Source organism: Peptostreptococcaceae bacterium, assembly GCA_016649995.1.
GTDB lineage: Bacteria > Bacillota > Clostridia > Peptostreptococcales > BM714 > BM714.
Map to the genome: position 1 here is coordinate 1 of JAENWJ010000005.1, position 57,671 is coordinate 57,671.

Annotated in this window: 61 protein-coding genes (1 of these 61 running past the window's edge); 9 read left to right on the forward strand and 52 right to left on the reverse strand. The window is 40.7% G+C overall.

Annotated features, from left to right (window positions below):
- Positions 1-332: 332 nt before the first annotated feature.
- On the reverse strand, positions 333-812 hold the full coding sequence (gene rlmH, locus JJE29_01905) for a 23S rRNA (pseudouridine(1915)-N(3))-methyltransferase RlmH (protein MBK5251383.1): 480 nt from the start codon (positions 810-812) through the stop codon (positions 333-335).
- Positions 813-877: 65 nt separating this feature from the next.
- Entirely contained in the window at positions 878-2,302 is a 1,425-nt protein-coding gene (locus JJE29_01910; protein ID MBK5251384.1) for a PLP-dependent aminotransferase family protein, read from the reverse strand.
- A 78-nt stretch (positions 2,303-2,380) separates the two neighbouring features.
- On the opposite strand from JJE29_01910, the gene JJE29_01915 reads away from it, so the two are divergent.
- Positions 2,381-2,860, forward strand: coding sequence for an ECF transporter S component (locus tag JJE29_01915; GenBank protein ID MBK5251385.1), 480 nt, complete (start codon positions 2,381-2,383; stop codon positions 2,858-2,860).
- Between the two features lie 116 nt (positions 2,861-2,976).
- Here the strand turns inward: JJE29_01915 and JJE29_01920 are convergent, their stop codons facing one another.
- The 9 genes from JJE29_01920 to JJE29_01960 all read right to left on the reverse strand — a co-directional run bounded on the left by JJE29_01920 (position 2,977) and on the right by JJE29_01960 (position 13,245).
- Positions 2,977-4,083 carry a trypsin-like peptidase domain-containing protein gene (locus JJE29_01920; protein MBK5251386.1) on the reverse strand — a complete coding sequence of 369 codons (1,107 nt, stop codon included), beginning with the start codon at positions 4,081-4,083 and terminating at the stop codon, positions 2,977-2,979.
- Positions 4,084-4,254: 171 nt separating this feature from the next.
- On the reverse strand, positions 4,255-5,052 hold the full coding sequence (locus JJE29_01925) for an MBL fold metallo-hydrolase (GenBank protein ID MBK5251387.1): 798 nt from the start codon (positions 5,050-5,052) through the stop codon (positions 4,255-4,257).
- A 22-nt stretch (positions 5,053-5,074) separates the two neighbouring features.
- A complete protein-coding gene (locus JJE29_01930) occupies positions 5,075-5,932 on the reverse strand; it encodes a two-component system regulatory protein YycI (protein MBK5251388.1) in 858 nt (285 codons plus the stop codon).
- Positions 5,933-5,943: 11 nt separating this feature from the next.
- A complete protein-coding gene (locus JJE29_01935) occupies positions 5,944-7,371 on the reverse strand; it encodes a hypothetical protein (protein ID MBK5251389.1) in 1,428 nt (475 codons plus the stop codon).
- Between the two features lie 16 nt (positions 7,372-7,387).
- A complete protein-coding gene (locus tag JJE29_01940; protein MBK5251390.1) occupies positions 7,388-8,155 on the reverse strand; it encodes a hypothetical protein in 768 nt (255 codons plus the stop codon).
- Positions 8,156-8,243: 88 nt separating this feature from the next.
- On the reverse strand, positions 8,244-10,034 hold the full coding sequence (locus JJE29_01945) for a HAMP domain-containing protein (GenBank protein ID MBK5251391.1): 1,791 nt from the start codon (positions 10,032-10,034) through the stop codon (positions 8,244-8,246).
- On the reverse strand, positions 10,035-10,721 hold the full coding sequence (locus JJE29_01950) for a response regulator transcription factor (GenBank protein MBK5251392.1): 687 nt from the start codon (positions 10,719-10,721) through the stop codon (positions 10,035-10,037).
- Between the two features lie 69 nt (positions 10,722-10,790).
- Positions 10,791-11,960 carry a CapA family protein gene (locus JJE29_01955; protein ID MBK5251393.1) on the reverse strand — a complete coding sequence of 390 codons (1,170 nt, stop codon included), beginning with the start codon at positions 11,958-11,960 and terminating at the stop codon, positions 10,791-10,793.
- A 49-nt stretch (positions 11,961-12,009) separates the two neighbouring features.
- Positions 12,010-13,245, reverse strand: coding sequence for a M23 family metallopeptidase (locus JJE29_01960; protein ID MBK5251394.1), 1,236 nt, complete (start codon positions 13,243-13,245; stop codon positions 12,010-12,012).
- Between the two features lie 219 nt (positions 13,246-13,464).
- Here JJE29_01960 and JJE29_01965 point away from each other — a divergent pair, with 219 nt between their 5' ends.
- Together JJE29_01965 and JJE29_01970 are read left to right on the forward strand one after the other, a co-directional pair.
- A complete protein-coding gene (locus JJE29_01965) occupies positions 13,465-14,508 on the forward strand; it encodes a DnaD domain protein (GenBank protein MBK5251395.1) in 1,044 nt (347 codons plus the stop codon).
- Between the two features lie 10 nt (positions 14,509-14,518).
- Positions 14,519-15,520 carry an ATP-binding protein gene (locus JJE29_01970; GenBank protein ID MBK5251396.1) on the forward strand — a complete coding sequence of 334 codons (1,002 nt, stop codon included), beginning with the start codon at positions 14,519-14,521 and terminating at the stop codon, positions 15,518-15,520.
- Between the two features lie 211 nt (positions 15,521-15,731).
- On the opposite strand, the gene JJE29_01975 is transcribed toward JJE29_01970, so the two are convergent.
- From JJE29_01975 to rpmH, 41 genes are all read right to left on the reverse strand, one after another.
- Positions 15,732-17,018, reverse strand: coding sequence for an adenylosuccinate synthase (locus JJE29_01975; GenBank protein ID MBK5251397.1), 1,287 nt, complete (start codon positions 17,016-17,018; stop codon positions 15,732-15,734).
- 185 nt (positions 17,019-17,203) lie between these two features.
- Complete coding sequence (locus JJE29_01980; protein ID MBK5251398.1) at positions 17,204-17,386, reverse strand: DUF1858 domain-containing protein; 183 nt, start codon at positions 17,384-17,386, stop codon at positions 17,204-17,206.
- Between the two features lie 142 nt (positions 17,387-17,528).
- A complete protein-coding gene (locus JJE29_01985; GenBank protein MBK5251399.1) occupies positions 17,529-18,119 on the reverse strand; it encodes a GNAT family N-acetyltransferase in 591 nt (196 codons plus the stop codon).
- Between the two features lie 19 nt (positions 18,120-18,138).
- Positions 18,139-19,464: a replicative DNA helicase gene (dnaB, locus tag JJE29_01990; protein ID MBK5251400.1), complete on the reverse strand. Its 1,326-nt coding sequence runs from the start codon at positions 19,462-19,464 to the stop codon at positions 18,139-18,141.
- 57 nt (positions 19,465-19,521) lie between these two features.
- Positions 19,522-20,421: a fumarylacetoacetate hydrolase family protein gene (locus JJE29_01995; protein ID MBK5251401.1), complete on the reverse strand. Its 900-nt coding sequence runs from the start codon at positions 20,419-20,421 to the stop codon at positions 19,522-19,524.
- A 57-nt stretch (positions 20,422-20,478) separates the two neighbouring features.
- The gene (locus JJE29_02000) at positions 20,479-20,925 is read right to left on the reverse strand and encodes a 50S ribosomal protein L9 (protein MBK5251402.1); all 447 of its coding nucleotides are present in this window, start codon (positions 20,923-20,925) and stop codon (positions 20,479-20,481) included.
- Between the two features lie 2 nt (positions 20,926-20,927).
- Entirely contained in the window at positions 20,928-22,919 is a 1,992-nt protein-coding gene (locus JJE29_02005; protein MBK5251403.1) for a DHH family phosphoesterase, read from the reverse strand.
- Positions 22,920-22,934: 15 nt separating this feature from the next.
- Entirely contained in the window at positions 22,935-23,879 is a 945-nt protein-coding gene (locus JJE29_02010) for a DUF2232 domain-containing protein (protein MBK5251404.1), read from the reverse strand.
- 143 nt (positions 23,880-24,022) lie between these two features.
- Entirely contained in the window at positions 24,023-24,259 is a 237-nt protein-coding gene (locus tag JJE29_02015; protein ID MBK5251405.1) for a 30S ribosomal protein S18, read from the reverse strand.
- 18 nt (positions 24,260-24,277) lie between these two features.
- The gene (gene ssb, locus JJE29_02020; protein MBK5251406.1) at positions 24,278-24,742 is read right to left on the reverse strand and encodes a single-stranded DNA-binding protein; all 465 of its coding nucleotides are present in this window, start codon (positions 24,740-24,742) and stop codon (positions 24,278-24,280) included.
- A gap of 15 nt (positions 24,743-24,757) precedes the next feature.
- Entirely contained in the window at positions 24,758-25,042 is a 285-nt protein-coding gene (locus tag JJE29_02025; protein MBK5251407.1) for a 30S ribosomal protein S6, read from the reverse strand.
- Positions 25,043-25,202: 160 nt separating this feature from the next.
- Entirely contained in the window at positions 25,203-26,375 is a 1,173-nt protein-coding gene (locus JJE29_02030; GenBank protein MBK5251408.1) for a PLP-dependent aminotransferase family protein, read from the reverse strand.
- Positions 26,376-26,507: 132 nt separating this feature from the next.
- Positions 26,508-26,693 carry a DUF951 domain-containing protein gene (locus tag JJE29_02035; GenBank protein ID MBK5251409.1) on the reverse strand — a complete coding sequence of 62 codons (186 nt, stop codon included), beginning with the start codon at positions 26,691-26,693 and terminating at the stop codon, positions 26,508-26,510.
- A gap of 27 nt (positions 26,694-26,720) precedes the next feature.
- The gene (locus JJE29_02040; GenBank protein MBK5251410.1) at positions 26,721-27,428 is read right to left on the reverse strand and encodes a CvpA family protein; all 708 of its coding nucleotides are present in this window, start codon (positions 27,426-27,428) and stop codon (positions 26,721-26,723) included.
- A gap of 14 nt (positions 27,429-27,442) precedes the next feature.
- A complete protein-coding gene (locus tag JJE29_02045) occupies positions 27,443-28,561 on the reverse strand; it encodes a hypothetical protein (protein ID MBK5251411.1) in 1,119 nt (372 codons plus the stop codon).
- Positions 28,562-28,592: 31 nt separating this feature from the next.
- Positions 28,593-28,868, reverse strand: a complete 276-nt coding sequence (locus JJE29_02050; protein ID MBK5251412.1) for a DUF3343 domain-containing protein — start codon at positions 28,866-28,868, stop codon at positions 28,593-28,595.
- Positions 28,865-29,452 (reverse strand): sulfurtransferase-like selenium metabolism protein YedF, encoded by a 588-nt coding sequence (gene yedF / locus JJE29_02055; GenBank protein MBK5251413.1) that lies wholly within the window; start codon positions 29,450-29,452, stop codon positions 28,865-28,867. Before yedF ends, JJE29_02050 begins: the two co-directional genes overlap by 4 nt.
- A 20-nt stretch (positions 29,453-29,472) precedes the next feature.
- Positions 29,473-30,348 (reverse strand): diacylglycerol kinase family lipid kinase, encoded by an 876-nt coding sequence (locus JJE29_02060; protein ID MBK5251414.1) that lies wholly within the window; start codon positions 30,346-30,348, stop codon positions 29,473-29,475.
- A 132-nt stretch (positions 30,349-30,480) separates the two neighbouring features.
- Positions 30,481-32,616, reverse strand: a complete 2,136-nt coding sequence (locus JJE29_02065) for a hypothetical protein (protein ID MBK5251415.1) — start codon at positions 32,614-32,616, stop codon at positions 30,481-30,483.
- 19 nt (positions 32,617-32,635) lie between these two features.
- Complete coding sequence (locus JJE29_02070; GenBank protein MBK5251416.1) at positions 32,636-34,078, reverse strand: monovalent cation/H+ antiporter subunit D family protein; 1,443 nt, start codon at positions 34,076-34,078, stop codon at positions 32,636-32,638.
- A 21-nt stretch (positions 34,079-34,099) separates the two neighbouring features.
- Positions 34,100-35,581 carry a monovalent cation/H+ antiporter subunit D family protein gene (locus tag JJE29_02075; protein ID MBK5251417.1) on the reverse strand — a complete coding sequence of 494 codons (1,482 nt, stop codon included), beginning with the start codon at positions 35,579-35,581 and terminating at the stop codon, positions 34,100-34,102.
- A gap of 1 nt (position 35,582) precedes the next feature.
- On the reverse strand, positions 35,583-35,942 hold the full coding sequence (locus tag JJE29_02080) for a cation:proton antiporter subunit C (GenBank protein ID MBK5251418.1): 360 nt from the start codon (positions 35,940-35,942) through the stop codon (positions 35,583-35,585).
- Between the two features lies 1 nt (position 35,943).
- Positions 35,944-36,387 (reverse strand): MnhB domain-containing protein, encoded by a 444-nt coding sequence (locus JJE29_02085; GenBank protein ID MBK5251419.1) that lies wholly within the window; start codon positions 36,385-36,387, stop codon positions 35,944-35,946.
- Positions 36,380-36,658, reverse strand: a complete 279-nt coding sequence (locus JJE29_02090; GenBank protein ID MBK5251420.1) for a hypothetical protein — start codon at positions 36,656-36,658, stop codon at positions 36,380-36,382. The genes JJE29_02085 and JJE29_02090 overlap by 8 nt, the downstream gene beginning before the upstream one ends.
- Positions 36,655-36,894, reverse strand: coding sequence for a DUF4040 domain-containing protein (locus tag JJE29_02095; protein ID MBK5251421.1), 240 nt, complete (start codon positions 36,892-36,894; stop codon positions 36,655-36,657). The genes JJE29_02090 and JJE29_02095 overlap by 4 nt, the downstream gene beginning before the upstream one ends.
- The gene (locus tag JJE29_02100; protein ID MBK5251422.1) at positions 36,891-37,187 is read right to left on the reverse strand and encodes a monovalent cation/H(+) antiporter subunit G; all 297 of its coding nucleotides are present in this window, start codon (positions 37,185-37,187) and stop codon (positions 36,891-36,893) included. The genes JJE29_02095 and JJE29_02100 overlap by 4 nt, the downstream gene beginning before the upstream one ends.
- On the reverse strand, positions 37,180-37,452 hold the full coding sequence (locus JJE29_02105) for a cation:proton antiporter (GenBank protein MBK5251423.1): 273 nt from the start codon (positions 37,450-37,452) through the stop codon (positions 37,180-37,182). The genes JJE29_02100 and JJE29_02105 overlap by 8 nt, the downstream gene beginning before the upstream one ends.
- Positions 37,442-37,942 carry a Na+/H+ antiporter subunit E gene (locus tag JJE29_02110; GenBank protein ID MBK5251424.1) on the reverse strand — a complete coding sequence of 167 codons (501 nt, stop codon included), beginning with the start codon at positions 37,940-37,942 and terminating at the stop codon, positions 37,442-37,444. The genes JJE29_02105 and JJE29_02110 overlap by 11 nt, the downstream gene beginning before the upstream one ends.
- 207 nt (positions 37,943-38,149) lie before the next feature.
- The gene (locus JJE29_02115) at positions 38,150-40,165 is read right to left on the reverse strand and encodes a sigma 54-interacting transcriptional regulator (GenBank protein MBK5251425.1); all 2,016 of its coding nucleotides are present in this window, start codon (positions 40,163-40,165) and stop codon (positions 38,150-38,152) included.
- 44 nt (positions 40,166-40,209) lie between these two features.
- Positions 40,210-40,368, reverse strand: a complete 159-nt coding sequence (locus JJE29_02120; protein ID MBK5251426.1) for a hypothetical protein — start codon at positions 40,366-40,368, stop codon at positions 40,210-40,212.
- A gap of 31 nt (positions 40,369-40,399) precedes the next feature.
- A complete protein-coding gene (locus JJE29_02125) occupies positions 40,400-41,275 on the reverse strand; it encodes a ParB/RepB/Spo0J family partition protein (protein MBK5251427.1) in 876 nt (291 codons plus the stop codon).
- Positions 41,276-42,052: a ParA family protein gene (locus tag JJE29_02130; protein ID MBK5251428.1), complete on the reverse strand. Its 777-nt coding sequence runs from the start codon at positions 42,050-42,052 to the stop codon at positions 41,276-41,278.
- 258 nt (positions 42,053-42,310) lie between these two features.
- Positions 42,311-43,087 carry a ParB/RepB/Spo0J family partition protein gene (locus JJE29_02135; protein MBK5251429.1) on the reverse strand — a complete coding sequence of 259 codons (777 nt, stop codon included), beginning with the start codon at positions 43,085-43,087 and terminating at the stop codon, positions 42,311-42,313.
- Positions 43,080-43,814, reverse strand: a complete 735-nt coding sequence (gene rsmG, locus JJE29_02140; GenBank protein ID MBK5251430.1) for a 16S rRNA (guanine(527)-N(7))-methyltransferase RsmG — start codon at positions 43,812-43,814, stop codon at positions 43,080-43,082. Before rsmG ends, JJE29_02135 begins: the two co-directional genes overlap by 8 nt.
- Entirely contained in the window at positions 43,807-45,696 is a 1,890-nt protein-coding gene (gene mnmG / locus JJE29_02145) for a tRNA uridine-5-carboxymethylaminomethyl(34) synthesis enzyme MnmG (GenBank protein ID MBK5251431.1), read from the reverse strand. The genes rsmG and mnmG overlap by 8 nt, the downstream gene beginning before the upstream one ends.
- A gap of 18 nt (positions 45,697-45,714) precedes the next feature.
- Positions 45,715-47,091, reverse strand: coding sequence for a tRNA uridine-5-carboxymethylaminomethyl(34) synthesis GTPase MnmE (mnmE, locus tag JJE29_02150; protein ID MBK5251432.1), 1,377 nt, complete (start codon positions 47,089-47,091; stop codon positions 45,715-45,717).
- A 67-nt stretch (positions 47,092-47,158) separates the two neighbouring features.
- Positions 47,159-47,788 carry a protein jag gene (locus JJE29_02155; protein MBK5251433.1) on the reverse strand — a complete coding sequence of 210 codons (630 nt, stop codon included), beginning with the start codon at positions 47,786-47,788 and terminating at the stop codon, positions 47,159-47,161.
- A 6-nt stretch (positions 47,789-47,794) separates the two neighbouring features.
- The gene (locus JJE29_02160) at positions 47,795-48,508 is read right to left on the reverse strand and encodes a membrane protein insertase YidC (GenBank protein ID MBK5251434.1); all 714 of its coding nucleotides are present in this window, start codon (positions 48,506-48,508) and stop codon (positions 47,795-47,797) included.
- A 31-nt stretch (positions 48,509-48,539) separates the two neighbouring features.
- Positions 48,540-48,749 carry a membrane protein insertion efficiency factor YidD gene (gene yidD / locus JJE29_02165; protein ID MBK5251435.1) on the reverse strand — a complete coding sequence of 70 codons (210 nt, stop codon included), beginning with the start codon at positions 48,747-48,749 and terminating at the stop codon, positions 48,540-48,542.
- Position 48,750: 1 nt separating this feature from the next.
- Positions 48,751-49,086, reverse strand: a complete 336-nt coding sequence (rnpA, locus tag JJE29_02170; protein ID MBK5251436.1) for a ribonuclease P protein component — start codon at positions 49,084-49,086, stop codon at positions 48,751-48,753.
- A 50-nt stretch (positions 49,087-49,136) separates the two neighbouring features.
- Positions 49,137-49,280 (reverse strand): 50S ribosomal protein L34, encoded by a 144-nt coding sequence (rpmH, locus tag JJE29_02175; GenBank protein ID MBK5251437.1) that lies wholly within the window; start codon positions 49,278-49,280, stop codon positions 49,137-49,139.
- A 561-nt stretch (positions 49,281-49,841) separates the two neighbouring features.
- Between rpmH and dnaA the strand changes: the two genes are divergently transcribed.
- From dnaA to gyrA, 6 genes are all read left to right on the forward strand, one after another.
- Positions 49,842-51,179 carry a chromosomal replication initiator protein DnaA gene (gene dnaA / locus JJE29_02180; GenBank protein ID MBK5251438.1) on the forward strand — a complete coding sequence of 446 codons (1,338 nt, stop codon included), beginning with the start codon at positions 49,842-49,844 and terminating at the stop codon, positions 51,177-51,179.
- 187 nt (positions 51,180-51,366) lie between these two features.
- The gene (locus tag JJE29_02185) at positions 51,367-52,473 is read left to right on the forward strand and encodes a DNA polymerase III subunit beta (GenBank protein ID MBK5251439.1); all 1,107 of its coding nucleotides are present in this window, start codon (positions 51,367-51,369) and stop codon (positions 52,471-52,473) included.
- A 33-nt stretch (positions 52,474-52,506) separates the two neighbouring features.
- Positions 52,507-52,731: an RNA-binding S4 domain-containing protein gene (locus JJE29_02190; protein ID MBK5251440.1), complete on the forward strand. Its 225-nt coding sequence runs from the start codon at positions 52,507-52,509 to the stop codon at positions 52,729-52,731.
- Between the two features lie 26 nt (positions 52,732-52,757).
- Positions 52,758-53,903 carry a DNA replication/repair protein RecF gene (gene recF / locus JJE29_02195; GenBank protein MBK5251441.1) on the forward strand — a complete coding sequence of 382 codons (1,146 nt, stop codon included), beginning with the start codon at positions 52,758-52,760 and terminating at the stop codon, positions 53,901-53,903.
- Positions 53,904-54,004: 101 nt separating this feature from the next.
- Entirely contained in the window at positions 54,005-55,918 is a 1,914-nt protein-coding gene (gene gyrB, locus JJE29_02200) for a DNA topoisomerase (ATP-hydrolyzing) subunit B (GenBank protein ID MBK5251442.1), read from the forward strand.
- Positions 55,919-56,012: 94 nt separating this feature from the next.
- Positions 56,013-57,671, forward strand: partial view of a DNA gyrase subunit A gene (gene gyrA / locus JJE29_02205; GenBank protein MBK5251443.1) — the 5' portion only. It continues 780 nt past the right edge of the window; the window shows 1,659 of its 2,439 coding nt (coding positions 1-1,659); it begins with the start codon at positions 56,013-56,015; its stop codon lies off the right edge, out of view.

The following is a 57,671-nucleotide window of genomic DNA, read 5'->3' on the forward strand; positions in this document are numbered from 1 at the left end:
CCACACAATATGAGAAAGAACCGTAAATATTATAGGTAAGTGCAAGGAAAATGCTTCTAATTGCGAAATACCCTTGCATTCATTATATCAAATATTCACCTAAAAGTCAGTTAAATCAATGCTTTGAAGGTTAATCAGCAGACACTAATTAGAATAATAATCAAAAAGTTCCGTCCCCAATGATTGGATTTTCTATCGTTTGTTGATGGATTTGGCAAGTTTCTGTTGATGGATTTGGCGTGTTTTCATTGGTGAAATTGGCAATGCTAATATCTAAAGTCTCACACATAGGGACACAGCCAAATCATTAAACATCTCGGACTATAGAGTTGTTATTTGTGGTAGGGCTCATTTTTGCTGATTCTGAAGCTCCTATATATTTGCTCTAGAAGAATGACTTTCATGAGTTGGTGGGGAAAGGTCATCTTAGAGAATGACAGTTTGAAGTCGGCCCTGTCAAGTACGGCTTCGGAAAGTCCAAGAGATCCGCCAATAACAAAAGCCAAATCGCTTTTTCCCGAAAGGGCGAGGCTATTCAATTTCCTCGAGAACTCTTCGGATGAAAGCTGCTTTCCCTGAATATCCAAGGCTATGACGAATTGCGCATCCTTGATTTTTTTAAAGATTTCTTCTCCCTCTTTATCCTTTACCTGGATTTCTTCCTTTTCGCTAAGATTTTCAGGTGCTTTTTTGTCCGGCACCTCGGCGAATGAAAGCTTGCAGTATTTCGACAGCCTCTTGGTGTACTCGCCGGCTGCATCTCTCATAAATTTTTCTTTCATCTTACCTACGGTTATTATTGTTATGTTCATTGTTTCAATCCCTTCTAATCAATATTATTTTTCAAATTAATATAGCACATAGATTGCCCCTACAATTACAGGAATTCAACGAGCCAGTCCTTGCCCATATCCATGGGAGTCTCAATCATTTTTTCGAGGCTCTCAGGCGAAAATCCACTGTACGCAAGGGAAACGACCATATCTTTTCCATCTCTGCCTATGACCTTTACCAGTATGCCCTTTTTAGAGAAAATACCCGCTATCTCCTCCGCGCTTTTCTCGGTTCTTAGCCCCAGGACCATATTTAGGCCCGAATCGGCGCTCAAGATTTCTATTCTTCCATGAAAGTTCTTTTCTATATATCTTTGCAGCAACGCATTTTTACGTTTGTAATTGCGTTTTATCCGGCGGACATGCTTGCCCATCAATCCCTCTTCCAAAAAACCGGCCAGGGTCATTTGCTCGAGTTTTGATGCCGATTGGCTATAGCGCGTCTTGATTTTTTCGTAGTCATCCAAAAGTCTATGGGGCAGCACCATATAACTTATCCTTACGGACGGAAGAAGGATTTTTGAGAATGAACCCAGATAGATTACCCTGTCATGTGCATCGAGACCCTGAAGACATGGAACAGGCCTGCTCTCATAGCGAATCAGGCTGTCATAGTCATCCTCGATTATGAAGGACTCTCTATCCCTTGCCCAAGCAAGAAGCTCTATCCTTTTGGGGACCGGCATCAGAAATCCTGTCGGGAATTGATGCGAAGGGCTTACATACACTATGTCTGCATGCGAATCGTCGAGCGCGGCAAGGTCTATTCCATTTTCCAGCACGGGAATAGCCTCGGTTTCGAAACCGTAATCCTCGAATATATATTTTGCCTTTTCATAGCCCGGATCTTCGAAGGCCGCTCGTCCGTTTTTTCGCCGAATGAGCCCAATCAATATTCCTATGAGGTACTGCCCTCCGGCCCCTACGACAATCTGTTCCGGATTCGTCCTCGCTCCTCTTGTCAGATTGATGAATCTTGAGATTTCACGCCTTAGATCCGGCTCCCCCTGATGCGTTCCTGTTCCGTATATTTCGCTGGAACGCTCCCTGAGAACCGTACCGTAAATTTTCTTCCATGCCGAAACGTCGAAGCTTTCACTGTCTATGTCTTCGTTGTAAAAATAGATTTCCCGGGAAATAAATTCATCCGCGCCTTTTGTTTTAAACTTCTCAATTTCCCACGGAAGTTCCTCCTCTATCTCCATCAAATCCGCCGCATAGTATCCGCTTTTGGGTCGACTTAGCACATAGCCTTCAGTCAAAAGTTGAAAATATGCGCTCTCGACAGTCGTCCTGCTAAGACCCGTTATCTCGGAAGCCTCCCTTATGGATGGAAGCTTTTCGTCTTTTTTTATTACTCCTGAACTAATTGCTTTTCTAAAATAATCGTAAAGCTGCATATATATAGGAATATCTGTCCCTCTGTTTGGATAGAATGACACTATCATGTTTGTTCTGTCCCCTTTCATTATTATGTATCTGTGCCTTTTTATATGGTCACATTTATAGTATATTTTAATTACAATAATATTAAAAGGAGTTTTAACATGAAAACAATAGATACTAAAATGCTCGCACGCACCTCGGTTTTAACAGCCCTAGTCTTTATAACTACCTTCACCATCACCATCCCCCTAGGATTTGGATATTTTAACATGGGAGATGCAGCAGTATTCCTGACCGGCCTTCTACTCGGCCCCAAGTATGCTTTCCTTGCCGCCGGAATCGGTTCGGGTTTGGCCGATTACTCCGCGGGATATCTGTTTTATATCCCGTCCACCTTTATTCTAAAGGGAATGATGGCTCTGTTGGCTTCAAAAGCAAGCGAAAAATCTTTAGGCATTAAAATCGCTTTCATGCTTACAGGCGGAATCATAATGATTTTAGGTTATTATGTCACAGAGGGTGTTATTTACGGAAACTGGATTGCTCCGATTTACAATCTTCCATGGAATGCTCTTCAATTTTCACTTGGAATGGTGATTGCCTTGATTCTGCATAAACAACTGAAACGATTTATATCTTAAAAATAGCCGCATCCTTTAAAGGATGCGGCTATTTTACTTGTTGATAATTTAAAATCCGAAGGAAAGTTTTCCACAGTTTCAGGCTTTCCCCACAGCCCCATTGGGCAAAAGTGTTTTTATTCTTCTATTTCATCACGAGCAACAAAGGTAATGTCATACGAAAAAGCTTGGCCGTTCCTGACAAGCTCGACCGTTTCCGTGTCTCCCGGCCTATATGCATAAAGAACCTTTATGAGCTGCCTCATGGTTTCTATATCATCGCTACCGATTCTTGTTATTATATCTCCACCAAGCATGCCGGCCATGTCTGCGGGGGAATCCTTGTAAACCTTGTACACGAATACACCCTTTTCCAGCCCTGTTTCCTCGCCCGAGCTTTGCTCGAACTCCTCGAGATCTATACCCTGTATTCCCATATACGCTTTCGTGAACTCTCCTTTTTCAATGAACTCATCCACAATCGGTTTGGCAATATTTATTGGAATAGCAAATCCCAAGCCCTCGCCACTCTGTATCTTCGCAGTATTGATTCCTATTACCTCTCCTCTAGCGTTAAGAAGCGGACCACCTGAATTGCCGGGGTTTATAGATGCATCGGTCTGTATCAGGCTATCTATGCTTTCTGAATAACTGATTGGAATGCTGCGGTTCAGGCCGCTTATAATTCCTGCAGTCACTGAGCGTTCGAAGGTTAATCCCAACGGATTTCCTATTGCAATTGCCGTTTCCCCAATAATCAACTCATCCGAATTCCCAAGATCAGCTACCGGCAGATTTGTTTTTTCAACCTTCACAACAGCCAAGTCCAGTATCGGGTCATTCCAGAGAACCTCCGCATCCAGGCTCTCCCCACTCGACAAAAGAACCGTCACCGCTTCTGTATTTCCGTCATTTATGACATGTGAATTGGTAAGGATATATCCCCTGCTGTCAACTATTACCCCGGTTCCTACTCCCTCGGCTTTACTAGCCCCAAATATCAAATCGTTCTGTATTGATACCGTTGTGATCCCCACAACAGATGGCATGGCTTTTTTAGCGACAGCCGAGATTACATTTAGACCCTCGGTCGTAGCTACTATTTCATAGGCCGGCCCTCCTTGAGTGTATATGCCGCCGTATGGATCCTTAATTATTTTTCCATAAAGGTATGTCGGCGCAATATATGCGGTGAACAATCCCCCTATCATAGCAGCGATTACTGAAATCGCAATTATTTTCATGAATGGGATTTTATATTTTACTATGGTTTCATTTGGTTTTGAAGCCTTAGGTTTCTCAGTCTCTTTTTCTTCTATTGTTTCGGTGTTTGAAGGCTCTTCGTTTGCAATGTCCGATTCTTCAATCTTCACTTCCTCGCTGTCTTCATGTTCCCTGTACATAATCTTTCCCCCTTATTTTAGTATATTGTAAAGTCTTCCTACCCTATTTCTGTATGTCATATCAAGGTCAATGTCTCTTCCGTCCCTTAAACCATTTTCCTCTAAAATACCTCTTACCGTCTCCATTGCAAGCTCCGGAAAATTATTTTCATGGCTTAAGTGTCCCAAGAGCACGCACCCTGGAGCACCTCTTTCAACCATTTTAACAAGCGCCATCCCGGCATCTTCGTTCGATAAATGCCCCGAATCCCCCATAATCCTTTGCTTCAGAAACCATGGATATCTTCCCACCTTGAGCATTTCCACATCATGATTGGTTTCAAGCAGCAAGAGATCACTGTTTTCCAGTATTTCTATTGTTTCATCCGTCATGTGCCCTAAATCCGTTGCAACACTTACCGCCACTCCCTCGTTTTCGAATGAAAATCCCAATGGATGGGCGGCATCATGGTCAATTGCAAACGGCTTGATAGAAAGGTCTTTAATTTCAAATTTATCTATTCCGTCAATAAAATGGATATTCTCCATATTTATCTTTCCCAGTTGGCTCTTCATTTCAAGCCAGGTGTTTTCATGGACGTAGAGCGGCAGACCGTATCGTCGCATGAGTACACCTACGCCCTTAATATGGTCGCTATGTTCATGGGTCACTAAAATACCGTCTAAATCTTCCGGTTTTTCTCCTATGGATTCCATTGCCTCTTTTATATATTTCCCGGTAACGCCGGCATCAAGCAAAAGGCGTGTTTCTCTTGATGCAATGAATTGGCTATTGCCGCTACTTCCGCTGCTAAGGGAACAAAACTTCATATTTTTCCTCTTTTCTACTGATTCAATTGCTGATTACTATTCCTTCATATGCATCAACATATATTGACCCGCCCTCTTCAGGCAAATCTATTCTCCATACAGGAAGCGCGGTTCCCGATTTTATGTCCTGCCATTTAGACAACGATGTTTTCTTTGTATCAAATAGATAAATCAAATCCATTCCTTCAATTTCATTAATTCTTCTTTCCTCAAGTGTCTCTAACGCCATCAACAACGCCTTTGCAGCTGGAATGACTTTCCTTGCGGAATCTCCCACAGAAATAACTTCCATCCATATGCGCTCAATCCTTGCAACGCCGAGGGTTGAAACCAAAAGCTCCATCCGTCCGTTTTCAAGAGGAAGATCTTTAACTATCTGTACATATATTAGTTCCACGAGTCCGTTTTCAGATATAGCGCTCTCTAAAATCGCATCCTTAAGCGAAAATCCCTTTTCTTCCAAAAATACCTCTGCACTATCTACTGCATCGTCAATACTAGGCTCATCACCCTGAAACACTTCTGTATTTTCGTAGACTAGCATCTTTCCTTCGAGAACTCTCAATGCCTCGGGTCCTTTTGAAAATGAGTCATCCCCAGGATTAAAGCCATTTACCAGAAAAGCTTCCGCTTCCGCATATTTGTCTATTTGAAAATAGGCAACCTCAAGGGAAGCTACCTCCGGCATTTCACGTGGGATGCCCAAAGGCAAAGAAATCCCCCTTTTATCAAGTATCTCTTCCACCTCTTCTATCCTTTCCGCCGCCAAACCGGAAAGATTGTCAGAAGATGGGCCGTCCTTTTCCAAATTATAAAAAAGAAATGCATTTGTTATTATGAATGCAATTATAAGAATTGTCTTAGCCTTGGTCCAATCCATGGGCCTTCTCCTTACTCGTTTCGGGTGCGATAAAGCATTTCCCCGTCAACAATATTACAATAGTAAACCCTTTTTTCTATGGCAATTCTCCAAACCGGATTAAGCCTTTCCATGCCTGCGCCTTCATCCAAGTAATAGAGTATTTGTATGCTGTCTATAGCTCTAAGTATATCAAACAGCAATTGATCCATTGATATGTTTTCTATCTCCAAATCATTGTCGACTATATATGCTGCGGCAATTTCCCTTAGGTTTCTGTCTATTGCCTTCTGAGGCAATAGAATAGAGTCGTAAGATGTCTCCCCTTGGAATTGAATGTTCATTTTTTCGCGAAATACGCGGCGCTTGTAGTATGCGACATCGTTGCCGTAAACATCGATCGATATAGCCCCCGCCCCTTCGCCGTACGAAACTTGATAGCCATTTATTTTGTATCCAAAATAAAAACGGTATCCCTTGACACCGGATTTCTCTATTTCTTCGCTCCCAGCCAAATAAGCCCCCGCCGGCCATCCTCCGTGGTTTTTCACGAATGCAACGGATCTGCTGAGTGCTTCAAGCAATGTAACATTTAAAGGCTGCCCCTGTTTTTCAATCATTTCTGTATACTCTAGGAGGCCATCAGACTGTATTTTCAAAACCTTTTCTCCATAGTTTGAAATGTAAAAAACCGATCCGTCAGTTTCTTCGATTTTTTTGACAAAATCAAAGGTTTCTCCAAAAATACGGCCGGCCATGGCTGTGATTTGAGCCTTATCTGACACATCCATTTCTGTCGCGACTTCAGTTGTCGAAATCCCTTCTTCAAAATTAATTGGTAGCAAAACATCCGTTTCTATGCCAAGAATATCCTCTGTTCTGAAATAATCCGTATGCGGAAGGGCTTCCACCTCGTCTATTTTTGAAGCTATGTCTCCTGCTATGGGCTCTCCCTTTAGCTTCAGATAAATCCCTTTGGACTTGTCGGCAATGTATATAACGCTTCCGTCTGTTGCGGGCATGATGAGATTGTCAATATCGCTTAAATTTTCACCAATATTCCATGACCCGAAATCGGAGTAAAAAAGCTCAAGCGGAACCGGAAACGAGAACCGCAGCTTGACTGATTTATATTCATTTGCATCCTGCCATTGCTCAATATTCAGCGTTTCATATGTGAAACCCTTTTCAGTAAAGTCATCGATTATTCTGACCACTTCGCTCCATGTATCATTCGGATCCGTGAAAAGGATTGTATGATAACCGCCCCCAAAATTATAAACATAACTTTGGGGGCTTAGAATTTCAGCATAGATATTAAATTCTTCTTCAACGGCATTGTCAATTTCCTTAGCGAATATTTCGCTTGAAGGTATAATAATCCAAAGCCTTTGGGTAAGAAGCACGCTGAGGACAAAGAGCATGGCAAGAAAAATTGTTTTTACTTTTTCTTTGCCCATAATCCGGCCTCCATGGCTACCTGCTCATTGAGCCGATAAAGCTTTTTGAAAGAATCTCAAGCACTTCTTTCTTTATTTCATCAGCATCCTTGATGGTAAATGAAAAATCCTTGACTTTAATTCGTTTCTCCACAAAATACCCGTTATCTCCATATTCGTCTAAAACCTCAAACTGAATGCGATAGGCTCCGGGCTTAACATTTTCAAGTTTTTTATAGTAAAACAGAACATCCCTTCCAGCCTCTTCGTCAAAGGTTTGAATACCAGATGATGATGTCTCGCCAAAAATTTCTCCAAGTTTCTCTGCCATCAAAAGTTCTTCAGTTGAAGGCTCGGGATTTTCTCCTTGCATAGCTGTATCCGAAGAAACTTTTGCCGCGGCTTCTACAGTCGTTCCAGTTGTTTCTTCAAAATAGAATACGGACTCCTCTCGTCTTTCTATCAGAGGCGACTCGTAAACCAGTTCTTCAGAATAGTAAGGAACCGGGCCACTTTCTATGATATTTAGTCTAATTGGAAAATCAATTGGATTAACCTTCCTAAAGACAGAAAGCCTTGCTTTTGCTCCGTCAAAAATCTGAGCTGAAATGAACAGATTTTTATCCGTAACAATCTCTCCACGCGGCCGAATTATATTTACTAACGCAGGCTTTTCATTCTCCATAAAAATGCTGTTGACCTGCAGGTCCGCGTTCTCAAGCCCTTCTCCTGTGCCCCATGCAATCCCTCCTTGGGATATTGCCATAGACAAGATCATTGCGAGAACAATGAGCCTCTTCTTCATAAAATCCTCCTAAAAACACATATTAACTATCAAATCTCATTATACTCCCTTATTATTACAACAGCGTTACAGTGGCATTACACATACCTTAAATATATCCACAAAGACTGCTCTCAAGTGGGAATGAAAAAACCACATCTGTTCCCTGTCCTGTGCGGCTTTTGATTCCTATCTCTCCTCCGTGTCCCTCAATTATTTTCTTTGAAATGGACAGACCGAGCCCGGTCCCTCCCAAGCTTCGCGATCTTGCCTTGTCTACACGATAGAATCTGTCAAATATCCTGCCCATGTCTTCTTCCGGTATCCCAATGCCTTGGTCCTTGACGGAAATAACGGCCTTATCGTCATCCTTGGCAAGTGAAATTTCGATAAAAGTGGAATCATCGCTGTATTTTATTGCATTGGAAAGCACATTAAGAAAAACCTGTTCAATCTTGTCGTGGTCGAAGAAGCCCTCCATTGAATCTGCATCAGTGTTAAAGGATATTTTCATGTCCTTGCTTCCGGCGGTAACATCCATCTTGACGACAGCCTTTCGTATAAGGTCTACGACATCGTTGCATCCCTTGTTCCACGCCACTTTTTCATAATCGAAATTAGACAATTGGAGAAGGTCCCTGACCAGACGCGTCATGCGATCTGATTCGCTATCTATCACCGACAGGAACTGCAGAGCAAGCACCTTGTCGTCAACGGCTCCCTCTAGCAGTGTTTCTGTATAACTTTTTATACTTGTAAGCGGAGTTTTAAGCTCATGTGAAACATTTGCAACAAATTCCTTGCGCATGTTGTCTAATCTTTGCTGTTCGGTGACATCTTGCATGAGGATTACCAATCCTGCGTATTCCTTGTGCTCATCGGTAAACGGCGCATAGTCGCTTCTGTAAATTGAGTTGCCCACATTTAATTTCCTGCTTCCAACCCATGAAGGATTGTTTTCGCCTATGCTTTTTATCGTAAGATTCTCGTCGTACTTCTCAATTATTTCATCGTAGCCTTTTTCAAGATCCCTTGGCTTAATTCCCAGGATATCCATGGCTTTTGGATTGGCATGAATTACGGTTCCCTTCAGGTCCACCGCAAGCAAACCATCTGCCATGTTGTTAAGTATTGTTTCAAGCTTGCTCTTTTCCGAAGAAATTTCCCCGAGGGTATTCTTTAGTTTATCAGTAAGCTCATTGAACATTTCTCCCAGTCGGCCAATCTCATCGTCAGACTTGACATCAACCTTCTGTTCGAATTCGCCGTTTGCCATTCTAGACGCCTTTCTTGTAAGCTCTGCAATAGGCTCTGTTACGCTTTTAGCAAGCAAATATCCAAGTATTATTGTTATGAATAGTGCAAGCATCGTTGCTTGAGTTAGAATCCACTTGGATTCGTCAAGTGTTTCATAAATATCATTTAGGCTATCTCGGATATATAAAATTCCAATGGTTTTTTCCCCTCTGGTAATAGGAAATACGAGATTCTTTGTGCGTAGCCCCGAATCGCTTTCCAGGTCAAGCTCTCTCACATCGCCCTTCGCGGCATCTATTATAAGTGTATACTCCAATATGTCTATTGCATTTTTCCCTATAAGATTGGCATTGCTCGTGGCTATAATCTGGAAATTCTCATTGATGATGAAAATTTCCTCTCTAAACCCCTTGGACCATGTGTCAATGGTGCTTTGTATCTTATCCTTCTCCTCGTCGAGGTCGTCATAGGGAGCAACCGACGGCAGAATATAATCCTCGGCAATCCTATTGAGCTGGTCACTGACCGCGCTTAAGTGGTATTTCTCGAATTGGTCCACTATATAAACGCCAACAATGGCCATTGCTATGAAAACCAAAAGAAAGTATATGATTATGAATCGCCATCTTATGCTTTTAAACATCTACTTCCTCCTGAAATAATAACCTACCCCTCTTTTGGTCAGCACATACGTGGGATTAGATGAATCATCCTCAATCTTTTCCCTAAGCCTTCTTACCGTAACATCAACAGTCCTGATGTCTCCGTAGTATTCATAGCCCCATACATCCTTAAGCAGCTGCTCCCTATTGAATACCTGGTTTTCCTGCGTAGCCATGAATTTAAGGAGTTCGAATTCACGAAGCGTCAACTCAATGATTTCCTCTCTTTTTTTAACCTCGTATTTGTCTACGTCAATGGACAAATCCCCGGAAACTATTCGGCTGCCTGTATTTGTGGTGTCTATCTTGACCCTTCTGAGATTCGCCTTTACTCTGGCTATAAGCTCCCTCATTCCAAAAGGCTTTGTTATATAGTCGTCCGCTCCCAGTTCCAAGCCCAGAACCTTGTCCACTTCCTCTTCCTTGGCGGTTATCATTATTATCGGTATATTCATGGTTTCGCGAATTTTTTTGCACACTTGGAAGCCGTCCATCTTCGGCAACATTATATCAAGAAGAACCAAATCCGGATTTGACTGAAAAATTACGCGCAACGCTTCCTCTCCATCATAGGCAACCATTGCTTCAAATCCCTCTTTTTCTAAATTGTATTTGATTATGTCGGAGATCGGTTTTTCATCATCCACTATCAATATTTTTCTAGACATGATTTTTCCTCCCATTAATTGCTTTTCATTCTGTTTTCATGATATCTTTTTGAATGGCCATTGTCCACATTATTGTTGACAGCTAAAGGAATAGCTAAGGCTCTTTTCTTTTTCTTCAAGCACTGTTCCCATATCCTTTGAAAGAAGTGATATTTTATCCATAATTTCCCTTAGCTTCTCGCCTTCCGGAACGATTGGCTCGCTTTTATCCTTCACATAAAGTGGATGCAGTGATAAGGATGTCAGATTCCCTCGGACTATTTCAATTTCCGCAACCATTCCCTGCTTGTTGTTTTCATTGTTCTGATCGAAGATATAGTTTCCAAGGCTGTAAAGAATCGGCCGGCCCCTGTATATTTCAAGGCCCTGCAAAACATGGGGATGATGTCCTATTATAATATCTGCTCCGGCATCTATAAGAGCGTGGGCCACGCGCCTTTGCTCCTCCGTTTCCATGTTTGATTCCTCTATTCCCCAATGGAGTGAAACTGCAACAAGATCGACCCTGCTTTTTAGCTTTTTTATATCATCTATGATGGGACCAAGATCCATTGGCGCAGTTCCCGGAACATCTTTTTCCGCAACAAATTTCCGTCTTTCCTGGTAGCTCCAAAAATAGTATGAAAACTCATTGTAAGCCAGAAAGCCTATTGAAGTATCTCCCTTTTTAAAAATTTCAGGTTTCCTTGCCGCCTCAATATCCTTGCCTGCCCCTACATGACCTATGCCCTCTTCTTCAAGAAATGCTATGGTGTCGGAAAGCGCCTCATTTCCATAATCCAGTATGTGGTTGTTTGCAAGAGAGAGAATCGAAAATCCGGCTTCCTTCAAAAGTTCCGCCTTATTTGGGGAAGCCCTGAGCCAAATGCCCTTTTCTAAAAGCTTTTGTCCCTTTTCAGATAGGGAACATTCAAGGTTTCCGAAAAGCACATCCGATCTGCTAAAAACAGTTGAAAATCCTCTATATGCGCTTTCCCCTCCATTATCATCCAAAAGCCTTCCAACTCTTCTTCCAAGCATAATATCGCCGGTTGCAGAAAGAACAATTCTTCTATTTTCAATCAAAGCTTCGTATTCATACCAAAGCTTGCGCCCTTCTTCCAAGGAAACCGTGGACAGATTTGTTTCATTCTCGATTTTCACCAATAACGCAGAATCCTTGAAGGGTATTTCTCTCGCATCCGAAGAACATCCGGTCAATAGAATAGCAAGCGATAGAAGCATAATCAATTTTTCCATTTCCGCCACCTTTTTCGCAATATTGAAAAACAGGTCCGAAGACCTGTTTTTAGAAGTTAACATAATTTCTAGGGTTCTGTGGAACACCGTTTTTTCTTGTTTCGAAGTGAAGGTGCGGTCCTGTGCTTACCCCCGTATTGCCGCTTAGGGCAATCTGTTCATCCTTATACACTCTGTCTCCCGCGCCAACTAAAAGCTTGCTCAGGTGTGCGTACCTTGTTTCCATATTAGCTCCATGGTCTATTATGACAATGTAGCCGTAACCGCTTCTGTATCCGGCAAAGGTTATTACCCCTCCATCTGCTGCGCGAACAGATGTCCTTGTCGACATTCCTATGTCTATCCCTTCGTGCCGCCTTCCCCATCGCCATCCGAATTCGGATGTTACAGAACCTCTATTGGCAGGCTTCTTGAAAGATCCTGTGCCAATCTTGGGGGGTAGAGCCTTTGTCCCTTTGTATGTTATCTGAGTCACAGGTTCCTTTGTTATTTCTTCACTCAAGATTTCTCTCTGATACTCAATTCCGTTTGCCCGGACTATTTTTGCCTCTACCGTCCGTGTTCCGTCCTGCCCTGACCTTTTTATTCTGTATTCATCCTTATATATTCCCGAATTGTCTTCGTAAACCTTATCGCAAGGGATAACTTCATCGTAGACCTTGTTTTCTGTCGTCATAACCGTTATAAACGGCTTCGGCACAAGAAGATTCAACTTTTGCCCTATCTGGAGCGCCCTCGGAGAAACATCGGGGTTTGCCGCTTCCAAATCTGCAACATGTATTCCATAAAGTTCGGCTATCTTTCCGAAATAATCGCCTTTTTCTATTACATGAACCTTTTTCTCTTTTGTCCCACGCTTTATGTATTCGAGAATTTCTTCACTTTCTCCAATCAATTCATGCGGTACCGGTTCCTCAACTACTTCAACTTTTTCCTTAAAATATAATTCGAGTATCTTTACGCCATCTTCCCTGTCAACGAAAGGCTCTATCAATTTCTCTAAAATTCCCTCGGCTTCAGAGCGCGTATCAAGTCCGGCTATTATATCTCCGTCCACCTCTATTGCGAACGACCGCAGCCTTACCTTCAAAAGTTCTTCTACATCTCGTTTGATTTCCTGAGGATACATCGTTTCCACTGCGATGTCAGTTGTCTGTGTGTCCGCATATGCCGACACGGGTACCACTAAAGAAATTGCCAAGGCTCCCGCTAAGGCAATGGAAAATACTTTTGCTGCTTTTTCAAGCTTAATTAAGCCTGTTAAAAAGGTCTCTCTTTTTTGCATACTTAACCCCTGTCGTTTCATCTTTTTATAAAAACAGAAAATACTCTCCCATTATGTTCGACTATGTTTGACACTTTCTATATTAAAACCTTTTTTTGCCGAACAATTCAATCCTTTTTCCCAATCGTTAATTTGTTTTTATCTTGGCTATATACGATTGGCTTATTTAGATATGTTATACTAGCATATAAGACGAATTATTGCAATGGGGGAGTTGCCATGACCTTTACAAGAAAAACAACGGAAGTCGATTTCGGTAGCACTTCCATAGAAAATATTTTTATAAACGACCTGATGCCGGGAGCGCCCGGCACATATGTAAAGGTCTACCTTATGGGTTACAAGTACGCTTGCGATAAGGACCTTGGAATGAACTTCAGCAACAAAATGCTCTCTCGCCATCTTAACTTAACAGTCGAGGATGTGCTTGGAGCCTGGGCCTTTTGGGAAGGCAAAGGAATAATAAGAAAAATCCCATCAAACAAAACGGATGCGACTGATTTCTCGGTAGAATTCTTTTCCTTGAGACAGCTGTTTATCGACAATAATTTCAGTTCAAACACCATTCCTCGTCCGAAGGCATTTGTAGCGTCCCCAAGTAGGAGCCCTGAAGCTCTACGTTCAGACTCCGAAACATCTAAGATGTTTGAATCCATAGAGGACATAATCGGGCGTCCCATTTCAGTCAATGAGGCCGTCGAAATTTCCGAATACATGGAGGCCTACTCAATGCACCCCGTAATGGTAATAGAGGCCTATTCAACTGCAAGCGAAAAAAGAGGCATCCATACATCCAAATACATTGGCGGCATTTTGAAAAACTGGTTTGACAAAGGCGTCTTTTCTATCAAGGACCTTGAATCAAGGAGAAACGAAGAGTCTATTCTGCAATTCCAATACAAGCGCATATTCGACGCATTGGGCTTTTCGGGACGAAATCCCTCCAATGCGGAAAAGAAACTGATGGACCAATGGATATCTGAATGGAAATTCCCAATAGACATGATTTTAAAGGCCTGTGAAAATACTATATACACTTCAAAGCCAAGCATAAAATATATACACAGCATCTTGACAGCGTGGCAAAAGGATGGAATACAGACTCCTGAAGCCGTAGAAAAAAACAATGCAAAAAGAAAGGCGAGGCCTTCCATCCCCGCTGCTAGGGGCAATAACAAGTTTCACAACTTCAAGCAGACAGCCCCAGATTATTCGGAAGACGAATTGGAAAAAATACTGAAGGAAATAAACAACCTAAAATAAGGATGGTTCCATGAAAAACAATTATATCAAGGATATCATGAAAGAATACGAAGAAATACGAAGAAGGAACGAGCAAGCTTTGGATCAAAGAATAGGCGAAGTATACAAAAAAATACCCACCCTTCGGAAAATAGATTCCGAGCTGGCTTCAACCGGCGCGGGAATCGCTCGCATTACACTTTCCGGAACTTCAGATTCTGAATCAGAGATAAAAAAACTCAAAGACCATGTAGACTCTATTCGAAGAGAAAAGGCCTTTCTTTTGACTGAAAATAATTTTCCGCTTTCGTACCTTAATCTTCAATATGATTGTGAAAACTGCAAGGATACCGGTTTCGATTCATCCGGAACGCGCTGCAGCTGTTTTAAGCAGAAATTAATTTCAAAAGCATACCACATGTCAAACATCGAATCAGTCATAGAGCGGGAAAATTTTAAAACTTTCAATCTCGATCTTTTTTCAGATGCCCCCTATGGGGATGAAAAATTGACGCCAAAACAAAATATAAGCCAGAACCTGAGCATATGTGAAGGATTCACCTTTACTTTCAAAGATCCCAAAGAAAAGAATCTAATTCTGTACGGTCAGCCGGGACTAGGAAAAACCTTTCTCTGCAATTGCATAGCGAAGGCCCTCATAGACAAGGGATACATCGTCGTATATCAGACAGCCTTCAAGATTCTCGAAATTCTTGAAAAGCACAAGTTTTCCCGGGAAAAGGATTTTGCCGTAGAAATGGCATACAATTTGCTTTTTGATTCAGACCTATTGATAATTGACGACTTGGGAACCGAAATGACGAATGCCTTTACGAATTCCGAACTCTTCAACATACTGAATTCGAGGCTACTGGCATCGAAAAAAACTGTCGTTTCCACAAATCTTTCGCGCCTTGAGATGTCCCAAGTCTACAGCTACCGTATATCTTCAAGGATAAACGCGTACTACACGCCTCTTAAATTTTTCGGCAAGGACATACGTTTGGTTTCGCAATCAAAAGAACATAGATAGCAAAAGAAGCTTGCAGCTTGCAGTTGGCAGGAAAATCCAAACATCAAAGACTTAAAAACAAAAATACAAGAGCTTGCCGTTCCGAATGCGAAATGCATATCAGGTTGGTTTTGCCCTTGTATTGTTTTTTGATTTGCTTTGCGATTTTTCTCTTTTTTCCTCTTTTCCTGCCAACTACCCGCAGCATGCTGCATGCTGCCCGCTATCTTTTCTATCTAAAAATCTTGTCGCGAACGATAGTCTGGCTTCTTTTGGGTCCGATTGATACAATTTTTATTGGAACATCCACCAATTCTTCTATCCTGTTGATGTATTTCTTTGCGTTTTCAGGTAGATCCTCGAAGGACTTTATTCCGGTAATGTCTTCATTCCAGCCCTCGAAGGTTTCATACACCGGATTGGCATCTGCCAAGTCCTTAAGACTCGCAGGGAAATGTTCTACTCTATTGCCTCTAATATCATAAGCTATGCAAATTTTAATCTCTTCAACGCCGGTAAGCACATCGAGAAGCATGAGCGCAATGGATGTCATACCGTTTATTCTTGACGAATACCTTACCATTACCGCATCAAACCATCCGCAACGCCTAGGTCTTCCAGTGACCGTTCCGAATTCATTGCCCGCTTTTCGTATCCTGTTTCCGATTTCGTTATCCTGTTCAGTAACGAATGGTCCTTTTCCAACCCTTGTAGTATAGGCTTTCGCGATTCCCAAAACCTCTTCGATGCAGTTGGGTCCTATTCCCGTACCCACGGCAAATCCTCCGGAGATTGGATGCGAGCTTGTAACAAACGGGTATGTCCCGAAATCGATGTCGAGAAGAGTTCCCTGCGCGCCTTCAAAAAGCACTTTTTTTCCGGCTTTAACCGCTTCGTAAAGCGTAACTGTAGTATCTTCAACATATGGACGAAGCTTTTCCGCATATTCCAAATATGCCTTTAGCATTTCTTCCTCGTCGAATGGATCTCCTCCGTATATCTTTTGTATGACATTGTTCTTGCGCTTCAATTGATGAGAAAGCTTCTCTCTAAAAACCTCTTCATCCATGAGGTCGCACATTCTTATTCCGCTTCTTTCCACTTTGTCCATGTAGCAGGGTCCGATTCCGTTTTTAGTAGTGCCTATCCGGTTGTCCCCACGTGAACGTTCCGCCAAATCATCAAGCCCCTTATGATATGGGAAAATCAGATGTGTACGGTCGCTTATTCGTATATTTTTAGTGCATATGCCCTCTTTTTCAAGTTTTTCAACTTCATTTAGAAATCCCTCGGGATCAAGGACAACTCCATTTCCTATTATATTGATGGCTTCAGGATTCAAAATACCGGACGGTATCAGCCTGAGAGCGTATCTCTTGTCTCCCACAACAACCGTATGACCGGCATTGTTCCCGCCCTGTCCGCGAACAACAACATCGGATTGGCTTGCCAGGAAGTCAATAACCTTCCCCTTTCCTTCGTCTCCCCATTGTGCTCCGGTGATAACTACTGTTGACATGCTTACACCTTCCTTATATGTGATGATTTATTTTCTACGCCTAACCCATTAAATATTAACAGAATTTTGCCATGGCGTCAATTTTATACGAATATTTTCCATCTATTTCTGTAAAACATTCGATATATATTGCGACAAAAAGCACTCTGCATAATTTGCAGAGTGCTTGCTAAACTTGCTTATGCTTACTTGCTTTCCAAGTAAGCATTCAAATCATCTATTAGTTTATCTGCGTCTATACCATGTACTACAGCCGCTTCACTGATTTTTTCGCTACTTGAAACCGGACATCCTATGCAGTGCATTCCATGCTTCATGAAAATCGCTGCCGTTGCTTGGTCAATATCAAGAACTTCCGTTATTATCATATCCTTTGTTACTTTTTCCGCCACATTCTCACCTCCTAGTCAGCTAATTATACCCTACGAAAAGCTTTTTTCAAGTTTTTGCGTGGGTTTATTGCAAACAATTGTTCGATTGTCCACATTGTCCACAGAGTTATCCACATTTTTATTCTTTTTGTGGGGAAAACCACGATTCCCTGCTTATACTCATAGAATAATATTGGCAAAATATTTGCCCGTTTTCATAGAATAGATATGGATTTTTCTTCATTATTTCTCTTATCATTTTTTCCTCTATTTCCTGCTCTTCGAAAACCTCAACAACTTCATTTTCGATATTGAAACCACTCTTTAAATAGGCCTTGAATGCTCTTTCATTGAACTTTGCAACTTTCAGATAAAGCTTCTCCATCTTCATTTTACCGAAATACATTTCCATAAAACTCTCTAATGCAATTGGGCCATAGCCTTCTCCAATCCTTGCCGGATCAAGCACTATCCCCAATTCGCTTATGCGCCGAAAATAGTTGATATGCTTCATCGAAATATATCCTATTACATCATTTTCCTGATTTATTGCGGCAAAACACTTTTTTCGGATGCCGGATGTTTTCATGTGGTGCCAAAGGCCTCTTTCCCTATGTGAAAGTTTCGGAAAGTTGTAATGAAGAAAAAGCGGGTCTTCATGAGTTCCCCATCCTGCCATGAATTCGACATCACCGCGCCCGAGTTCTTTTATGGTAACATGTTTTTTCAATGATGCCACTCCCCTAAAATCACACCGTTCTTTGTATGTTCCCAAATTTAGTATACTTGCCTAGCCATGCCAAATGCACTGTTCCTGTAGGCCCGTTCCTCTGCTTGGCTATTATAATCTCTCCTATATTCTTCTTGTCTGAATCTTCATGATAATATTCGTCTCTATAGAGGAACATAACAATATCGGCATCTTGCTCTATTGCCCCTGAATCTCTAAGATCGGAAAGTATCGGCCTATGGTCGCTTCTTTGCTCGGGAGCCCTTGAAAGCTGTGAAAGGGCGATTATAGGGCATTCAAGTTCCCTAGCCAATCCCTTGAGCCCCCTCGAGATTGCAGAAATCTCCTGCTGTCTGCTCTCGCTCCTTGAATCAGAAGACATCAGCTGCAGATAATCTATCAAAACCAAATCCAGACCCGACTCCATTTTAAGTCTTCTTGCTTTAGCCTTTATCTCCATGACCGTGATTCCCGGAGTATCGTCTATGTAGATTTTAGCTTTTCCCAGTGGAACAGTCGCACCAGCCACTTTTATCCATTCTTCTTCCGTCAGTTTTCCCGTTCTTATTTTCGTAATCTCCACATGTGCTTGTGAACTGAGCATCCTTTGAACCAATTGTTCCTTTGACATCTCCAAACTGAATAGAGCTACTGATTTGTCGCTTTTAACTGCAATACTTTGCGCAATATTTATGCCAAGGGCTGTCTTGCCCATTGAAGGCCTTGCAGCAATCAGCACCAAGTCGGATTTCTGCAAACCAGAAGTCATTTTGTCAATATCGTGAAAACCCGTAGGAAGTCCTGTATAGCCGCTTTCAGAACCGGCGAGGAGTTCCATGTAGTCTAGGGTATTCTGAAGCACATCCTTTACTATGGCAAAGGCCTGCGTGCTTTTCTTTTGAGATATTTCAAAAATCCGTCTTTCCGCTTCGTCCATGAGCATCTTAACATCTGATGATGCATACCCCTTGTCTACAATGACTTTCCCGGCATCTATAAGCTGTCTGAGTATCGCTTTTTCCTCTATTATATCGGCATAATACCTTGCATTCGCAGTAATTGGAACTGCGTTTGAAAGATCGGTCAAATACGACACGCCTCCGGCCTCTTCAAGAATTCCCGCTTTTTTAAGTTCTTCGGAAACGGTAACCAAATCAACGGGTTCATTCCTTCCATACAAATCAAGCATCGCTCTGAAGATTTCCTTGTGGTTTTCCTTGTAAAAATGTTCGTCCCTTAGTTTTTCCGTTACGGATATAACTGCCTCGCGGTCCAGCAGCATTGCGCCCAAAACCGATTGTTCAGCATCTATATTGTGTGGAGGAATCCTTCCCAAATAATCCATCAGCTCACCTGCCTCGTTCATTTGTCTATTTCTTCTATACCAAAATGCATATTTCCTCTATTCGACCTTGTTTTCTATTGTTCCGATTTTGTCTATCCAGCATTTTACGGTATCCCCGGATTTAAGATATTTGGGTGGATTAAAACCCATTCCGACACCGGCCGGAGTCCCGGTCAAAATAATGTCGCCCCTTCTCAGTGTCATTCCCTTTGAAAGGTCCTCGATTATATCAGCAATATCGAAAATCATTTGATTTGTATTTGAGTCCTGTCTCAGTTCATCATTTACCCATGCCTTCATATCAAGCTTAATCGGGAAAAGCATTTCGTCCCGCGTCACTATCCACGGGCCCATTGGAGAAAATCCATCTAGGCTCTTTCCTTTGAACCACTGTCTTTTATCCATTTGCAACCTTCTTGCACTGACATCGTTTGCCACCGTATATCCGAATATATACTCTTCGGCTTTATCTCGCGAAATATCCTTTCCTTCTTTGCCGATTATTATCGCCAACTCAACCTCGTAGTCAAGCTTGGTTACTAGGCCTTCGTTCGAAGGAATAATATCCCCGTCACCCGTAGCAGGCCATACGGCTTTTGAAAAATAGATCGGCTCCTTAGGAGTTTCGAAGTTTGCATCGGGATAGGCCTTTCTCGCTTCCCTAACATGATCCGCATAATTTGTGCCCAGACAAATCAAATTTCTTATAGGATAAGGAATAGGCGCGCAAAGTTTGAGATTTTCAATTCCTATTTCATCATATTCGAAGCGGTCTCTTATCTCTTCGAGCGCTTTTAAGAATTCTTCATTTCCGTATTCGATAAGTCCAGCGATATCCATCTCCATTTCTATACCGCTTTTTTTAAGCAGGTCCTTTAGTTTTATAACCGCCGTTTCATCTCTGTTCAGCACACCGGCAATTCCTTTTCCATCATTTAGATATGTCAAAAACTTCATTGAATCCTCCTTTAAACTAGAAAAATGCATTCGATTCAAACTTTTGAACGCCCAATTTTAAGCCTCCACTACCCGCACCATAAGCTTTGCGGTAACCTCGGGATGAAGCTTGATTTCAACCTCGTGCAACCCCATTTCCTTTAGGTGTCCCTCCATCATTATTTTTCTTTTATCAATAACAATCTTATGGTCTTTCTCAAGGGCTTTCGCTATATCCATCGATGTTATGGATCCAAAAAGTCTGCCGCCTTCTCCAGACTTGCCTTTTACATCAATCTCTAGCTTGGATAAGCGTAATTCCATTTCCTTCGCTTGGGCAAGCAGCTCCTGTTCCCCTCTAACCTTGGCAGCTTTTTTCTTGTTAAGTGCGTTAACATTGCCATGGGTAGCCTCTTTTGCCAATCCTCTTGGCAAGAGGTAGTTCCTGGCATGGCCATCGCTTGCATTTATTATTTCCCCTTTATTTCCTGTCCCTTTTATATCCTTTAGCAATATTACCTTCATCTTCAATCTTCCTCCTTCTCAAGATATTCGTCAATGGATGCGAGCAGCATTTCTCTGGCCTCTTCCGGCATTATACCCTCGAGTTGGGCTCCGGCAACGGTAAGGTGGCCTCCCCCTCCCAATTTTTCAAGTATGACCTGCACGTTAATGTCTCCCAAGGATCTGCCGCTAATCAATATCTGTCCATCTTTCTTTGCTCCAATTACAAAAGATGTATTTATCCCTTTTATATTTAAAAGGGTATCGGCCGCTTGCGCAATAACCAGTTGAATATTGCCTTCGCATTCCGCACACACCGATATTGCAATTCCATCACGAATAATTTCAGCCTTTCGAACTATTTCCGCCCTTGAAACAAACAGCTCCAAATCATCCTTAAACAATTGTCTCACATCTGTAGTATCCGCTCCGGCCCTTCTTAAGAATGATGCCGCTTCAAAGGTTCTAACCCCTGTCTTTAACGAAAAATTCTTTGTATCTACCATAATTCCCGCCATAAGAGCTTCCGCTTCAATTTTCTCAAGCGTCATCCGGTCTTCTATATACTGCAGAATTTCCGTAACCAATTCGCTGGTTGACGACGCATACGGTTCAAGATATCTGAGCACCGTGTTTTCAATGAATTCTGTTCCTCTTCTATGATGGTCTATCAATACGATTCTGTCCGTCAATTCCAGCAGTTCCGGGCATTGCACAAAACTTGGTCTGTGGGTATCCACTACAACCAGCAAAGTCTTGTCATCGAATATCTCCTGTGCCCTTTGGGGCTTTATGAACGCATATCCCTTGCTGTTCCAGAATTTATCATAAATAGCCTCTATGTTGCCTTCCTCCCCGTTCATTACTATGAAAGCGTCTTTACCTCTGTTGAGAGCCATTCTGTATACCCCTATCGATGCTCCGAAGCTATCCATATCGGGTATCTTATGCCCCATTATTATGACCCTGGAGCTTTGGTCGAGTAATTGTTTCAATGCATGGGAGACAACCCTTGCTTTTACCTTGTTCCTTTTTTCTAATGCCTTTGTCTTTCCTCCGTAGAAATCGAAAAGCGCGTCCTTCTTAACAACCGCCTGATTTCCACCCCTTCCCAATGCTAGTTCTAGGGCCGCAACCGAGTCCTCTTCCAATTGTCCAAAGTTCCCTTTTCTGAACGAGGCGCCTATGCTGAGCGTTACCGGAATTTTGTTTCCCTGGTCAATCTCCCTAATTTCATCAAGGATATCAAATTTTTTAGCAATCTGGTTTTCCAAGTACCGCGAATCGAAAAATACGACATATTTGTCCGTTTGCTGCTTTTTGATTATCCCATTCATCCTAGTCGCCCACAAATTCAGCCGTCTATCTATTTCAGCTATGACAAGAGGCCTCTTGCCCTCTTCGGTACTGCTGATTACATCATCGTAATCATCCACCTCTATTTGCACCAGAGCCGTTTGCTCCTCCTCGTACTTGGTTGTCAATTTGCTGAGTTCAGTCCGATCTATAAAGTAAAGAATAACAATGTATCTGTCTTTGTCAGCTTTTACAACATTATAAAGAGTCTGGTATAATCTTCCTTTTATTGTAAATTTAATATCCCGTCCAGAGTCGGTATCTTCCTTAAGCACTTCCGAAATCTTAAACCCCGGAATAATTTCCTCAATATTTCTTTCGAGCAAATCCTTTTCTTTTACGACTTCCGAAAATTTGGAGTTGTACCAAGTTACCATTCCATCAAATTCAAGGATTATCAATGGAACCGGGAGATTCAGAATGGCGTATTTTGAAGCCGAATCAATTTCCGAAGATAGGCTTTCAATGTAGTGAGTCCATTTCTTCTTTCGTTTATAGCTCGTGGTCCAATTATAGTAAATCAGGTACACAAGCAACACCAATCCCAAAATGCCGTATACCTTGTCGTATGCGAAAATAACCAATGCAAGAATGCCAATTATCCATAAATATATCTTTGTATCCGGAACCAATGCCTTGAAGAACCTATTTCTATTCATGCTTTCACCTCCACGTCAGTCTTTTTTCAATTCAAATCGTCTTATGTTAATAACGGAATCCGCAAGCCCCAATATTACCGCCATTATTGAAAATGTAGGCAAAATCATGAACGCTATGCACGCCATTGCCTTGAAAACCTTTGGCAATCCGAATTTTTCCATAAAAAACATAATAACGGCAAGCCCCTGCAAAAGAAATGCTATTTGAAAAAGATAAAAAACATTGAGGAAAAGTGCCTCGCCGTTTACAATATTCATTCGGGACGCCCCATAGGAAAGCGTTATTATAACTAAAAGCCCCATCATTATATTCTTTGGCAGACTGAATCTGCCGAATTTTCCAAGTGTTTGAAATTTGAAACCGGTTCGCCTAAGTATGGCTCCTGCCACAATATAATTTATGCATGCCGACCCTATCGAGCCAAAAATAAGGCTAGACGGTATAAGTGTCAAGATGGTGCTTTTCATTATCTCAAGGTTTCTTATTATTTCAGCCGTTCCGCCTCCATCGCCAAGAAAGGCTTTCTGGTATTCAACAACCCCGGTAAAAACCTCTTCCAATTGAACCAGCGTGTTTACTCCCATTATATATGTCGACACGGCAAAGGTTAAAAGTGTTGCCACAAGCGATGCCGCCGACCCCGCAATCAAAATGTACCGCACCTCTCTGCCCTGATTTATCATCGTACCCATAACGGAAGCGTTTATCCCTGAAATCAATGCGATGTATATTCCAACCAGTGGGCTTGAAAAACTGCCAATGATAATAGACGCGGCAGTTACTGCAAGCATTGTATGCTTAAGATCATGCCTAACCGCAACTATTATGAATGGAACGGGTATGAAAATAATAAAGAATGATAAGAATGGTATATAAAAACCGGCAATTGCAAAGATAACCGCTATTATTGAAAGCATAGCCGACTCCACAAGCGCTTTTGTGCGTTCTCCTGTATTCAAATCCGTTTCACTCCCTTAATTATAACAACTATACTACACGGTGTAGTTGAATTTTAACATTATTCGGGCTTCGATTCAAACTGCTTGTTGTAATGAATGTAATAAATAAGGAGAAGTGTCTGAACACTTCTCCCTAAAAAACCCTAGTTTACCGTGAAAGGCAGCAAAGCCATGATTCTTGCACGCTTTATAGCTTTGGTCAACTCTCTTTGATGTTTTGCACAGTTTCCGGAAATTCTTCTCGGAAGAATTTTCCCTCTTTCCGTGATGTATCTTTGGAGACGCTTTGTATCCTTGTAATCTATGCTAGTCGTTTTATTTGCACAGAAAGAGCAAATTTTCTTTCTCTTCCTGCCGCCTTTTTTCTTAATAAATGCCATTATATTTTCCCTCCTTTTTTAGAATGGGATGTTGTCGTCCTCAAGTTCTTTGAAGTCCTCTTCAAATTCGCTTGCACTCATTCCGAATTCATCCTTTGCGCTTTGTTTTTTCGGTTCGTTCGATGACTTGCTGCTATTCCATTCGAGAATGTCAACTCCACCATAGGCATCGGCTCTAACATCTGTCGTGTAGACAGTTTTGCCGTCCTTATCTTTATAGGTACCTGTCTCTATGGATCCCTTAACAGCCACCAGACTGCCCTTCGACAGATAGTTGGCACTTATCTCTGCGGATTTTCCCCAAACAACCACTCTAATGAAATCAGCGGTAGGCTTGTTCATCTGTTCCATTTCCCGCTTTTTTTCTTTGGAAAGCTTTCTGTCGACAGCAAGAGTAAACTTTGTCACTGCTGCGCCGCTTCCAGCTACAAATCTAAGTTCGGGGTCTCTCGTCAATCTGCCTATCAAGGTTACATTGTTCATAAAAATCCCCCTTAATTATTCTTCGATTTTCATTACCATGTATCTCATGATATCCTCAGAAATCCCGAAATTTCTTTCGAGCTCCATGGGCAAGTCTTCAGGCGCTTTGAAATTCATCAAAACATAATATCCTTCTTTATGCTTTTGAATATCATAAGCAAGCTTTCTGATTCCCCATTCATTGATTTCCGTTACTTCTCCAACAATCTCGACAATCCCTTTGAATTTCTCGATAACTGCTTTTCGAGCCTCTTCTTCAAGGGTTGGATTGATGATGTAAAGAACTTCATACTTATTCATTTTAACACCTCCCTGTGGTCTGTGTGGCCCTGCTCAAGCAAGGCAGAGAGCTAGTCTCAGCTCGATTATTATATCATGATGCATGCGGCAATTCAACAAAACATTAAAAAAACCGCTTAAAAAGCGGTTTTTTTAGCAATCGATTCGATTTTTTAGTCTTTTATGCCTTCATGGCTTCTGTTATTACTTCTCCCAATCTTTTAATTCCTTCTACAATTTTATCGTCTGTATTGTAGGAATAATTCAAACGGAAAGAATTCTGCTTATCGCCATTCGGATAGAAAGAACCGCCCGGAACATACGCCACGTTCTTTTCAAGAGCCTTGTACGAAAGTTCTTTCGTATTTATTCTCTCGGGGAGTGTTATCCAAAGGAAAAGTCCGCCTTCCGGATAAGTATGCTTTGCTTCTTTTGGAAAATACTTTTCAATTGATTCCAGCATCAAGTCTCTTCTGCCCCTATAGACGTTCTTTATGTGCTCAACATGTCCTGCAAAGTCATAATTCGTTACAAACTCATAAATTTCTCTTTGAGCCAGACTATTTGTTTGAAGATCTGCTCCCTGTTTTACGAGGATATATTTGTTAAGAATTTCTTCGGAAGCCTGAACCCATCCGATTCTGAGTCCGGGACAGAATGTTTTCGAGAATGTGCCAAGGAAAATAACCCTTCCTTCGGTATCGAAGCTCTTGAGCGAGGGAGGTTTTACGCCTTCGAATCGGAGTGCTCCGTAAGGGTTGTCTTCTATTACCGGCAAATCATATTCGTTTGCCAATTCCATGAAACGCTTTCTTCTTTCTACAGTCCAAGTTCGTCCGGTCGGATTTTGGAAGTCCGGAATAACATAAATCATTCTGGCTCTTGGGGTCTCCTTGAGAACTTTCTCGAGGTCTTCCATTATCATGCCATCCTCATCCATTCCCACTTCCCTGAAATCAGCCTCATATGCCTTGAATGCATTGAGTGCTCCAAGATAACTCGGGCTTTCGCATATGATTACATCCCCAGGATTTATGAATATTTTTGCGCTGAAATCAAGTCCTTGCTGTGATCCGCTAGTAATAAGCACATCATCCACAGTCGAATCGAAGTCATTCATACCACAAATTGCTTCTCTAAGCGGTGCGTATCCTTCAGTCGGACTATATTGCAGTGCCGTTTCCCCTTGCTCATCCATTATTTTTGTAACGATTGCCTTTATCTGCTCAACCGGGAACATCTCAGGAGCCGGCAGTCCTCCCGCAAAAGAAATTATTTCGGGTTTTGTTGTCAATTTAAGCAATTCACGAATTTCCGAAGCTTTTAGTTTTCCCATTCTATTCGCATATTTCATCTAATACAGCACCTCCACAAATTTTTAAAAAATGGTTGCCCGACCTATTTTATTATATCACCGGAACCTGTGTTTTCAAAAGTATTTCAGTATACTTGTATGAATTTATAAGAAAATTAAGTAGGCATTCAATTATTCTTGCTTACGCTCCACTTTCTTTATTCTCTTTTCTAGTTTGACACGGGGAATCCATATTTCCTTTTGGCATTTCTGGCATTTTATGCGGAAATCCATCCCGCTACGGACCACTTCAAAAACATTGCCTCCGCAGGGATGACTCTTCTTTGTCGTAATTAAATCGCCTTTTTTCAAATCCATGGCCATAGAACCGCCCCTTTCTTAATTTCAATTCAGTATGAATGTGTATACCGTTTGCAAAAGTAAATTATTCTCAAAGAAAAGCACAGCAAATTTAGACGACTGCATTTGCGTCACAATATAGCTTTCCGGAAAAGCAGATGCAACAGGAATCATTAATATTGCCAAAAGATAAATTACAAGCAGGCCTTCCACCAGCCCTATCAAGAGACCTCCCGCATTTTTAAATGTCCTAACAACCGGTAGCGAAAACAACTTGTCCAAAATCCATGCAATCAAAGCAACCGCTATTTTAACCACAATGAAAATAAGCAGGATACTCAAGGCGTCTACGGCCAGTCTTGCAAAAGCTTCCGCAAACCTTGAAACCACATCGACGATAGCCTCTCCGGCATGATCCTTTATAACCTCGCTGTTAAGAATCATTTCTTCGATTGTTTTGGGAAATCCCATTCCAACAGAAGGCGATTCTCCAGTAAGCCCCCCTCCCTGCAGCATTCCGGGATTGGCTGCAGCATATTCCTCGAGACGGTTGAAAACACCGCTTCGAATTTTTTCGAAAATTCCAGTATTCTCGCTTATATATACGCTTACCTGAGGATAATACATTTTTGCCGCCACGGCCGCAATTACAAAACCCAAAAGCCCGAAAAGCATGCGGATCAATCCCTTGTAAAAACCCAACAGAGCCATAAATGCAATTACTGCGAAAATAAAAATATCTGCCGTATTCATATCGTCCCTCCCGGTTAATATATATCAATAATTTCCATGCGGTTCTCGTAAACCAGCATTATCCTGTCTTCCGCAAGCCAGCCTCCACCTTCAATTTCAAAATCTGATTCTATCTTCCCTTTAAGCCTCCCATTGTCATCAAATATTGCAACTGACCTCTTCATGAATGCCGCGCCGTATTTCCCGTTGAAGGAAACCCCTGTAGATATTTCATCCAAAGCTGTTTTCTTTGAAAAAATGCCGTCGTCACCTATTCCGAAATATATCGTATCGCCATTTGTATCCTCAACTATCATTGATACATAGCCCGAATCATCCAAATCGACTCTGGCAAGTTTGCCTTCAAGGTCTTCCTCCCACAACACATCCCCTTCCCGGGACATAGAAAAAACTCTATTGCCCGCAAGGGCTTTCAGGTTATCGCTCCGCGAAAAGAATGTTCGAAATATTATTTCTCCGTCATAACGGTTTCCAGCCATAACAATACCATCAAGATTGTAGAAAAGAATACTGCTGTAATATTTTTCGTTATCTATGCTCAATGTGGAAACCGCAATTATATTCGAAGAATCTGAAATTGCCGCATCAAGTATATATCCCTTAGGAATGGTTATTTCCGTAATGGTCTTTCCCTTGTCGTCAATAACATCCAGAAGATTTCCTTCCTGCCCGAAATAAAGCAGGAAATTCTCCCGATTTTGATATAGTCCACCCAGAGGAAATTCCTTTTCAAGGCTGTTTACAATTCCTCCTTCATAATTCAATCTCCATAGCTTACCCTGTTCGGTATCAGCCAAAACAATGTAAGTTTCATTTGCAAACAGTCTTGGGTTTTTTGCTTCAATCGTTTTTTTCCAAATCGAGGTCCCTTCCAAGTCGTAGAAGGTTAAGGCTCCATTGTCATAAACCACCAGTCCTTCGCCTTCTATGGCTATCTCCGTCGAGTTTTCGCTTATATCTATTGCATAGATTCTTACAGGTTCAAAACTCTTCAAAAACGGTATGTCGGGCAATGTTCCTCCGGAAATAAAATACCATGCGCCGGCAGATACAGCGACAGCAAAAAGCAAAAGCCGCATCCAGCGAACCCTTCTTTTTTTCTTTCGTCTAGCTTTTCTTTGTTCTACATTCATAGAATCCCCCGTCCCTGATTAAACTTCATATTTACTCGCTCCATGAAATCTCTTTAGGCTTAACGCACTTTCCGTCTCCAATGTCATATATTCTTATCAGTTCCCTATCAATATCCATTATGCTTAGTTCCTTTATTATTAACGAAAGTCTTTCGCCAGATGTTTTTATCGAAAGACCGCAGCTCGTTGTAATGCTACGGGGCGTAGGTATCATTTCAAAATCCACTATCCCCTTAATCCTTCTCTCCACCTTTATTGCCAAATGTGTAGAATCAAATACTATCGCAATGAATCCGTCTCCGGTCATGCCCTGACCACCTTGGGTGCTTCATTCATTTTTTCCACTATATCGTACATATTGCTGACAACCCCTATTCCAAGGTTTTCTTTCTCCTCAAAATAATCCAGGCAGGTTCCGCAAACCAGCATTTCCACCCCTTGTTCCTGCAAAACCTTCAAATCCTTCAGCACCGAAGATCCTTTAAGCGCGAGTTTAATCCCTCCGTTCAAGAAAAGCACCGCTTTGGGAAATGGCTTTGTTTCTGTCAGTGCGTAGAAATATCCCTTCATCAAAATCTCTCCCAATTCATCGGACCCACTTCCCATACGGTCAGAAAGGATTAAAAGAGCCCAATCTCCTGTTTCATTCTCAGATAAAGATACTTCCCCTTCTGCTTCGCTATCCTTGCCCTTTAGCTTAAGATATATTCCATCATCTCTAATCTCTTCCGTAAGCTCATATCCTTTTTTATCAGCCAAGCGCCTTATATTCCTGCTCGCAGTATCATTGTCAACAACAACAAGTATCTCCTCTATTCCCTCTTCCATGATTTTCTTGGTTTCAATAACGGGCGCGGGACATTCCAGTCCTCTTGCATCAACTTTTTTCATATTTTACCCCTCTTTTAAGTTTATGGAACAATTATTTTAATCGACCGTGGCAACAGATTGACTTCGACAGGGCATTCCCCTATTATGTCTCCATCCGCATTCAACAGCACCTTGTCATTTGATTTTACTAAAATTCTCTTTGCTCTAAATACCTCGACCTCTTCTCTGTCGACATGTTTTCCGCTAAAGACCATCGGAAACAGTTTCAGAAATTTAGTTCTTTTCAAAGCCTTGACTATGCATATTTGAAAATCCCCGCTGTCTACGGAGGCTCCGGGGGTTATTTTCATTCCCCCTCCGTAATACTCTCCGTTTCCGAAGGCGACAAGCATTACTTTTCCGTTGAAAACGCCATCATCAGACTCCATATGGATTTCCACAGGCTTATAAGTCATTAGCATCTTTATTGTAGCCGCTACATATGCGAATGTCCCAGGTAGATACTTTTTTATTTTTTGTGTTTCCCGGGTAATTAAAGCATCTATTCCGAAACTGAAAACGTTTATGAAGTACCTGTCGTTTGCCTTTCCCACATCCACCCATTTCTCATTACCGCCGTGGATCACATCCATTTGCTTTTTAAAATTCGTCGGAATGCATATGGTTCTCGAAAAATCATTCCCCGTACCGCAAGGAATGATTCCTACCGAAACGGATTCCCCATATACCCCATTTACGACCTCAAAAAGAGTTCCATCGCCGCCCACCGAAATTATATATGTAAAACCCTCTCTGCATGCCTTTCTAGAGAGAATTTCGCCGTGTCCAGGGTACTCGGTTTCAACTATTTTGTATTCAACCCCATGTTTTTTTTCATAATCTTCGATTCTATCTCTATACTTTTTCCCCCGTCCTTTTCCAGCCGTAGGATTCAGCACAAAGCAATATTTGTCCATATAACCACTCCTCGCAAATGTCTCCTTCTATTATATATTAAGTGTTCCTTTTTTTCTAACAACTATTTTAGGATAAGCCCAACCCAAAAAGAGCCTCAATGCGGATCGGCTCTTTTTGTTTTACTTGTTATATCAAGTTTTAAGGATTAGATAACTCAGTATGCCTATCAATATTATCGCAAATATGAACAATGCATATATGATGCTGTTCATATGCACCTTCATTCGTGAAAAAAGTTGTCCCACGCTTTCTATCTCTTTTGCATAATTTTCTTTCACTTTGGCACCTGCTGTTTTTTCTCCAACGCTCGTCACAATATCCTTCAATCCGATTCCTTTTATGTTTTTCAAAACATCCTTTTCTTTGGAATCCGCCGTTTTCTCTCCAACACTCGTCACAATGTTCTTCAATCCGATTCCTTTTATGTCTTTCAAGACATCCTTTTCTTTGGAGTCCTTTCTTTTAAACCACCCAACATCCATCCTTATATCCCCAACTCTATGAAATAATCCCTCAATGTAAATAAAGAAATTTGCAAATCCCCTATCTACGTATTTAAACAGATGGTACCCTCCCCAGTAAAACGCCTTGGCCAGAGGCTTGTAAAAATTCTGCTCCAAATCCGGCCATCCGAGTGTCGGGTTCCTGTAGATTGGTCCGTCTTCCGTCTGCATAATGAGCCCTTTCCTGACTATCAAGAAGTACAATGCCGCTCCAAGCGCGAAGATTATCCCCGTGTTATAGAAAACTTCATATGTGTACAGATTGTGGGTCACATGGCCTGCTCCTCCAAGAAACACTTCCGTTTCTTCCATTATTGAAAACATGTATCCCGGCCTAAGCCCCAGATAGATTGCAATTCCTGATAGCGCAACCAACGGAAAAAGCGCCCTTTTGTGTATTTCGTTCTTAAACTGCCCCCAATACTTTTCACTTTCCTCTACAAATACAGCAACGAAGATTTTCGTAAGATAAACAACCGTGAAGCTGCTGCTTACAATGAATACAATTTCCGCAATTCCCATGCCGACGCCTTCATAGATGTGCCCGGCCTCCACAAGCGCTTCATGTAGAAGGTTCTTGCTAATGAATCCACTTGAGCCAGGCACTCCTGCGACGGACAAAATGCCTACAAGAAATACTGCCTTCAGTTTGTGTAAATGTTTTCCAAACCCATGTATGTGATTGATTGAAAGTTCATTAAGAACCATATATATTATGCCGGCGCCAAGGAAAAGCAAAACCTCAAAAATCGCATGGTTTACTATATGAAATAGGGTTCCGCGGATTGCTATGTTGTTGTTTGAACCGAGCATCCCGATGAGACCCACTCCCATAAGAATATATCCAAGCTGGCTCATTGAACTATAGGCCAAAATCCGTTTGAGGTTTCTTTGAAATATGGCCAATAGCCCACCCCAAAACATGTTTGCCAATCCCAAAATGAATATCACCCTTGAAATCTCGAAGTTTTTGCCAAAAATTACAACCGATGTAATCATTATCCCGAATATCCCTGTCTTTGCCAGTATTCCGGCCAAAACCGCCGTAGCCGGTGCCGGCGCCGCCGAATACGCTTTAGGAAGCCACACATGAAGAGGCATCATACAAGCCTTTACCCCAAAGCCTATTATAATGAGAGCAGCAATCACATATTTAACCGACCCCATATTGGCAGCTTTGCTTGGGAGCTCGGAAATTCTAAGTGTCCCTGTATAATCGTAAAGAAGGAAAAGCCCCATCAAGAGTATCATCCCTCCGGCTATGGCCATCGTCAAATAGGTCCGTCCGGCATCTCGAGTGTATTCATCCTCATCATGTATGATCAAAAAGTACGAAGTAAACGACATGATTTCAAAAAATGTGAATAGGTTAAGCATGTGGTCTGAAAGAAAAATTCCCATTGTGCTGGCATATGTCAAAATAAAAAAAGCGTAATATCTGTTCCTCTTTTTATATTTGATCAAGTATTGCGACGAATATATTGTCGTAAGAAACCAGACCAGTGCCGTAATGGATACAAATATGTACCTGAACGCATCAAGCTTTAGAAATAGGCCAGTACCCATTATATCGGGAATCTCCATCTCCAAGCCTTTTCCTCCTATATACGGATATAGCAAAATAACAATAAGAAAAACTACCCCGGTCATAATGTCGTTAATTATGTCCCGAAGCTTTTCGTTTTTTCCTCCAATTAGAAACCCCGCTGCCGCCCCAACAAATGGAATCAACAGGATAGAAAGAAGCATCACTTTCTCCATCATTTATGTCCCCCAATTCTCATCAAATCAAGCTTCTTGCTATATCCTGTATGAAATGTAAAACAACATTCGGAAAAAGTCCCAATGCGACCGTAATGCCCGTGAGCGCAACAATCGGTATAAGCATCATAAGTGGCGGTTCCTTGTTCTCAAACTCCCTGTCCATTTCCCCCGGGAAAAACGCCATTATTACGATAGGCATCAGATATGCCGCTGTAAGTATTGCGCTTACCAAGAGTATGACAACAAATATCGCCCTATTTTCCTGCAATCCGCCCATCGCAAGATACCACTTGCTTACAAATCCATTGGTTGGCGGAATACCTATCAGGGATATTGATGCTATCGAAAAGCAACCCATTGTAATAGGCATTTTCTTGCCTATGCCCCTTATTTCCCCTATCGTCTTATAGCCTGTCCTGTACATTATTACACCAACACAGAAGAACAGTGTTATTTTTATGACTGCATGGTTTATCAAATGAAGCAATGCGCCAGTCAATGCATCCTCATTCAAAAGTATTATTCCGAGCATTATGTAGCCAAGCTGGCTAATTGTCGAATAGGCCAAACGCTTCTTGAGATTGTCTTGATGAAGCGCAACAAATGACCCCATCAGAATTGTCAACACGATTGGTATGCTCATGTATCCCTTGATATGCATAGCTTTTACGGCTTCTGCTCCGAAGAGATAGAATGTTATCCTTATCAATGCGAAAATACCGGACTTTACGACTGCAACCGCGTGAAGCAAAGAACTTACAGGAGTAGGCGCCACCATGGCTGCCGGAAGCCATGAATGAAATGGAACCATGGCCGCCTTAACCGAAAATCCAAGAAACAAAATTACATATGCTGCCGTCACACGATTCCCGATTGCAATCCCGCCTAGGACTCCTCCCGGTACAAACTCCAGAGTTCCTGTAACGCTAAACAAAAGAATCATTCCCAAAAGAACCAACGTAGCGCCACTGAACGAATAAATAAGGTATTTCTTTCCGCTTGCAAGAGCCTCTTTAGTTCCGGTATGAATGACCAGCGGGAAGGTAGAAAGAGTCAGGAACTCGTAAAAAATATAAAATGTAAAGATATTGCCGGCTAATGAAATGCCAACAATTACCCCAAGTGTAATAAGAAAGTACGTAAAAAATTTATTTTCCTTGCCTTCATGATGCATATAGTCAAATGAATAGGCCGTTGTACAAATCCAAAGAAAAGAAGTCATTGTAAGAAAAAGCCTGCTCATTCCGTCTATCTTGAAACATATTTCCATGAATCCGTTGATTTTAAAAATATGCATTGCCGGCGGTGCTGCAATAAGGACCGCCATGGCAAATAAGAAATTAAGGATAACGCCCCCAAGAAGGTAGGCTCTCCTGTACGATTCATTTTTGAATTCGATAAAATGAATTCCTCCGGCCAAGGCCATAGGAAACACAATCGGGACCAATGCCAAGAAATTCATCCGGTCCCCTCCCTTCAAGCTCTATTTGATGGCGGGAATGCCCGCTTCTATGAGGCTCAGAAGACCTCCACCCGACACCCCTAAATAAATGATGCCAAGAACAAGCACCAATATCGGAAGCAGCTCCTTAACCGGACGCTCTTTGTTCTTGTATACCTTGCCCTCAAGGCTTTCCTCGCCAAAATATCCGTTTATTATGACCGGGAAATAATAAAGTGCGTTCAGAAGACTGCTGACGAGGACAACCGCAAGCAATTCTACCCTTTGGGCTTCAATTGCGGCAACCGCAAAGTTCCATTTGCTATTGAATCCCGACAATAACGGAATTCCGACAAGCGACATGCCCCCAATTGCAAAAATCGCCAATGTAAACGGCATTTCCTTTCCTATCCCCTTCAAATCGGCAATGTTCTTCTTTCCGGTTTTTTCAATTATGCTTCCGGCAGAAAGAAAAAGGGCCGCCTTAGTAAACGCATGGTTGAAAATCTGGAATATGGCGGCAGCAAGTCCCATGGTTGTTCCCAGCCCTATGCCGAAAAATACATAGCCAATCTGAGCAACACTTGAATATGCAACCATTCTTTTTAAATTCTTCTGCATTATGGCCAGCACCGATCCTGCTATCATTCCCACTGCTCCCAAAAGAAGCACAATGTTCAAAACAGGCAACTCACTGACAATTCCCATTCCGAAAACCCTATAAATTATTTTTATATACAATATCACATAGGCTTTTAGAACCAAAGCGGAAAGCAGAGCGCTTGACACTGCAGGCGCATAGGTATGGGCATCCGGAAGCCATGTGTGCAATGGAAACATTGCGCTTTTAACCCCAAGCCCAACTGTAAAGAGACCTATTGCAATCAGCATGTTTCTGCTGTGCTCCGGATAAATGGCCACTAAAACTTCATGGCTGCTCGCCATGTTCAGATGTCCCGTCAACGAGTAAATAAGGGCTATACCCATTAGTACAAGACCAGAACCCAAGGAACTTAGTATCAGGTACTTTAGGGCTGCCTTTATGTTTTCCTTCTTGTCTTTTATTACAACAATTCCACATGAAGCAATTGAGCTGATTTCGATAAATACAAAGCAATTGAAGAGATCGTCTGAAAAAACGATTCCAAGCAAGGAACCAACAAGCAAATTCACAAGCGTATAGAACAATGGAATTTTCTTTTTCGTCAAGTCGTGATCTATGCTGTAGATTGAAAACCAAAGAACAGCCATAGAAACAGTCATGAATAGAACAGCCATCAATCCCTCTATTATTCCTATATGGAATTCGATTCCCCATGGCGCAGCAAAATGACCCACCCTAAAATAGTATGGCCCGTCGGCCCTTACTCCCGAAAGTGTCAACACGGAAAGCACAAGTGAAACTCCTGCAGCTGAAAGGCCTATGATTCGAGCCATTCGAATTGACTTGAAAAGCGGTATTGCAAAAGCTGAAATAAATAAAATCAGGATGATGATTAGCGGGTAGCTATTGTAAAGTGGCAATTTATTCCCCTCCCATCTTCATAATTTCGTTTAGATCGATTGTACCGTAGTTTTCGTAAATGCGAATCGTAAGCGCCAAAGCAAACGCCGTGATGCTTACTGCAACAACTATTCCCGTAAGCATTAGTGCCGTGGGAATCGGATTGACATAACCTGACGCCGATTTTGCTGACCGTATTATTGGCGCTTCATTTCCTGTGATATATCCCTTGGCTATAAAAAACAGAAACACTGCCGTATCCATGATATTCATGCCTATTATTTTTTTAATCAGATTGCCATGAGCCAAAAGCGTTACAAATCCAACTCCAAACAAAATGATGGCTCCTGTTTCATAGTAATTTACCAGTAAGTGTCCCATATCAGATGGTCCCTTCGTAGAATAGTTTAAAAAATACATACATCGTTATCGCTACAATGATGCCAACGGCTATGTTCAGAGGCAGTATGAGGCCTCCGCTAAACAATTTCCCCGGCGTTCCGAGTGGAATATCCCAGACTTCCCAATGCATGCCCCCGGTCAAAAAACTATAACCCTTTAGAGCTCCATAAATAAGAAGCGACGCGCACATCCATTTCATCATTCTTTCGTATGTAAGCCTCGAAATAAGGTTGTCCCATCCGAAAATCAACCTATGAAGAATCATGCTTGCCCCAAGAATCGTTCCTCCTGCAAACCCTCCTCCAGGAGAAAGGTGTCCATTCAATATTACATATATGGCAAATACTTGTATAAACGGTATAATAAGTTTTCCAACCTCTGTCAGAATATCGCTTTTTTCAGCTTCCCTATGGAGTTTATTCATCTTCATCCCTCCTGAGAACCACAATTACCGTTATTAGCGCTGTAAAAAGTACTGTCGCTTCTCCGAAGGTATCGAATGCCCTGTAGTCTAGAATAATTCCGGCTACTACATTCACCGCGCCGGTCTCCTCCACTCCCTTTTCAAGATATCTGTATGACACCTCGTTGTTTGAAGGATTTTCAGCCTGCCCGAAGGTCGGCAAATCGGCAACCCCGAATAGCAAAATGACAATTAATGCTGTTGCCAATACAACAGAAAATATTTTTCTCATTTCCCGCCACCCCCGACGCGTCTAAGCGTAAAGATAAACAAAAGGGTTGTTATTCCAGCCCCTACAGCCGCTTCGGTGATTGCAAGATCCGGCGCATTAAGCTGCTGCCAAAGGACCGCCATCGTTAAGCTATATACCATGAATACTATTATGGCACCCAATAAATTGCGTATTACAGATACGGCAATCGATGCTCCTATTAAAAATACTATGACAATCATTGAAAAAATGGTCATCTGTTATCTTCCTTTCGATAGCGATTGTAATACGCCTTGGCAATCAAATGCGTTGCCGTGGGGTTAGTTACCCACAAAAATATTATTATAAGAAGCAGCTTCAGGCTCGCGTAGCTTTCTCCATTGAAAATAATCGTTGCCAATAGAATCAGCACCGCGCCCAGCGTATCACACTTTGCTGCGCTGTGCGCACGTGTATACATGTCCGGAAGCCTCAAAATACCAACCGTTCCCACGGTGAAAAAGAAAAGCCCGCCGATTATCAGAATGATCATTATTATTTCTTTAATCAATTTGGCTCCCCCCTCCTTCTATGAAGTTGGCTATGGCCATGGAAGCCACAAAGCTGATAAGTGCATATACCAATGCCACATCAAGGAAATAACTTTCCTTGAGAATGCAAGAGACAACAGCTATTATAACGGTCGTTTTTGTCCCTATTACATTTATCGCTATGAGTCTGTCCTCGGGAGTCGGCCCTTTTACGGCTCTAACCGTGCAAAGGGTTACTGTGACCGTAAGATATATTATTGAAGCAATAAATATTTTAGTCATCATCAGGTTTTTCCTCCACCTTCAATAGCAACTCTTCAAACTTTGAATGCATGGCACCCTCCACATACTCATCCATAAGGCAATGAACAATAAGCCTTTTTCCATCCATCTTTACGGTCAATGTCCCAGGGGTCAGGGTTATTGAATTGGCTAATATCGTTCTACTAAGCGGTTTTTCGAGACGAGTGTCAAAACTTATTATGCTAGGTGTTATCAACAGCTTCCGAGATAGAACAATCTTTGCGACATGAAAATTGGCAAAAACTATTTCTTTGCACAGCAAAAGCAAATACTGAAATAAATAGAGTAGTTTTTTCTTATTCTTAAATGAATACCCGAAATTAATTTCAAGTATGTCCATATTTATATAAAATACAAGAAAACATATGCCAATGCCCGTCAAAACCATTTGCATATCTATGCTTTCTGTAAGAATAAGCCAAAAAACAATCATGAGAATTAAATAAAATTTATTGGGTTTATTCTTTTTCATCAGCCGCACCTCCCAAATTCCATACTCTATAATATACGCAAAATTCATGCCAATTACTGTTATCTCCCAAATATTTTTCAATCCCCTGCAATTGCAACCTATTCAACCTTCTTCTGCAAAAATAAAATAGCAAACCGAACCCGTCTATAAATTGAAGTGTTCTAATTTGCTACAGTTGTCCAGCATATTATGATATTTGGTGTTTTATTATAGAACACATGTCCCATTATGGGTCGTATTGATGTCATATTCCTTCATCTTTCTATAAAGAGAGCTTCTGCTTATACCTAATATACGTGCTGTTTTTGATAGGTTGCCGTTTGCTTTTTCTATAGTCTTATGAATTGCCATGCTTTCGATTTCACGAAGGGTGAAAAATTTTTGATTTTGAGAATCAGTCTCATTGAGAAGATTAGTCGCTTTCATGTATTGCGGGATATCTTCTGCCGACAAAACTTCGCCATCCTTTACAACGCTTATTATCTGTTGCATAACGTTTTGAAGCTCCCTAACATTCCCCGGCCATGGATATCCGCTCATCCGCTCAAAGAAGGCGTCATCAATGCCCCGTATATCCTTCCCCATTTGCCTGCTGAATTTTTCCATAAAATACGATATGAGGGGCTTGAAGTCCTTTTTTCTTTCCCTTAGGGGCGGAATCATTATAGGCATGACGTTCAATCTGTAAAAAAGATCCTCTCTGAAATTACCTTTTTCCACTTCGCCCTTCAAATCCTTGTGGGTGGCCGCTATCACTCTAACATCTACAGGGATCACATCATGGCCTCCAACTCGTACCACTTCCTGTGTTTCAAGCACCCTCAGAAGATTTGCCTGGGTATCCAATGGCATGTCTCCTATCTCGTCAAGAAAGATTGTTCCCCCGTCAGCCAGTTCAAATTTCCCAGGATGTCCCCCGCGTTTAGCCCCGGTGAAGGCTCCCTCGATGTATCCGAACAATTCGCTGGCAACCAGATCGCGCGGTATAGCTCCGCAATTCAAGAAAATAAACGGATGCTTTCTTCTTGGCCCGGCATTATGTATTGACTGTGCGAAAAGCTCCTTGCCCGTTCCGCTTTCTCCCTGTAGAAGCACAGTGGTATTGTATTGGGTCATTCCTTCAGCTATTTTGATTGACTTTTTTATTGCTTCGCTTTCTCCCATTATATCCGTAAACGTAAAGCGGGCCTGAGATCCGACAATCCGGTTTACCAGATTATGGACCGTTTTGACTTCATGGAAGGTCAATATGACGCCTTCCAGAACATCCTTTTCAATATCCTTGATAGACGCTATGGTGGCTATACAAACAACGCGTTTGCCGTTTTTAAGTATGAATTCCAATTCCTCATTGTTATAATGACCCTCTGCAATGTTTTTTCCTATGCTTTTCAATCGGTCACCGATTTTTACCATTTTACTAATGTCTTTTCCTATAATTTCTTTTTCTGTCCTTTTAAGAATATGCCGTGCAATAAGATTAACATCCGTTATTACTCCTTCATTGTCAATACATATCAATCCTTCATTAATTTGCTCTATTATCGTTGAAAAATGATGGTTCGCAATCCTAAGCTGCCTGTTTATCTTGTCAATTTTAAACTGTTTTTCGATAGCAACACTAGACGCCACAACCATTCCAAGCGTATGAAGATGCACCTTTTCGTAGGAATCGGTCATGCTTAGTATTCCAAGCAATTCACCTTCCGCGTTTTTTATCGGGCATGCAGACGAGGTAAATTTATGGTATCTTTTGGCATAATGCTCGGCTGCAAACACCTGTATTGGATTTCTTGTATTCAATGCTATTCCAATAGCATTGGTCCCAATGGTCTCTTCTTTCACATTGTTTCCCTTGTAAAGATTCAATTTCTTGTATGCTTCAACTGAATCCTCGTCCCCAAGGCACTCCACCACGTATCCTTCCGGATCTGTAAGCCTTACCAACAGGCCATGGCTTCCCGAAATGTTGTATAAGCTCTCCATGAATGGCTTGGCAATCCTGAGAAGCGGACGAAGCTGAACCTCCCTGTCCTTAAGGGTTTTCGATTTTGAGTTCTTTTCCCCTTCCCCCATGGGATTTACCTGTTCTTTACGACTTCTGATCCACGAATCAGCAATCTCTTTCCTTATTATGTCTCTGTCGATATTTCCGCTTTCCATGAATTGCGACCATGCATCATTTATTTGATTGTTTCTATTGTAAATCTTGTTTGCAGACATACGCACCCCCGTTCATTCTTGCAGGTGTTTCCCAACCGCACTTTTTATTCCTTGCTTCTGCCTATGTATATATCAAGGGCTTTTATTCCCCTGCGCGCAAGTTTTATAAACAAGACAAACGAATAAATAGATGCCACAATGAGAACTAGCAATATAACAACATTAATCAATTGAAATCCCAATGCAAAATTTATATTCCTCATAAATATTCTCCTTTCGTTTCACGTGAAACAATTATTTTCTCAATAAATTCATTATCCTTTCAAATTCATCCAAACCGTGATATGAAATCTCTATTTTCCCTTCATTTTTTCTTCCATTTTTTATGTTCACCTTTGTTGCGAACCTCTCTCTTAGGGTTTCTTCCATTATAAGTACTTCCGGATCGATTTCTATAGGTTTTTTATAATTTTTTTCCTGTTTCTCACTCAAAATTAATTTCACTTGACGTTCAGCTTCCCTTACTGATAGTCCTTTTTCAACAATTCTCTCTAAAAGCATTTTTCGCTTTTCACCGGAAGGTAGCCCCAACAAGGTTCTCCCATGACCACCTGTAATCTTTCCTTCAGCTATCAATCCCTTTATTTCATCTTCTAGTCCCAAAAGCCTTATCAAATTCGCCACATAAGGCCTGCTTTTTCCTGCAACATCCGACACCTTTTCCTGTGTTAGTCCATGCTCATCCATAAGCAATCTAAATGCCATAGCTTCCTCAATCGGATTAAGGTCTTCCCTTTGGAGATTCTCAATTAGTGCAAGCTCCATTCTTTCAGCCGGCTTTGCCTCTCTAATAATGCAAGGAACACTTTTTAAATTTGCTTCTCTCGCTGCCCTATATCTTCTTTCTCCCGCGATTATACGGTAACCCTTTTCTTCTTGACTTACAATCACAGGCTGTATGATTCCATGTCTTTTTACTGACTTTGCAAGCTCTTCGATTTTATCTTTGTCAAAGTGTTTCCTTGGCTGGTTCGGATTCGTTTTAATTAATCCTATTTCTATGTCATGAATCCGTTCCTTTAAAGAAACGCCTTCTTCTTTTTCTCCAGTATCCGTTGCTGGAATTAGCGCATTCAGCCCTCTCCCTAAACCACTTCTCTTTTTAGACAATTAAACCTCCTCCTTTCCTTCCAGTGCTAAGAATTCCTCCGCAAGCGCCTGATAGGCCTGTGCCCCCCGCGATTTCGGATCATATTCTGTGATTGGAAGTCCATAGCTTGGCGCCTCTGCCAATCGCACATTTCTTGGTATAACCGTTTTGTATACCTTTTCCTTGAAGTACTCCTTTACTTCTTCAACAACCTGCACAGAAAGATTCGTCCTTTTATCAAACATGCTTAAAAGCACTCCCTCTATTGCCAAGGCAGGGTTGAGTTTATTCCTAATCAATCCAATCGTATTCATCAATTGACTCACACCCTCCAATGCGTAATATTCGCATTGGATTGGTATCAAAACCCCATCTGCAGCTGTCAAGGCATTCAATGTCAAGAGGCCAAGTGACGGAGGGCAATCTATAAATATATAATCGTACTCATCCTTTGTTGTTTCAATAAGCTTCTTAAGCTTAAATTCGCGGGCTTTAATACCTGTTAACTCAATTTCTGCCCCTGCAAGCTGCATATCGGCAGGAATCAAGTCTATGTTTCTAAATTTAGATTTCATTATACATTTTTCTATTTCCTCATCACCAAGCAAAGCATCATAAATAGTGTTTTTAAGATATCTTGAGGCCTGCCCGAACCCACTTGTAGTATTTCCCTGAGGATCTATGTCTATTACAAGAATTCTTTTCCCCATCTTTCCCAAATTCGCAGTGAGGTTAATATTTGTAGTTGTTTTGCCGACCCCACCCTTTTGATTGAAAATGGCAATGACTTTTCCCATGAATTACACTCCCCGATCGCTTATATATTTTATCTTTGTTCTCTCTATTATATTATAGATTATTTTTCCCCTCTTTATAAGTGCAAGCCCTACATTTTTTGCTGTTTCGGAAAAAATGCCCCTCCCAAGGAGTCCCTCTATCCAAAATATGCATCGTCTCTCTATTTCGAATGTTTTTCAGCTAAAATCGGCTTTACTATTCTCCCGAAAAATAAAAAACCGCATTGTCTGCGGTTTTGTTTCACGTGAAACATTTCATCATTCTTTATTGATTGGTATTTTTATCCTTATTTCATAATATATACCTTTATCGCACTCCTCATATTCCGCTTTAACTCCGGTCTTTAAAATTTCCTTGAATGCATTCTTTATTGTGTTTGTATATATTCTCATGTTCATTGCCGACTTAAAAGTCTGGTTTCTGTCTTTCTTCTTTTCCTTTTCCATCTTCTTTTCTATTGCCGTCTCCGTTTGTCTCACGTTTAAATCGTTCTTGATTATTTCCTTTATCATTTTGTCTCGATCTTTTTCATCGTTAAGTTTCAGAAGTGCTCTTCCATGCCTTTCTGTCAATCCATTGCTTCTCAATACCAAAAGTTGCCCATCAGACAACTTTAAAAGCCTAAGCTTATTAGCTATTGTGGATTGGTTCTTTCCAACATATCTCGCAATATCCTGTTGCTTCATATTGTAATCCAACATAAGCCTTTGATACCCTATTGCCTCCTCCACAAAGTCTAAATCCTCCCTCTGTAGATTCTCGACAAGCGCAACTATGGCAGAATCCTCGTCGCTCATGTTTTTCATAAGCACCGGAACATAATCAAGTCCGGCTTTTTCCGCAGCCCTAAGCCTGCGCTCTCCTGCAATCAACTCGTAACTTCCATCTATTTTCCTTACCGTAAGCGGTTGTATTACCCCATATTTTTTTATCGAGTCCGATAATTCACTAAGCGACTTCTCCAAAAAGATCTTCCTCGGCTGATGTGGGTTTGGTTTTATATCCACAGTTTGAACATAAATAATTTCATTCATCTTTTATCTCCTTGAAAATTGGCTTTTTTGAAGGTTTTCCCGGCTTACGCGGATACTTTTCCGGGGTTCTTGACACCTTTTCAATTACAATTATTTCATGCTGGGATTCCATATAGGGGTTTTTTATCAATATTCTATCCTTTACTATGCCTCCCAATAATTTAATCGCATATTCAGCATCCTCAATTTCTTTGTCCGCTTTTGGTCCTTTCATCGATAAAAAGAGACCTCCTACTGAAACAAGCGGCAAGCAATACTCGCTCAAAACAACCAAATTGGCTACTGCTCTTGACACTGCCAAATCAAAACTTTCTCTAAGTACATTGTCCCTACCTAGTTCCTCCGCTCTTGAATGAATCGCACTTATGCCAGATAAATCAAGTTTATCAATCACTTCCCGTAAAAAATTTACTCTTTTCCCCAATGAATCGGCCAAAACCCATTCTCCATTGCCGCAAAGTATCCTCAGCGGCAATCCCGGAAAGCCCGCTCCCGTTCCAACATCAATCATTCGTTTGGCGCCTGAAACTCCTTCAATTTTCAAACAGGTTGCTGAATCGAGAAAATGTTTAATGACAATTTCCTTTTCATCGGTTATTGCGGTAAGATTCATTTTGCCGTTCCACTCCAAAAGTAATTCAATATACCTTTCGAATCTATTCTCAATTTCTTTCGAACACTTTATTTCCATTGAAGCCAATCCTGAAGAAAGCAGCCTTTTATCCATTATGTTTTGCCTTCCTACGATTTTGCTCTAGATAAATCATCAACACTGATATATCTGCGGGCGAAACACCGGATATTCTCGATGCCTGCCCAACGGAAGCAGGCTTTATGCTGTTTAGCTTTTGCTTTGCTTCGAGTCTAATCCCCGATATCTTTAAATAATCAATGCCCGAGGCTAGCATCTTTTTTTCCAGCTTTTTAAACCGCTCGATTTGCTGCTTCTGTTTTACAATATATCCCTCGTATTTAATCTCAACTTCAACCTGGGTAACTGCCTGCCTCACAAGAATAGGGCGATCAATGTCTATGGCTCCCAATTTTTTATAGTCAAGCTCCGGTCTCTTTAACAAATCGTAAAGCGAAATCGAATTATTGACTTGAGAACTCCCGTTTTTCTCTAAAAATTCTTTTAATTCTCTCGGTTTTTTCTTTACGCTTTTCAATCTTTCCATTTCTTCTTCCACTTGTTTCTTTTTGTTTAAATATCTGTCATGTCTCTCTTTTGTTACCAATCCTAACCTTAAACCTTTTTCCGTAAGTCTAAAATCAGCATTGTCTTGTCTTAAGACAAGACGATATTCAGCTCTCGATGTCATTATTCTATAGGGCTCATTCGTTCCTTTTGTTACCAAATCATCTATCAATACTCCAATGTACGCTTCAGAACGGTCAAGCACAAAAGGCTCTTCTCCCTTTATTTTTAAAGCCGCATTTATTCCGCTCATTAATCCTTGAGCCGCAGCTTCCTCATAACCAGAAGATCCGTTTATTTGTCCCGCAAAGTACAATCCGCCTATCTTCTTGTATTCAAGGGACAGTTTCAAATCTGTTGGATCAATGCAGTCATACTCTATGGCATATGCCGGTCTCATCAAATCCGCTTTTTCAAGCCCCTTTATGGTTCTGTAAAATGCTACCTGAACCTCCTCAGGCAAGCTTGTAGACATACCCTGAACATACATTTCATCTGTATAAAGCCCTTCAGGCTCTACAAAAAGCTGGTGCCGGTTCTTGTCAGCGAACTTAACCAATTTTGTCTCAATTGACGGGCAGTATCTGGGACCAGGCCCTTCAATCTCCCCTCCGTACATGGCTGAGCGATTGATGTTGCTTAAAATTATTTCGTGTGTATCAAGATTGGTATAACTTAACCAACACGGTACTTGAGGCGATTCCAAATGGTCATTCATAAATGAAAAAGGAATAGTTTCCTTATCTCCCTCTTGCAAAATCATCTTTGAAAAATCGATAGACGAGCTGTTCACCCTTGCCGGAGTTCCCGTCTTGAATCTTCTAAGCGCAATTCCGCATTTCCTCATTGATTTCGACAGCTCTGTTGCTGCCCTCAAATCATTTGGTCCACTTTCATAGCTAACATCGCCAATGAATATTTTTCCAGCCAAAAAAGTTCCGGTAACAAGAATAACGGCTTTGGCTTTATAAACAACCCCGGTTCTTGTTTTTATACCCATAATTTGTCCATTTTCGACTATGAGTTCAGTTGCCTCAGCCTGTTTTAGCTTCAGGTTTTCCTGTTTTTCCATCACTTTTTTCATTTCTGTATGGTATTTCTGCTTGTCAGACTGAACACGCAATGAGTGAACAGCTGGCCCTTTTGCGGTATTTAGCATCTTGCTTTGGATGAAGGACTTATCGGCGTTTAGGCCCATTTCCCCTCCCAATGCGTCAATTTCTCTCACAAGATGGCCCTTGCCTGTTCCTCCAACGGATGGATTGCATGGCATCATGGCCACGGCATCTAGGGTTATGGACACAACCAAAGTCTTCATACCCATTCGAGCAGAAGACAGTGCCGCCTCACAGCCTGCGTGTCCCGCTCCAACGACTATGACATCGTATTCTTCAGCAACAAAATTTTTCATAAGCTCCCCTTCCAAAAATCACTTGCCAAGACAAAATTCAGAAAAAACCTTGTCGATTATATCCTCTCCAACCGTTTCCCCTATGATTTCTCCAAGATAGGCGTAAGCGTTTTTAATATCAATTTCTATGAAGTCATACGGTATTTTTTCATGTGTAACCCCAATTGCCTCTAATATGCTTGCGAGAGCCCTTTCAAGCGCATTCTTTTGTCTGACGCTTGTTACAAGCGTGTCCACTCTTTGAAAAAGCTCGCCAGAATAAACCATTTCAACTATTTTATCCTCTAGTTCGTCAAGTCCTGATCCATTCAGAACAGATGCCCTTATTATAGCCTTGTCTCCGAGCATATTTTTTATCTCTTCTTCATCGATTTTTACATCGAGATCCGTTTTGTTTATCAAAACTATGGCCTTCTTGCCCTTTACATACTCCATTATTTCACGATCTTCTTTTCTAAGCTCTTCCCCTGCATCTAAAACAAGAATAACCAAATCAGCCTTGTTGAAAAACGCCTTGCTTCGCTCAACCCCCATTTTCTCAATCATATCCTCAGTTTCGCGTATTCCCGCCGTATCCACTATCCTGAGTGGAATTCCTCTAATGTTAAGGTGTTCCTCTATTATATCGCGAGTCGTTCCCGGAATATTTGTAACAATAGCTCTTGCTTCCTGCAGCATTGCGTTTAACAGTGAAGATTTGCCAACATTAGGCTTCCCAATAATAACCGTCTGTAATCCTTCACGCATTATTTTTCCCGTTTCGGCCGTCCTAAGCAATTCCCTTACTTCTTTTTCTGCAGCTTCCTCAAGTTTCAATATTTCATCATAAGTGATATCCTCGATATCCTCTTCCGGATAATCGATTCCAACTTCGATCTGTGCCAGCAATGATAGAAGCTTGTTCCGTATTCCCCTTACCTTCTTTGAAAGGCCGCCTTCAAGCTGGTCAAGCGCTATGTCGTAGCTTTTGTCGGTTTTTGCCCCTATCAGGTCCATAACCGCTTCGGCCTGAGCCAAATCAAGTCTTCCATTTAAAAATGCCCTTTTTGTAAATTCCCCGCGCTCTGCAGCACGAGCACCTTTTTTCAAGGCCATTTCAAGTATTTTTCTCGACGGAACAAGCCCTCCATGACAATCTATTTCAGCAACATCCTCTGCGGTATATGTTCCAGGCCCTTTCATATATACTGCCAAAACCTCGTCAATCCGCTCTTTTCCGTCAGAAATAAAACCGTATACCAGTTTTCTCTGTCCATATTCTCTAATGCTTTCTCTTCTTTTCGGTTCAAATAAATCATCTAGAATATCAATAGCCTTCGATCCGCTGATTCTTACAATGCCGATTCCCGCCTCTCCCGGGGCTGTCGAAATCGCCGCAATCGTTTCGTCAAACATGTTTTCACCTCTCTAATAAGCAATAAAAACCCAGCGGCAACTGGGTTTCATCGACATATCCATCTTCTTAACTGTTATGCTTCTTATTAAGATATATTCTAACTTTTCGGTAGGGATCCTCTCCCTCACTCCTTGTGGATATATCCTCATTGCCCTGAAGCGCCGAATGAATTATTCTTCTTTCGTATGGGTTCATAGGTTCAAGAACAACGTCCTTTTTGTATTTTCTAGCCTTGTAAGCTAGTTTTTCGGCTAATTTAATTAGCGTTTTCTCTCTCTTATTTCTGTAACTCTCCGTATCGATTATAACCCTTATATATTCTTTTTTGCCTTTATTTACAACCAGACTTGTTAAATATTGCAGGGAATCCAATGTGGTTCCTCTTTTTCCTATTAGAATCGCCATGTTCGGACCCGACAAATCCAAATACAGAGTATTATCTTTTAACTTTGCGTCTATTTCTACTTTTTCCCCCATGTAAATGAGTACTTCCTGTAGAAAATTCACAGCTAAATCTTCAGCATCGGCCTTTCTCCATACCTTAATAACTGCTTGCTTTATGTTTATCAACCCGAGTATGTTTTTAGGCTCTTCCACTATCTCTATTTCAACTTCTTCCCTAGTCAGCATCAATTCGTCCAAGGCGATGTTTATTGCCGCTTCAACTGTTCTTGCTCTCTTTTCCAATGATTGCATAAAACATTACGCCTCCTTAACATTGCTTCTATGGTTTAGGAAATATTGCTGTACCATTTGGAATAAATTACTTACAGCCCAATAAAGCGTAAGGCCCGCCGGAAAACCTACTCCCCAGAAAAGTATCATAAAAGGCATCATTATGCTCATTGTCTTCATCGATTGAGGCTGCGTTCCACCCTTTTGCTTGCCAGCCGACATAACCATTGAAAAATATGTCGTTACGGCTGCAAGAATCGGTAAAATCCACGGAATTTTATTGCCCAATAACGGCAACGTAAATGGCACCGTTAAAACATCGGGATCCAAAAGATTCGCCATCCATAAGAAAGGTGCGGATGTCGCTATGGCTGCCGCTACCGCGTCTCCTGCAAAAACATACTCAACAGGCGCTCGGAGTGCTGCAAACAGACCGAAAAGAATCGGTAATTGTATCAATAGAGGCAAGCATCCTGCCATGGGATTGATATTGTGTTCCTTATACAGACCCATTGTCTTTTCATTAAGTGTAGTCTTATCGCTTTTATATTTTTCCTGCAGTTTCTTGAGTTCCGGCTGAATGTCATTCATTGCCTTCGTTGATTGAAGCTGCTTGAATGTCAATGGTAAAAGAATTACTTTTACAACAATAGTAAACAGAATTATAGCCACACCATAATTCCCCACCATATTGTAAATAAGATGCAATAAAGCTCCTAAAGGTTTCGCTAATACGCCCAAAAATTTATCCTCCTGTATACTATGTCCGTTATTATTTTAAAGGATCATACCCTCCCGGATGAAAGGGATGACATCTCAATATTCTTTTTATTCCTATATAAGCTCCCTTAAGCGCCCCGTATTTTTCCAATGCCTCTATCATATATTGTGAACATGTTGGTACATATCGGCAACTTTTAGGCAAGTATGGAGAAATTCCGTTCTGATAAAATTCAACCATTTTTATTAAAATTTTTTTCATGCTAAACACCCGTTTTTATAATACCCGCTCTTTTGACGGCCTTTTCAAATGAATCCTTAACACCTTTGTAATCGGCTTCATTTATAGTAACCCTAGCTATAGCAACAACATCGTATCCTTCTTCAATTGCAGGATTCATATGCCTAAAAGATTCCTTCATTAGCCTTCGTGCCCGGTTTCTCTTTACGCTATTGCCAACTTTCTTACTTGCTGTAAACCCTATTCTCGTCTCCGCCCTCGAATTTTTTTTGTAAAACAAAACAATATATCGGCTTCCAACGGATTTTCCCTTGCTGTATGTTTCCTTGAACTCATTACTCTTCCTCAGCTTGTTCATTTTCCGCTCCTCAAAACGCTGTTTACAGAAAAAGACCACTAGAAGCGGTCTTAGGCACTCAATTTCTTTCTTCCTTTTAATCTGCGTTTCTTCAATATATTTCTTCCAGCCTTTGTTTTCATTCTTTTTCTAAAGCCATGTTCAACTTTTCTTTGTCTCTTTTTCGGTTGGAAAGTACCAGTACCTTTTCTCATTTGAAACACCTCCTTCTATTGCCCTGTATATATACTTTGAATCCTATATATTCTTTTCCGACTCTGCGCTTAGTAATTATACCCCTATGCCCACCCTATGTCAAGAAATAATAAGGGGTTCCGGCCATTATATGACCCACAAATGATAAGGGGTTCAGGCTATTAATGTTTTGTGGATAAATGTATTGTTTTTTTCACTTCTTGTGGATAATTTTACTCCATTCAATTGAAACTGCTCCTTCGTTTTGTTATTATTATTATACCTGTTGATAACTTTTTAATTCTTTTTTTTATTACTTATCAACATTGATTGCTGAAAAACTGTTTATTCTTTTCTGTTTATCTGCATATTTCAATCAGTATCATGTGTTGATATTATTTTCTAGTGCTTGTTGATATTTATTATTCTACAAGTTAATAAACATATTCCGGACTTGCCAGATTAATTTTCTGTTGATAATTAAAGCTTGTCCGATATCGTTAATTGCAATAACAAATATCCCTATTCAATGTGGAAACCTTGTTTCAAAAACGCTTTAAGTATTTATAAGGAGGACTTCAATGAACAGTAATATCAATGCATTTTGGGAAAAAACTCTGGAACTAATAAAAGTCGAATTATCTCCGGTCAGTTTCAATACCTGGCTTAAAACTCTCAGACCGGTACAATTGGACCATGGCGTCTTTTTTCTTTCCGCCCCTAACAAATTCAACAAAGAGATTCTTGAAGCACGCTACGCTACATTGATAGAAAGCGCAATGAATCAACTTTCAGAGGACCCTCTTAAAATCGAATTTATTCTTTCCGACTCTGAATCCCAAAGTAAGGAAGATACAGACGCTTTTTCCAATCCTTCATCTTCTTTTTCAAAGTCTTCCAATTTGAATCCAAAATATGTTTTCGATACATTTGTCATTGGAAACAGTAATCAATTTGCTCACGCAGCTTCTTTAGCTGTAGCAGAATCTCCAGCAAAAGCCTACAATCCTCTTTTTATATATGGAGGCGTAGGTCTTGGGAAAACCCATTTAATGCATGCTATAGGCCATTTTATTAAAAATAAGAATAGTGATTCCGAAGTTGTATATGTCACAAGTGAAATGTTCACAAACGAACTCATAAATTCAATAAAAGACGATAAAAATGTTCTTTTCCGCAACAAATACAGGAATATTGATGTTCTTTTAATTGACGACATTCAGTTTATTGCCGGAAAAGAAAGAACGCAGGAAGAATTCTTTCATACATTCAACGCACTGCACGAAGCAAATAAACAGATAATAATTTCTTCCGACCGTCCTCCAAAAGAAATACCTACCCTTGAAGACCGTTTAAGGTCGAGGTTCGAATGGGGTCTTATAACAGACATACAGGCCCCTGATTTTGAAACCAGGGTTGCAATCCTTCGAAAAAAATCAGAAACAGAAAAAATTAAAGTTTCAGATGACATCCTTAATTTCATAGCCAGCAAAATTCGTTCAAATATACGTGAATTAGAGGGAGCCCTTACAAGAGTATGCGCTTTTTCATCCCTAACAAATAGAGAAATTAGTCCCGATCTTGCAAACGAAGCGCTAAAGGATATTTTTTCTACATCTCGCACGAAAGAAATAACAATTTCTTTAATAAAAGATGTTGTGGGCCGCCATTACGGAATAAAAAAGGAAGATTTTGAATCCAAAAGAAGAAATCGGTCTATTTCTTTTCCCAGACAGGTGGCAATGTATATATCCAGAGAATTGACCGATCTTTCGCTTCCAAAGATAGGTGAAAACTACGGAGGAAGAGACCATACAACAGTAATTCATGCATATGACAAGATTTCAAAAATAATAGTTTCCAATAATGAGGAAAAAATTAAAATACAGAGAATAATTAAAGAAATAAAGGGAGAATGAGTGCTAAAAACCCTGTTGAAAACTCTTTAATAAATACAAAGTTATCAACAGGGTTTTTAAATCTCCAATCCCTTCATTCATAAAGCTTAGGATACCTTTTCAACAAATCAACAGGCCCTACTGCTATTACTACTATCCTTTTTTCTATTAATATCATAAAACCACCCATATCAAGGAGGTACCAACAATGAAATTTATTTGCAACGAAAAACAACTTGCAGCAGCAGTAAATATTGTACAAAAAGCAGCATCAAATAAAACTACCTTGCCCATACTTAAAGGAATACTCATAGAGGCAAACAATGATTATCTCAGATTGGTAGGAAATAATTTGGATATAGCTATTGAAAATGAAATAGAGGCTGAAGTTTTGGAAAACGGATCGGTAGTAATTTCCTCCAGGCTTTTTGGAGATATAATAAGAAAACTTCCCGATTCGGACATCACACTGTCAGCAGATGGAGATAATAATGTTCATATAAGTTGTGAGGGTTCAAATTTTGACCTTATAGGGCAGCCGGCAGAAGAATTTCCGTCTCTTCCCGAGGTTATGGATGAAAATATCTACACATTCGACAAGAATGTGTTTAAGAATATGGTTAGGCAAACGGCTTTTGCTGCTTCGATAGATGAAACAAGACCCATTTTGACTGGAGAGCTAATTGAAATAGATGAAGGCAGGGCTTCGGTAGTTGCTTTGGATGGATATAGATTAGCAATAAAAGAGGTTATGGTTGAAGGAAAGAATAAGAATAAAGCCGTTGTTCCGGTTCAAACACTTAATGAAATAATGAAGATAATAGGAAACGAGTCCGAGGGATCCGTATTGGTTTCATTTTCAGAAAACCATGTATTGTTTACAATAGATGGAGTTAGAATAACTTCGAGACTTCTCGATGGCGATTTCATAAATTATAAGCAAATAATACCAAATGAATATAAAACAAGAGTAAAAGTGAAAACTAAAGGTTTTTTGGATGGATTAGAAAGAGCTTCACTTCTTGCAAGAGAAGGTAAAAATAATCTTATAAAGATAAGCATCAAAGACGAAATAATGAAAATTAATTCCAACGCCGAAATTGGAAGCGTTGAGGAAAAGGTTTCAATTGAGCTCGAAGGAGAAGATATGCAAATAGGTTTTAATTCAAAATATCTCATTGATGTATTGAGAGTATTGGATTGTGAAGATGTTTATCTTGATTTAACTACAAGTGTTAATCCTTGCATCATAAGGCCAATAGGACAAAACGACTATACATATCTTGTGCTTCCTGTAAGGTTGTCGGCTGAATGATTTTTTATGAAACATTAAAATAAAGGAGATAAAATGGAAACTGTATTTATTGATACTGAAATAATAAAACTTGAGCAATTTCTTAAGTTTTGCGGAGAAGTGGGAACAGGAGGAAATGCCAAGCTTGTTATTATTGATGGGTTTGTAAAGGTCAATGGAGAGGTGGAAAAAAGAAGGGGCAGGAAGCTTAAAAAGAAAGATATAGTGGAATTTCAAGGTAAGGAATTTAAAATTGATTCCAACAAAAGCCTATATTGAAATAAGAATGAAAGGAAGCTATTTTAGTGTATATTATGGGTATCAACTTGATGAATTTTAGAAATTATGATTGTATTTCTCTTGAATTCCATAAAAAGCTTAATGTTTTTTATGGAATGAATGCACAGGGAAAGACAAATATAATAGAATCACTGTATGTTGGTGGATTTGGAAAGTCTTTTAGAACATCCAACGACAGGGATATGATTATGATGGGAGAAGAAAATGCCGCATTGAGAATAAAATTCTTTTGCAGAGGGAGAGAGCAGAAAATAGATTTAAGATGGAGAGAAAAAGGGAAAAAAGAAATAAGAGTAAATGAATCGAGTCTTGAAAAGCTCTCTGACATTTTTGGAAAAATGAATGTTGTGATTTTTTCTCCGGAGGATTTAAAACTGGTAAAGGAAGGTCCCTCAGAAAGAAGAAGATTCATGAATCGTGAGATTTCACATATAAGTCCGGGATACTATCATCACCTTTTACAGTATAATCGCATCTTATCTCAAAGAAACAATTTGCTTAGACAAAATAAGTACAATAATATTTCTATGGATTTATTGGATGTTTTGGATGAACAGCTTGCCATTGAAGGATCAAGGATTATTGAAAAAAGAAATATATTCATAAAAAGATTGAATACGATTTCCAGGCTAAAACATCGAAAAATCACAGGGAATAAAGAAAATATTGAAGTTTTATATAAAGCAAACATAAAAAATGAAGAAGAAAATGATGCTGAAAAAAAGAAAAATATTTTTATTGAAACAATGAAAAAAAGAAGAGAGCAAGATTTAGAGAGGGGATATACAACCTGCGGTCCGCACAAGGATGATTTATCTATAACGATAAACGGAATAGATGTTAGAAATTTCGGTTCGCAGGGACAGCAAAGGACAGCAGTACTTTCTTTGAAACTTTCTGAAATAGAGATAGTGAAGGCTGAAACCGGCGAATATCCAATTCTTCTTTTAGATGATGTAATGAGTGAACTTGATGAAAGCAGGCAAATGGAATTGATAAAAAGTCTGAGAAATGTACAAATATTTGTAACAATGACAGAAATTCCCGAATTATTAAAAGAGGACATAAAAGATGGTAGAATTTTTTATGTAGATGGCGGCAGGGCAATGGAAAAAAACAAAAGAGGCATGCCGCCTGCAGTAAAAAGATAAGAAAAATGATAAAATAGATAAGATGGAAGAGAATCAAATAGATATTTTTCTTATTATAATAACGGATTATATTATAGAAAAACCTCAGGGAGGTAAAGAAATTGATAGCAAAAGTTACGCAGGAGTATAATGCAGACCAAATTCAGGTTTTGGAAGGGTTAGACCCCGTTAGAAAAAGACCTGGAATGTATATTGGATCAACCGGAGAAAGAGGATTGCATCATTTGGTGTATGAGATAGTTGACAACAGTATAGATGAAGCATTGGCAGGATATTGCAGTAGAATAGAAGTAACCATTAACGAAGATAATTCCATAACAGTTATAGACAACGGGCGCGGAATGCCGGTTGATATGCATAAGAAAATGAAAAAACCTGCAGTGGAAGTTATTCATACAGTTCTTCATGCAGGGGGAAAATTCGGCAGCGGCGGATACAAGGTTTCCGGTGGATTGCATGGCGTGGGAGCTTCTGTTGTAAATGCCTTATCAGAGTGGTTTGAGGTCGAGGTTAAAAGAAACGGTAAAATTTACAAGCAACGTTATGAAAGAGGATACACAGTAACGGAACTGCAAGTAATTGGAAAAACCGAAGAAACGGGTACTAAATCCGTTTTCATGCCGGACGATCAAATTTTCGATGAAGTGATTTTTGAATACAATACATTAAGGCATAGACTTCGAGAAATGGCTTTTTTGAACAAGGGAATTCAAATAATATTAGAAGACAAAAGAGATGAAAAAGAAAAAAAAGAAACATTTCATTATGAAGGCGGAATAAAAGAATTTATAAAATATTTAAATAAGAATAGAGATGCAATTCACGAAAACATAATATATTCCGAGTCCGAAAAGGACAATACTACTGTAGAATTGGCACTGCAGTATACAACGGCCTATACCGAGAATATATTCACCTATGCAAACAACATCAACACCCAGGAGGGCGGAACCCATCTAATTGGCTTCAAGACGGCGCTTACGCGTTACATAAACGACTACGCACGCCGGTTCAATTACTTGAAAGAAAAGGATACAAATCTTCAAGGAGAGGATATACGCGAAGGCTTGACGGCTGTTGTTTCTATAAAACTGCTAGAGCCGCAATTTGAAGGACAAACAAAAACCAAGCTTGGAAACAGTGAGATAAGGGGAATTACGGAATCCATAACAGGAGAAGTGATCCAAAGGTTTTTGGAAGAAAATCCAGCGGATGCAAAATCAATAATCGAAAAATGCATCAAGGCTTCAAGAGCCAGGGAAGCCGCCAGAAAAGCAAGAGAACTTACCAGAAGAAAAGGTATATTGGATGGACTTTCATTGCCTGGAAAATTATCAGATTGCTCAGAAAAGGATCCCGAGAAAACTGAAATTTTTCTTGTAGAGGGAGATTCGGCCGGAGGCAGTGCAAAACAGGGAAGAAGCAGAGCTATACAGGCTATTTTGCCGCTTAAGGGAAAAATACTTAATGTTGAAAAAGCGAATCTGACAAGAATGCTCAATTACACTGAAATAAGAGCTATGATTACAGCATTTGGTTGCGGGATCGGAGACGAATTCGACCTGGACAGCCTAAGGTACCATAAAATTGTAATAATGACTGACGCAGATGTCGATGGATCACACATAAGGACACTGCTTTTGACATTTTTCTTCAGATACATGAAACCCCTTTTGGAGAACGGATACGTATATATAGCCCAGCCGCCTTTATATAGAGTAAAGAAGGGACGGAGCGAACACTACGTTTATACAGATGAAGAATTAAACACACTTCTTGCCGATATTGGGAGAAAAGGAATAAGCCTACAAAGATACAAAGGTCTCGGGGAAATGGATCCGGAACAATTGTGGGAAACCACCATGGATCCGGAAAGGAGAATAATGAAAAGAGTAGCTATAGAAGATGCTGTGGAAGCAGATGAAATTTTTACTATTCTCATGGGTGATAAAGTTGAGCCCAGAAGGGAATTTATAGAGGAAAATGCTAAATATGTTAAAAATCTAGATATATAGAAAAACGATATCAATAATGGATATTCTTTAAAAACAAGATTAATGAGCAAATTGAGTTAGTGAGCAAGAAATTGGGAGGGAAACAATGGAAACAATGGAAACCAAGAATATCATTCAAGTAGACATCACAAAGGAAATGAAGAAATCATACATTGATTACGCAATGAGCGTCATCGTGGGCCGGGCATTGCCGGATGTCAGGGACGGACTCAAGCCTGTTCACCGAAGGATTCTGTATGCTATGAATGAGTTGAATCTTGATCCGAGCAAACCCCATAGAAAATCCGCGCGTATTGTCGGTGATGTATTGGGTAAGTACCACCCCCATGGAGATACGGCCGTATATGACGCAATGGTACGCTTGGCGCAAGAATTTTCATCAAGGTACTTGTTGGTAGACGGGCATGGCAATTTCGGGTCAATTGATGGCGACAGCGCAGCCGCCATGCGTTATACAGAGGTGAGATTAGCCAAAATTTCAAAAGAATTGCTTAGGGACATAGAAAAAGAAACAGTGGATTTTGTGCCGAACTTCGATGAAGAGCTTCTGGAGCCGTCTGTTCTGCCTAGCCGATACCCAAATCTATTAGTTAACGGTTCCAGCGGAATTGCGGTAGGAATGGCTACGTCGATACCCCCGCATAATCTTGGGGAAATAATAGATGCGACAATAATGCTGATAGATGATCCGGAGACTGAAATAAACGAACTCATAAAAGTTGTAAAAGGACCGGATTTCCCGACGGGCGCAATTATTATGGGAACGGAATTGATAAAGCAGGCCTATCGCACCGGTAAAGGCAAAGCGAGAGTTCGTGCGAGGATTGAACTCGAAGATATGAAAAGGGGAAGGGAAGCGCTGATAGTAACAGAGATTCCTTATATGGTTAACAAATCAAAACTAATTGAGAGTATTGCTGATTTGGTAAGAAATAAAAAAATAGAAGGCATTTCGGATTTGCGGGATGAAAGCAACAGGGAAGGAATAAGGCTTGTAATCGAACTGAAGAAGGATGCAAATTCAGGGATAATCTTAAATAAGCTATATAAACATTCCCAATTGCAAACAACGTTTAGCATAATAATGATTGCCGTGGTCAATGGTGAGCCAAAAACATTGAATCTTAAGGAAATACTCTCTCATTATATTATCCATCAGAAGGATGTTTTGACGAGAAGGACGCAATTTGATTTAAATAAGGCAGAAGCGCGCGCGCATATTCTTGAAGGTCTCCGAATCGCATTGGACAATATTGATGAGATAGTAGCTTTGATTAAAAAATCTGCAAATGCTGATGAAGCAAGAAACCAACTTTCTGATAGATTTGCACTTTCAGAAATTCAATCGCAGGCCATATTGGACATGAGGCTTCAGAAGCTGACGGGACTTGAACGAGAAAAAATCGAAAACGAATACATGGATCTTACCAAAAAAATCAATAAATACAAGGAAATACTAGCAAACGAAAAACTCCTTATGAGCATAATAAAAGAGGAAATAACCGAAATAAGAGATAAGTTCAGTGATGACCGTCGTACCGAAATCAGAGCGCAAGCCGAGGATATGAATAACGAAGATCTAATAGCTGACGAGGAAGCAGTAATAACCCTAACGCGTTACGGATATGTGAAAAGGGTTCCCAGCGACACATATACTAGCCAGAAGCGTGGAGGCAGAGGAAAAACAGGGCTTTCAACGAGAGAAGAAGACTTTGTAAAGAATATATTTACAACAACGACACACAACTATATT

Coding starts and splice junctions, on each gene's coding strand:
- JJE29_02110 (MBK5251424.1), bottom strand. CDS start 37,942: ATGAAAAAGAATAAACCCAATAAATTTTATTTAATTCTCATGATTGTT.
- JJE29_02135 (MBK5251429.1), bottom strand. CDS start 43,087: ATGAATGAAATTATTTATGTTCAAACTGTGGATATAAAACCAAACCCA.
- JJE29_02105 (MBK5251423.1), bottom strand. CDS start 37,452: ATGATGACTAAAATATTTATTGCTTCAATAATATATCTTACGGTCACA.
- mnmE (MBK5251432.1), bottom strand. CDS start 47,091: ATGTTTGACGAAACGATTGCGGCGATTTCGACAGCCCCGGGAGAGGCG.
- rpmH (MBK5251437.1), bottom strand. CDS start 49,280: ATGAGAAAAGGTACTGGTACTTTCCAACCGAAAAAGAGACAAAGAAAA.
- JJE29_01940 (MBK5251390.1), bottom strand. CDS start 8,155: ATGAAGAAGAGGCTCATTGTTCTCGCAATGATCTTGTCTATGGCAATA.
- JJE29_02085 (MBK5251419.1), bottom strand. CDS start 36,387: ATGAATAAACTCCATAGGGAAGCTGAAAAAAGCGATATTCTGACAGAG.
- JJE29_01950 (MBK5251392.1), bottom strand. CDS start 10,721: ATGTCTAGAAAAATATTGATAGTGGATGATGAAAAACCGATCTCCGAC.
- JJE29_02115 (MBK5251425.1), bottom strand. CDS start 40,165: ATGTCTGCAAACAAGATTTACAATAGAAACAATCAAATAAATGATGCA.
- JJE29_02080 (MBK5251418.1), bottom strand. CDS start 35,942: ATGGGACACTTACTGGTAAATTACTATGAAACAGGAGCCATCATTTTG.
- JJE29_02050 (MBK5251412.1), bottom strand. CDS start 28,868: ATGACCGGAGACGGATTCATTGCGATAGTATTTGATTCTACACATTTG.
- JJE29_01995 (MBK5251401.1), bottom strand. CDS start 20,421: ATGAAGTTTTTGACATATCTAAATGATGGAAAAGGAATTGCCGGTGTG.
- JJE29_02130 (MBK5251428.1), bottom strand. CDS start 42,052: ATGGGAAAAGTCATTGCCATTTTCAATCAAAAGGGTGGGGTCGGCAAA.
- JJE29_02025 (MBK5251407.1), bottom strand. CDS start 25,042: ATGAATAAGTATGAAGTTCTTTACATCATCAATCCAACCCTTGAAGAA.
- JJE29_02065 (MBK5251415.1), bottom strand. CDS start 32,616: ATGATGGAGAAAGTGATGCTTCTTTCTATCCTGTTGATTCCATTTGTT.
- dnaA (MBK5251438.1), top strand. CDS start 49,842: ATGAACAGTAATATCAATGCATTTTGGGAAAAAACTCTGGAACTAATA.
- rsmG (MBK5251430.1), bottom strand. CDS start 43,814: ATGGATAAAAGGCTGCTTTCTTCAGGATTGGCTTCAATGGAAATAAAG.
- JJE29_02005 (MBK5251403.1), bottom strand. CDS start 22,919: ATGAATAGAAATAGGTTCTTCAAGGCATTGGTTCCGGATACAAAGATA.
- JJE29_01925 (MBK5251387.1), bottom strand. CDS start 5,052: ATGAAGTTTTGTTCCCTTAGCAGCGGAAGTAGCGGCAATAGCCAATTC.
- JJE29_01965 (MBK5251395.1), top strand. CDS start 13,465: ATGACCTTTACAAGAAAAACAACGGAAGTCGATTTCGGTAGCACTTCC.
- JJE29_02090 (MBK5251420.1), bottom strand. CDS start 36,658: ATGAGAAAAATATTTTCTGTTGTATTGGCAACAGCATTAATTGTCATT.
- JJE29_02185 (MBK5251439.1), top strand. CDS start 51,367: ATGAAATTTATTTGCAACGAAAAACAACTTGCAGCAGCAGTAAATATT.
- JJE29_02045 (MBK5251411.1), bottom strand. CDS start 28,561: ATGAATGTAGAACAAAGAAAAGCTAGACGAAAGAAAAAAAGAAGGGTT.
- JJE29_02190 (MBK5251440.1), top strand. CDS start 52,507: ATGGAAACTGTATTTATTGATACTGAAATAATAAAACTTGAGCAATTT.
- dnaB (MBK5251400.1), bottom strand. CDS start 19,464: ATGGATTATTTGGGAAGGATTCCTCCACACAATATAGATGCTGAACAA.
- JJE29_02095 (MBK5251421.1), bottom strand. CDS start 36,894: ATGACCATTTTTTCAATGATTGTCATAGTATTTTTAATAGGAGCATCG.
- yedF (MBK5251413.1), bottom strand. CDS start 29,452: ATGAAAAAAGTTGATGCAAGAGGACTGGAATGTCCCGCGCCCGTTATT.
- rlmH (MBK5251383.1), bottom strand. CDS start 812: ATGAACATAACAATAATAACCGTAGGTAAGATGAAAGAAAAATTTATG.
- JJE29_01945 (MBK5251391.1), bottom strand. CDS start 10,034: ATGTTTAAAAGCATAAGATGGCGATTCATAATCATATACTTTCTTTTG.
- JJE29_02030 (MBK5251408.1), bottom strand. CDS start 26,375: ATGAAATATGCGAATAGAATGGGAAAACTAAAAGCTTCGGAAATTCGT.
- JJE29_01930 (MBK5251388.1), bottom strand. CDS start 5,932: ATGGATTGGACCAAGGCTAAGACAATTCTTATAATTGCATTCATAATA.
- yidD (MBK5251435.1), bottom strand. CDS start 48,749: ATGAAAAAAATTTTAATAAAAATGGTTGAATTTTATCAGAACGGAATT.
- JJE29_02120 (MBK5251426.1), bottom strand. CDS start 40,368: ATGAGGAATATAAATTTTGCATTGGGATTTCAATTGATTAATGTTGTT.
- JJE29_01970 (MBK5251396.1), top strand. CDS start 14,519: ATGAAAAACAATTATATCAAGGATATCATGAAAGAATACGAAGAAATA.
- mnmG (MBK5251431.1), bottom strand. CDS start 45,696: ATGAAAAATTTTGTTGCTGAAGAATACGATGTCATAGTCGTTGGAGCG.
- JJE29_01980 (MBK5251398.1), bottom strand. CDS start 17,386: ATGATAATAACGGAAGTTCTTGATATTGACCAAGCAACGGCAGCGATT.
- JJE29_02035 (MBK5251409.1), bottom strand. CDS start 26,693: ATGGATTTGAAAAAAGGCGATTTAATTACGACAAAGAAGAGTCATCCC.
- JJE29_01975 (MBK5251397.1), bottom strand. CDS start 17,018: ATGTCAACAGTAGTTATCACCGGAGCACAATGGGGAGACGAAGGAAAG.
- ssb (MBK5251406.1), bottom strand. CDS start 24,742: ATGAACAATGTAACCTTGATAGGCAGATTGACGAGAGACCCCGAACTT.
- JJE29_02060 (MBK5251414.1), bottom strand. CDS start 30,348: ATGGACAAATATTGCTTTGTGCTGAATCCTACGGCTGGAAAAGGACGG.
- JJE29_01960 (MBK5251394.1), bottom strand. CDS start 13,245: ATGCAAAAAAGAGAGACCTTTTTAACAGGCTTAATTAAGCTTGAAAAA.
- JJE29_01955 (MBK5251393.1), bottom strand. CDS start 11,960: ATGGAAAAATTGATTATGCTTCTATCGCTTGCTATTCTATTGACCGGA.
- JJE29_01915 (MBK5251385.1), top strand. CDS start 2,381: ATGAAAACAATAGATACTAAAATGCTCGCACGCACCTCGGTTTTAACA.
- JJE29_01935 (MBK5251389.1), bottom strand. CDS start 7,371: ATGGGCAAAGAAAAAGTAAAAACAATTTTTCTTGCCATGCTCTTTGTC.
- rnpA (MBK5251436.1), bottom strand. CDS start 49,086: ATGAACAAGCTGAGGAAGAGTAATGAGTTCAAGGAAACATACAGCAAG.
- JJE29_02000 (MBK5251402.1), bottom strand. CDS start 20,925: ATGAAGGTAATATTGCTAAAGGATATAAAAGGGACAGGAAATAAAGGG.
- JJE29_02040 (MBK5251410.1), bottom strand. CDS start 27,428: ATGAATACGGCAGATATTTTTATTTTCGCAGTAATTGCATTTATGGCT.
- JJE29_01920 (MBK5251386.1), bottom strand. CDS start 4,083: ATGAAAATAATTGCGATTTCAGTAATCGCTGCTATGATAGGGGGATTG.
- JJE29_02155 (MBK5251433.1), bottom strand. CDS start 47,788: ATGCAATCATTGGAAAAGAGAGCAAGAACAGTTGAAGCGGCAATAAAC.
- JJE29_02070 (MBK5251416.1), bottom strand. CDS start 34,078: ATGAATTTCTTGGCATTGGTCCCGATTGTGTTTCCTATGGCCTTGGCC.
- JJE29_02015 (MBK5251405.1), bottom strand. CDS start 24,259: ATGGCATTTATTAAGAAAAAAGGCGGCAGGAAGAGAAAGAAAATTTGC.
- JJE29_01910 (MBK5251384.1), bottom strand. CDS start 2,302: ATGAAAGGGGACAGAACAAACATGATAGTGTCATTCTATCCAAACAGA.